Genomic DNA, 42,775 nt, shown 5'->3' with positions numbered 1-42,775 from the left:
GGCGCGCACCGCCCCGGGCGAGTCGGGCACTATGCCCGACAGGGCCGCCAGCTCGGCGGCGTTGGGGGTGACCAGGTCCACCTCGGGCAGCAGGTGCTGCTTGATGGCCGGCAGCAGGTTGGGCTCGGCCATGGCCTGGCCGGTGCTGGCGATGGCCACCGGATCCAGCACCACCCAGGGTTGCCACTGGCGCCGGTATTCCTTCAGGTAGCGGGCCAGCACCTCGGCGCGCAGGCCGCCGGGCAGCAGGCCAATCTTGATGGCCCGGGCCGGCAGGTCGGTGGCCAGGGCCACCAGCTGGCTGGTGAAGGCCTGCATCAGCACCGGCTCCACCATGGACACCGTGACCGAGTTCTGGGCGGTGATGGCGGAGATCACCGAGCAGCCGTGGCCGCCCAGCGCCTGTATGGTGTGCAGATCGGCCTGAATGCCGGCGCCGCCGCCCGAGTCCGAGCCGGCGACGGTCCAGACGATGGGTCGGGTCATGCCTCCTCCCGCTCCAGCTTGTCGGCCTGGTGGTAAAGCTCGCCGCCGCGCTTCTTGAACTCCTCGGACATCTGGGCCATGCCGGCGACCACGGTCTCGCTGTTGCCGTCCATATCCACCAACTGCACCGCTATGTTGTTCTCCAGGCTGGCGGCGTAGTCGCGCACGTCCTGGGTGATCTTCATGGAGCAGAACTTGGGTCCGCACATGGAGCAGAAGTGGGCCACCTTGCCGGATTCCTGGGGCAGGGTCTCGTCGTGGTAGGCGCGGGCGGTTTCCGGATCCAGCGCCAGGTTGAACTGGTCTTCCCAGCGGAACTCGAAGCGGGCCTTGGACATGGCGTTGTCGCGGATCTGGGCGCCCGGGTGGCCCTTGGCCAGATCCGCAGCGTGGGCGGCGATCTTGTAGGTAATCAGGCCCTGCTTGACGTCTTCCTTGTTGGGCAGGCCCAGGTGCTCCTTGGGCGTCACGTAGCACAGCATGGCGCAGCCGAACCAGCCGATCATGGCGGCGCCGATGCCGGAGGTGAAGTGGTCATAGCCGGGGGCGATGTCGGTGGTGAGCGGGCCCAGAGTGTAGAAGGGCGCCTCGTGACAGTGCTCCAGCTGCTCTTCCATGTTGCGCTTGATCATGTGCATGGGCACGTGGCCGGGGCCTTCGATCATCACCTGCACGTCGTATTCCCAGGCCACCTTGGTCAGCTCGCCCAGGGTGTACAGCTCGGAGAACTGGGCCTCGTCGTTGGCGTCGGCGATGGAGCCGGGGCGCATGCCGTCACCCAGGGACAGGGAGACGTCATAGGCGGCACAGATCTCGCAGATTTCGCGGAAGTGCTCGTAGAGGAAGTTTTCCTTGTGATGGGACAGGCACCACTTGGCCATGATGGAGCCGCCACGGGAGACGATGCCGGTGACCCGCTTGGCGGTCATGGGCACGTAGCGCAGCAGCACGCCGGCGTGGATGGTGAAGTAGTCCACGCCCTGCTCCGCCTGCTCGATCAGGGTGTCGCGGAACACTTCCCAGGTCAGGTCCTCGGCCACGCCGTTCACCTTCTCCAGCGCCTGGTAGATGGGCACGGTGCCGATGGGCACCGGGCTGTTGCGCATGATCCATTCCCGGGTTTCGTGGATATAGCGGCCGGTGGACAGGTCCATCACGGTGTCGGCGCCCCAGCGGGTGGACCACACCAGCTTCTCCACCTCTTCCTCGATGGAGGAGGTCACCGCCGAGTTGCCGATATTGGCGTTGATCTTCACCAGGAAGTTGCGGCCGATGATCATCGGCTCGGATTCCGGGTGGTTGATGTTGGCGGGAATGATGGCACGGCCTTCGGCCACTTCCTTGCGCACGAACTCGGGGGTGATGAACTCGGGCAGGTTGGCGCCGAAGTTCTGGCCCGGGTGCTGCTTGAGCAGCAGCTCGTCCCGCACCCGCTCGCGGCCCATGTTCTCGCGGATGGCGATGTATTCCATCTCGGGGGTGATGATGCCCTTACGGGCGTAGTGCAGCTGGGTCACGCACTGGCCGAGCCTGGCCTTGCGCGGCTTGGGCAGGTGCTCGAAGCGCAGGTGATCCAGGCCGTCGTCGGCCATGCGCTGCTGGGTGAACTGGGAGGTGACGCTGTCCAGCTCCTCGGTGTCGTTACGCTCCAGTATCCACTGGCGGCGCAGCTGGGGCAGGCCCTGGCGGACGTCCAGCTCGGAGTCCGGATCGCCGTAGGGGCCGGAGGTGTCGTACACCGGCACCGGCGCGTTGGCCTCGAAAATGGGGTTTTCCTTGGTGCCGCCCTTGAAGCTGTCGGCCAGGCGGATTTCGCGCATGGCCACCTTCAGATCCGGGCGCGAGCCTTCGATGTAGATACGGCCGGAGTTGGGAAAGGGTTCGCCCTTGAGGTTCTGGATGTATTCCTGGGCCTGGCTGCGTACTTCGCGACGATTCGTTTTTGACATAGCAATCTCACCTTGCGTCCATTTGGTTCGTGAAAATGCTTGTCAGGAGTGTTGAGGAAGAACCGGCCGGGCGGGAAAGGGTCTTGGGGCCTGGTTCTCACTTGTTTCCCTTCGCAGGTATTAGCCTGATCAGGTTCAACGGATCCCGCTGTTCGCGGTCTCAGCCCTTGGGGGCACTCCGACAAGATGGGCGCCAGTATAGCCAGAGCCACCGGTCAAAAGCAAAGCGGTTGGATACAATTTTTGCAATTCTGGGTTAACGCTTTATCAACAAAGACATTTAAAGCGGGGATTTGGGAGCGCAGGCGGCCCGCCTGCATTTGCGCGCAGCGCGAACCCTCGGATCAACCTGCCACCGCAGGTTTAAAAAGGCTCCAGCTAGAAAAGGCATAGCGGGTTGGGCTGAACCTTCGCCTGCCTCGGTGCCCCTCATGCGGGCGAGCCGCCCGCGCCCCACGGGGCGTACAACACCCAAGCCAGCATTCACATCAAAACAAGGATTGGGACTCCTTGCCCTGCCCCCGGTTTTACCCCCAGGCCAGCCCCAGCGCCAGCAGGCCGGTAAAGATCAGGGTGCCGCGGGCGGTCAGCCCCAGGGCCCGGTTCAGCGCCGGCCCCTGCTCGGTCAGCACCAGCCGGGTGGCGCCGGCCAGGGGCCAGAGCCCGAGCAGGGCCAGAAAACCCCAGCCCGCCATCAGCTGCGTTCCCGCCACCAGGGCCGTGGCCAGCAGCAATAGCTGGTAGACCCGGGCCCGGGCCAGCCCCAGGCGCAGGGCCAGGGTGCGCTTGCCCACCCGGCGATCCGATTCCAGGTCGCGGATATTGTTGATATTGAGCACCGCCACCGACAGCAGTCCCGCCACCAGGGCGGCCCGGCCGGTGCCGGCCCCCGGCTGGTGCAGCATCAGCCAGCTGGTGCCCAGCACCGCCACCGGGCCGAAGAACACGAACACCGCCAGATCCCCCAGCCCCCGGTAGCCGTAGGGCCGCCGGCCCAGGGTGTAGCCCAGGGCCGCCAGCAGGGCCAGGGCGCCCAGCAGCAGGTTGACCGCCATACCCGCCAGCACCACCGGCAGGCCGCGGATGCCGTGGCGACCGGCGATCAACAGCACCAGCGCCGCCGACAGCGCCGCCCCCAGCAGGGCAATCCAGTGGCCGTGGCTGGCCGCCAGGGCGGGCGCCCAGACGGCGGCGCAGACCAGCGCCAGCCAGGCGCCGGACGAGGCGCCCAGGGTCATGGGCGACACCAGCCGGTTCTGGGTGAGCTGCTGCAAGATGCTGCCGGAAAGCCCCAGGGCGCCGCCCACCAGCAGCGCCATGGCCACCCGGGGCAGGGCGCTGTAGAAAAACTGGAATTCCTCGAACAGCTCGGGCTCGGCGCCCCGCAGCAGGGCCCATTGCCCGGCGAGGGGCACCGTCGGCTCCAGCTGCAGGTGCAGCAGGGCCAGCGCCAGCAGGGCGGGCGGCAGCAACAGGTAGCGGCTCATTCCGTCGGCACGCTCAGCAGGGCCCGGGTCAGGTTGTCGGCCAGGTAGCCGAGGGACATGACGCCGCCGTAGGTCCAGGTGGAGGGCACCGCCGCCAGCCGGCCGGCACGGGCAAAGGGCATGGCCCGCCACAGCGGGGTGGCGAACAGCTTGTCGGCCTCGGGGAAGGGCTCGATATAGAGCACCACGCCGTCGCGGATGGCGCCCAGATCGGTCAGCTTCTTCTGCACCTGGCCCCACTGGCTGACCGGCACTTCCAGGGCGGGAGCGATACCGAGGCGTTCCAGGGCATACTGGGGCATGCCGTTGTCGCCGTAGATGCGCACATGGCTGCTGTCCATCAGCCGCACCACCGTCACCCTGGGCAAGGTGTCGCCGAAGTGGGCGTGCAGCCGGGCCTTCAGTTGGTCGAAGCCCTGCTCCAGCTCGGCCAGGCGCTGTTCGGCCCGTTCCTCCCGATCCAGCACCCTGGCCAGGGCCAGGAACACCCGGCGGGCAGCCTCGGCGTTGTTGTGCTCGCTGCTGAAGCTCTCGAAGTGCAGCACGGGGGCTATCTGGGACAGGCGGGGCACCAGATCCCGCTGCTGATCACCGCTCAGGATCAGATCGGGCTTGAGTTCCGCCAGCCGCTCCAGGTTGGGCTCCTGGCGCATGCCGACGTCCTCGACCCCGGCGGGCAGGGTCGGCTGCACCACCCATTCCCGGTAGCCGGCGGTATCGGCGATGGCAAGGGGCGTCACGCCGAGTTCCAGCAGGTGCTCGGCGGCGGCCCAGTTGAGGGCGACTACCCGCTGGGGTGCAGAGGTGAATTCGTGGCGGCCCAGGCTGTCGGTGACGTCAACGGCCTGCGCCTTGAAAACGGCAAGGAGGAGCAACAACAGGGTAAGGGGTGTTTTCATCAACATGACTCAGGCGACAACGGCGATCTTTTCATCCTGGTCCGGATGGTCGATCAGGCGAATGGGAATGTTATAGAGTTCGGACAGCAGCCGCTCCGACATCAGCTCGGCCGGGGCACGGTCGAACAGCAGCCGGCCCTGTTTCAGGGCGACGATGCGATCGGCGAAGCGCAGCGCCAGGTTGAGATCGTGCAGGATCACGATAACCCCACGGCCCTGCTCCCGGTTGAGGGTTTGCAGCAGTTTGAGCAGTTCGTACTGGTGGCTGAGATCCAGCGCCGAGGTGGGCTCGTCCAGCAGCAGCAGCGGCGACTGCTGGGCCAGCAGCATGGCCACCCAGGCCCGCTGGCGCTCGCCGCCGGAGAGCAGATCGGCCTGGTGCTCGGCATGCTGGCCGACCCTGGTATGGCTCATGGCTTCTTCCACCAGGGCATGGTCGGCGCGTTGCCAGCGGCCCAGCATGCCGCGCCAGGGAAACCGGCCCAGCCGCACCAGCTCGCGCACGTTCAGCCCGGCCACTTCCGGCAGGCGCTGGGGCAGAAAGGCGATGCGACGGGCGAATTCGCGCTGGGAATAGTGGCCGAGGGGCCGGCCGTCGAGGGCGATGCGGCCCTCGTCCGGCGGCATCTGCCGGGCCAGCAGCTTCATCAGCGTCGACTTGCCCGAGCCGTTGTGGCCGAGGATGACGGTAAAGGCATCCGCCGCCAGGGACAGCTCGTCCAGGCTTAAAATGGTCCTGTTATCGCGGTGTACGCGGATACCTTGCAGTTCCAGCATCGGGGCTTAGGGGGATGTGAAATTGTGGTGCGTATGATAGTGAGATTGATTATCACTTTTCAAGTGTTTTGCGTAAGGGATGGCCCATTGAAATGGGCCCTACCGGAGTCGTGGGGTGACAAGGGTCGAATTTATTCGACCAAACACGGCGGCGGTAGTGGATTGGTCCACTGAAGTGGACTACATCGGACCAAACCACGGCGCCGGTGGCGGGATGGTCCGTTGGTATGGATCTACGGCGGGGCTTGTAGGGGCGAATTTATTTGACCGAACACGGCGCCGGGGGTGAAATGGCCCATTGAAATGGGCCCTACAGGAGCAGTGCCGTTCAGGCGGCCTTGTTGAGCATGGAGTCGTCGAAGCTGGCCTTGTTGACCACCAGCTCCAGCGGATCGAAGTCGTCCACGTTGATGGTGCGCAGCCGGCTGGCTTCCGCCGCTGTCAGCAGGGCGGCTTCCTCCTGGCTGATGGCACCGGCGGCCAGGGCTTCTTCCGCCAGCTGGTCGAGCATGGTAAAGGGGCGGCGGCCGACGGCCCTGGTGGCCTTGTCGAACACCGGCTCGGCGCGCAGGATGTCGGTGAGCGCCTGCTCCAGCATGCCGAGCGGGTTGCCTTCCTCGGCGGTGAGGTAGAGGTCACCGGCCAGGCTGTTGCGGGCCAGGCCCGGGGTTTGCAGCAGGCGGGCCACCTGGTGATCCAGCCGGTCGGAGGGGCGCTTGAGCGGCGCGCCAAAGGGCATCAGCAGCAGCTTGAGTACCCTGCCGAGGCCGCGGGCGGGGAAGTTGTCGAGCAGCTCCACCAGCGCCACCTGGGCCCGGTAGAGGCCGTCCTGGCAGGCCCAGTGCACCAGCGGCAGCACCTCGGCCGGGCGGCCCTCGTCGTTGAAGCGCTTGAGGGTGGCGGACACCAGGTAGAGCTGGCTGAGGATGTCGCCGAGACGTGCCGACAAGCGCTCCTTGCGCTTGAGCTCGCCGCCCAGGGTGGCCATGGCCAGGTCGGACAGCAGGCCCAGGTTGGCGGACAGCCGGTTCATCTGGCGGTAGTAGCGGGCGGTGGCGTCCTTCACCGGCGCCGGGCTCAGGCGGGCGCCGGTCAGGCCGAACCAGGCGCTGCGTGCGAAGTTGCCCAGGGCGAAGCCGAGATGGCCGAACAGGGCCCGGTCGAACTGGGCCAGCGCCTTTTTGGCGTCCGGCTCCTGCACCGACAACATTTCCGCCAGCACGTAGGGATGGCAGCGGATGGCACCCTGGCCGTAGATGATCATGCTGCGGGTCAGGATATTGGCGCCTTCCACCGTGATGGCGATGGGCGCGCCCTGGTAGCCCCGGGCCAGGTAGTTGTTGGGCCCCATGCAGATGCCCTTGCCGCCGTGGATGTCCATGGCGTCGATAATACTGCGCTGGCTGCGGTCGGTGAGGTGGTACTTGACGATGGCGGAGATCACCGAGGGCTTCTCGCCCAGATCGATGCCGGTCACGGTGAGCATGCTGGCCGCGTCCGACAGGTAGGCGTTGCCGCCCAGGCGGGCCAGCGGCTCTTCAATGCCTTCCATCCTGCCGATGGGCAACTTGAACTGGCGGCGGATGCGGCTGTAGGCGCCGGAGGCCAGGGCCGACACCCGGCTGCCGGCGGTGCCGTTGGAGGGCAGGGTGATACCCCGGCCGACGGACAGGCATTCCACCAGCATGCGCCAGCCCTGGCCGGCCATCTCCTGGCCGCCGATGATGGTGTCGATGGGCACGAACACGTCCTTGCCCTGGGTGGGACCGTTCTGGAAGGGCACGTTGAGCGGGAAGTGGCGGCGGCCGATGTTCACGCCCGGGGTGTTGGTGGGGATGAGCGCGCAGGTGATGCCGAGATCTTCCTCGCCGCCCAGCAGCCGCTCCGGGTCGCGCAGCTTGAACGCCAGCCCCAGCACGGTGGCCACCGGGGCCAGGGTGATGTAGCGTTTGTTCCAGGTGATGCGCATGCCGAGCACCTCTTTACCCTGCCATTCGCCCAGGCACACCACGCCATAATCCGGAATGGCGCCGGCGTCCGAGCCCGCCTCCGGGCTGGTGAGGGCGAAGCAGGGGATTTCCTCACCCCGGGCCAGGCGCGGCAGGTAATGGTCTTTCTGCTCCTTGGTGCCGTAGTGCTGCAGCAGCTCGCCGGGGCCGAGGGAGTTGGGCACGCCCACGGTGGAGGCCAGTACGGCGCTGGTGCTGCACAACTTTTGCAGTACCCGCGACTGGGCATAGGCGGAGAATTCGAGGCCGCCGTATTCCTTCTTGATGATCATGGCGAAGAACTTATGTTCTTTCAGGTAGGCCCAGACTTCCGGCGACAGATCCGCGCGCTCGTGGGTGACTTCCCAGTCGTTGGTCATGCGGCACACGGTTTCCACCGGACCGTCCAGAAAGGCCTGCTCTTCCTCGCTCAGGCGGGGGCGGGGATAGTTGTGCAGGGTCTGCCAGTCGGGCTTGCCGCGGAACAGCTCGGCTTCCCACCAGGTGGTGCCGGCTTCGATGGCTTCCTTCTCGGTGCGCGACATCTCCGGCATCAGCCCCTTGTACACCCGGAACAGCGGCCGACTCAGCAGGCCGTGGCGCAGGGCCGGCAGGTTGAGCACGGCGGCCACGACAGCGAACAGCAGCCAGACAAGCGGGCCCACCTCGCCGAGCAGGGTGCCCAATGCCAGTATGGCGGCGGTAAGCAGGGACGCCGTCACCAGCCGGCTCTGGCGATAGGCCAGTCCCCCCCAGGTGATCAGTAGCAGCAATGCGGTAATCATAAACGACTCCTTGTGCAGATTGAAAGGTAAGAGGTCAGACCTGTGTGGTTTCCTTAGTTGTAATTCATACGGATGTTTAAATCAAGCTGCGCGGTCGTTATCAAAGTGTATATCCTGAGTCGGGGCAGGAGAGGGGAAGGCGAAGGCGAAGGCGAAGGCCGGGGTGGACCGCCGTTGCCGGCCGACGGAAGGGATTGGCAACGGCGGATGGTTCAGTTATTTCTTGCCACCTCCCTTGCCGCCGCCTTTGCCGCCACCGCCGCTATTGCCACCGTCCTCGACGGACAGGGCGCAGGAGGGCTTGTGCAGCTGGATATTGCCGCCCTGGCTGAGGACTCCGCTCACGGCGTAGCCCGAATCACAGTCGATGGCGAAACTGTCGTCGCGACCGGGTTCACCGTTATCGGCCACGATCAGGGTGCACTGGGTGGCCTGGCCGTTCACCGTGGCGGCATAGGTCAGCCGACGGGTGGTTTCGTCCAACGCCGAATATGCCAGCAGGCTCTGGCCCTGGGCATGGACGCCGCTCCCCACCAGGTTGAAGCGGCCGCGCAGCTCGCCATCGCCGCGCACGCCGCCGTGCAGGCCGAAGTTGACCTTTCTACCGCTGCCATCCAGCACGAAACCGCCCCCGGTGACGAAGTCGGCTGGCGCCGGACAGACGCCGTCCGGGCCCGAGCCGCAGTTGATGCCGGACTCGCTGCGCGAGACCACCACTTCCGCCACCGGTTTGCCCAGCAGGTCGAGCACCTTGATGTAGAGGGCGTCCACCTGCAGGCCCTTGGCGGTTTCCACCTGGCGGTTCAGGATCACCTGCAACAGCGGGCCCAAATCCACCCCCTGGTTGGGATGGCCCGAGGCCTCGACGGATTTGCCGTTGATGGTGAGCCCAACGATGTCGGCATAGCCCGACAGCGCTGCCTGGCCGTCGAGGCAGTCGGCCCAGGTGAAGGACTGCAACAGGCCCGCGCCGACGGTAAGGCCCAGCAGGCCGAGATCCAGATCCAGCCCCAGGGTGGATGCCATGGAGTTGGCCAGGTTGCCCGAACCCATGGTGGCGGCGTTGAGTACCGACGCCTTGACCAGGCCGCTGGCGTTCACGTTGGCCAGGGTGGCGTCCTTGCTGCCTCCCGTGCTGTCCAGTTGCCCGGTATCGGACAGTATGATGTTGGTCTTGAGCAGCAGGGCATTGGCCGATACCCTGACCGCCGTGGCCTGCCCGCTTTAAGTGGTCATGACGCTGGGCTCGGCGTCACCACCACCTCCTCCCTTTCCTCCTCCCTTGGGTGCCGCCATCGTCTGGTGGGACAATCCCGAGCCTAGCCATAGTATTGTGATGGCGACGAACGCCAGCCACCGTGCTTTGTTATTGGACATTGGTTAACCCTCCTCCTGGGGATAAAATGACACAGCGTCGGCCTTTGAGTCCTATCCCTGCCGTGCAGGAAAAGTATAGGTTCGGGTTTGCCGGCTTGGTCAAATAATATTCAGTCTCGTTGCGATTGGGGGTCGCCATGGGTACAAGAGCGGCAGGGGAGCTTCTGTCGCTGCCGGCGCAAGGTGGCAGGGAAGGAATGCCACCCGCTTCCCGCTCCTGGCCACTTGTGCCAAAATGCCCCCTTATCCCGCAAGTGAGAGGCCATTTCATGTATCAGGATCTGATCCGCAACGAACTCACCGAAGCCGCCGAGGTGCTGAACCGCTTCCTGGCCGACGACGCCAATATCGCCGCCATCGAGCGGGCGGCCAAGTTGCTGGCCGACAGCTTCAAGGCCGGCGGCAAGGTGCTTTCCTGCGGCAACGGCGGCTCCCACTGCGACGCCATGCACTTTGCCGAGGAGCTGACCGGCCGCTACCGGGAAAACCGCCCCGGCTACCCGGCCATCGCCATTTCCGATCCCAGCCATATCACCTGCGTGTCCAACGACTTCGGCTACGAATACGTGTTTTCCCGCTACCTGGAGGCGGTGGGCCGCGAGGGCGACGTGCTGTTCGGCCTGTCCACCAGCGGCAACTCCGGCAATATCCTCAAGGCGATAGCGGCGGCCAGGGCCAAGGGCATCAAGGTGATAGCACTGACCGGCAAGGACGGCGGCAAGATGGCCGGCCTGGCGGACGTGGAGATCCGGGTGCCCCACTTCGGTTATGCGGATCGCATCCAGGAGGTGCATATCAAGGTGATCCACATCCTGATCCAGCTGGTGGAAAAAGAGATGGAGCAAGGGTAAGCCGGATGTGTGAACTGTTAGGGATGAGCGCGAATGTGCCCACCGACATCTGCTTCAGCTTTACCGGCCTGATGCAACGGGGCGGGCGCACCGGCCCGCACAAGGACGGCTGGGGCATCGTCTTCTACGAGGGCAAGGGGGTGCGCACCTTCAAGGATCCCCAGCCCTCCAGCCAGTCGCGCATTGCCCAACTGGTACAGGAGTATCCCATCAAGAGCTGTGCCGTGGTCAGCCATATCCGCCAGGCCAATCGGGGTGGCATCGCCCTGGAGAACACCCATCCCTTTACCCGCGAGCTGTGGGGTCGTTACTGGACCTTTGCACACAATGGTCAGTTAACCGGCTACAAGAGCAAGCTGAAAACCGGGCGGCACAAGCCGGTGGGCGACACCGACAGCGAGCTGGCCTTTTGCTGGATACTGCACGAACTGGAGCGCAAATACCCGCGCAAGCCCGGCAACATGGCGGCCATGTTCCGCCACGTAGCCTCCCTGTGCGACCGGCTGCGCGCCCTGGGGGTGTTCAATATGCTGCTCACCGACGGCGAGTACCTGATGACCTACTGCAGCAACAACCTGCACTGGATCACCCGCCGCGCCCCCTTCGGCCCGGCGCGCCTTATCGATGAGGAGGTGGAAATCGACTTCCAGCAGGAAACCACCCCCAACGACGTGGTGACGGTGATCGCCACCCAGCCGCTCACCAACAACGAGCAATGGCGCAAGATGCAACCCGGCGAGTTCAACCTCTTCCACCTGGGCGAGCGCATCGCCGGCAACGGGGCCTGGAGCACCATATAGTTTAAAAATCAGGCAGCCCGGCTCTGCGTCGCTGCCGGTTTGTGCCGCTGTAGCCGTCGCTTCAGCCGACGGGAAGACGGCGCTCAATTTCCACACCCCACGCCGTTGGCAGCTTTGCGCCACGTAAACGGGCGCCTACAGGTAAGATATCGCACTGCTCACGTTTTAAACTGATCGGTGCTCTAGCCGCTAAGCCCCAAAAAGGGGGCGGAGTCATTTTCTGATGGAAAATGACACCGCCCCCTTTTTGGATGGCAATTTTGGCTACGCTTTGAACAGCACTGTTCAGCGAGGCGAGCCATGGAATTCCTTTCTCCCCTAGCCCCCGAGCGGCTTTACCGCGCCTGCGACGAGGCTGCTTTCGGTTTTACCACCACCGACGAACTCACCGATTCCGGCGCCCTGGTGGGCCAGGAGCGTCTGCTGGAGGCCCTGTCCTTCGGTACCGGCATCCGCAGCCAGGGCTTTAACATCTGCATGATGGCGCCGGAAAGCTGTGCCCGTCACTCCCTGATCCAGCGTTTCCTGAGCGGCCGGGCGGCCCATGAGCCGGTACCGCCGGATATCTGCTACGCCTACTGCTTCGAGGAGCCGATCCGGCCGGCGCTGCTGACCCTGCCCGCCGGGGTGGGACGGCGCTTCAAGGCCAGCCTGGAGAAGCTGGTCGAAGAGCTGCTCATCGCCATTCCGGCGGCGTTTGAAACCGAGGAGTACCGCCTGCGGCTGGAAGAGCTGAACCAGCAGCTGGCCGAGCGCCAGGCGGCGGCCATGGCCGAGGTAAAGGCGCTGGCCAAGGCCGAGCAGGTGGCCCTGCTCAGCACCCCCACCGGCTTTACCCTGGCACCACGCAAGGGCGACGAGGTGCTGGACGCCAGGGCCTTCCGCCAGTTGCCGGAGGCGGAGCGCACCGCCATGGAGCAGGCCATCGCCCGGGTCGAGGCCAGGCTGCAGGAGGTGCTGCAGCAGTTTCCCCTGTGGCGGCGGGAGACCCAGCTGCATATCCAGTGGCTGAACGAAGAGATGGTGATGTTCGCCGGCGGCAACCTGATCGACGAACTGCGCCGGGAATACGGTGGCTGCGATCCCGTGCTTCGCCAGCTGGAAGCGATACAGCAGGACTTGAGCGGCAATGTCAACCTGCTGCTCGGCCACATGCGCGAGGGAGAACTGCCGGCCCAGTTGCTGGCCCGCTACCAGCTCAACCTGCTGGTGGACAACGCCGACACCGAGGGGGCCCCGGTGATCTACGAGGATCTGCCCAACCTGTCCCGCCTGCTCGGCCGGGTCGAGCACCACGTGCAGCAGGGCGCCCTGGTCACCGACTTCACCCTGATCCGCAGTGGCGCCCTGCACCGGGCCAACGGCGGCTACCTGATCCTGGACGCACGCAAGCTGGTGATGCAGCCCATGGCCTGGGAAGCGCTGAAGCGGGCCCTGTTCGCCCGGGAGATCCGCATCGAATCGCTGGAGCAGTTCTACAGCCTGGCCAGCACCATTTCCCTGGAGCCGGAGCCGGTGCCCATGGAGCTGAAGGTGGTGCTGATCGGCGAGCGCCAGCTCTACTACCTGTTGGCGGCCTACGATCCCGACTTCGGCAAGCTGTTCAAGGTACAGGCGGACTATCAGGACGAGGTGGACGTCAGCCCGGAAAACCTGCAGCGTTACGCCCGCTTTATCGGCTGGCTGGCCCGCCAGCAGGACTTGCGCCCGCTCACCCGGGGCGGGGTAGCCAGGATGGTGGAACATGCCGGCCGGCTGGCCGACGATCAGTTGCGGCTGTCGGCCCACACCCAGGAGCTCACCGACCTGTTGCACGAGGCCAACTACTGGGCCGAGCACGGCGGCGAGCAGAGCATCTCGGCCGGGGCCATCGAGCAGGCGCTGGAGGCCGTCCGGCGGCGGGCTTCGCGCATCCACCGGCAGATGGAGGAGTCGGTGCTGCGCGGCAGCAAGTTTATCGACACCGACGGCGCCGTGGTGGGCCAGGTCAACGGCCTGACGGTGCTGGATCTGGGTAATTACCGCTTCGGCCAGCCGGCGCGGATCAGCGCCACCGCCCGGCTCGGTTCCGGTTCGGTGCTCGACATCGAACGGGAGGCCAAGCTCAGCGGCGCCATCCACGCCAAGGCCATGCTGATCCTGTCGCGCTTCCTCGGCAGCCGCTACGCGCCCGAGGGGCCCATGGCCGTGTCCGCCAGCCTGGCGTTCGAACAGTCCTACGGCATGATCGAGGGGGACAGCGCCTCGGTGGCGGAGTGTTGCGCCCTGATCTCGGCCATCGCCCGGGTGCCGCTCAGCCAGGCGCTGGCGGTGACCGGCTCCATCAACCAATACGGCCAGGTGCAGCCCATCGGCGGGGTCAACGAGAAGATCGAAGGCTTCTTCGACATCTGCCAGGCGCGTGGCTTTGCACCGGGGCAGGGGGTCATCATCCCCAGGGCCAACGAAGACAACCTGATGCTGAACCGGGAGGTGCGCCAGGCGGTGGCCGAGGGGCGTTTCCGGGTGTATTCGGTGGCGCACCTGGACGAGGCGCTGTCCCTGCTCGCCGGTCTGCCGGCGGGGGAGGCGGACGAGCAGGGCAATTACCCCGAGGGCACGGTCAATGCCAGGGTGCGGGAACGGCTGGCGAGGCTGGCCGAGCTGCAGCGCCGCCAGAAGGCGGCAGAGCATGAGGACGGGGCCAAGGGCCCGGATGAGGAATCATGATAAGGCATATCGTATGGTATCTGGATCTGAGCCAGGCCGAGCTGGAGATGCTGGAGCGGGTGGCCGAGTTCGCCGCCCGGCACGGGGCCCGGCTGCGCGCCGTTTTTATCGAGGATGAAAGCTTGCTGCGCTCGGCCGAGCTGCCCTGCACCCGGGAGGTGAGCCTGACCACCGGCCGGGTGCGGGAGCTGGATCCGGAGCGAATACGCCTGCAGCTGCGCCGCCGGCGCGAGCATATCCGCCAGCGGTTGCAGCAGCTCGCCCGCAACCGGGCCCTGGAGTGGAGCCTGGAGGTGGAGTACGGCCGGCGCGAGCAGTTGCTGGCCCGACCGCCGGCTTCCCGGGACGAGGTGCCGGTGCTGGTGCTCGACCCGGCCACCGAGCTGCCAACCTGGGACAGGCCGCCGGAGCATGAGGTGCTGCTGCTGAGCCGCCGGTTCAGGCCGGTGGAGATGGTGCTGGCGGTATGGGAGGAGGCGGCGCGGGATGCACCCGTGCTGGCCCGGGCCGAACAGCTGGCCCGGCAGCAGCAGTTGCCCTTGTGGATCACGGTGCCGGCGGCCGGGGCCGACGAGCTGGGCCCGGCGCTGGAGCCCCGGGGGTTAAAGGGGGCCATGTTGCCGATCACCGACTGGAGCCTGCCGGGGGTGATGGCCGCCGCCAGCGACCGGGCTTCGCTGCTGGTGCTGCACCGGGACAGCCCGCTGTTGGCGGGCGCCCGCATGAAGAACATCAACGCCGCCCTGCTGGTTGCGCCTGAACCTCAGTCTTCGGCGTAGCCCTGGGCGGGCAGGGCCCTGCCGTCAAGCACCGCCTGGCCGTCCCGCATTTCAAGCCGGCCGTCGCAGAACCAGCGCACCACCAGGGGATAGATGGCGTGCTCCTGCACCAGCACCCGGGCGGCCACGGCGGCTTCGTCGTCCCCTTCAAAGATGGGCACCAGCGCCTGCAGCACCACGGGGCCGCCATCCAGCTCCTCGGTGACGAAGTGCACGCTGCAGCCGTGCTCCTCGTCGCCGGCCTCGATGGCGCGGCGGTGGGTGTTCAGCCCCTGGTATTTGGGCAGCAGCGAGGGGTGGATATTGAGCATGCGGCCCTGGTAGTGACGCACCAGGGCGGGGGTGAGGATACGCATAAAGCCCGCCAGCACCACCAGATCCGGCTGGTAGCCGTCGATAAGCGCCATCAGGTCGGCGTCGTAGCTTTCCCGATCCGCATAGCCCTGGTGGGGCAGCACGGCGGTGGGCACGCCCGCGATGCGGGCGCGCTCCAGGCCGTAAGCCTCGGCCTTGTTGCTGATCACGGCGACGATGTCGCCGCCCAGCTGGGCGGCGGCGGCCTGGCTCAGCAGCGCCTGCAGGTTGCTGCCGCTGCCGGAGATCAGTACGACGATGCGTTTCATTGGATCTCGACCTGTTCTTCACCCTCGGCGGCGGCGTCGATGCGGCCGATCAGCCAGGCGTTTTCACCGGCATCCTGCATGAACTTGACCGCGGCCGCGGCCTGCTCGGCGGGCAAGGCGATGATCATGCCCACGCCGCAGTTGAAGGTGCGGTACATTTCAAAGGTTTCCACGTTGCCGGCCTGTTGCAGCCACTGGAACACCTGCGGCCACTGCCAGCTGGCGCCGTCGATCACCGCCTTGGCGTCGGCGGGCAGCACCCGGGGAATGTTTTCCCAGAAGCCGCCGCCGGTGATGTGGCTCAGGGCGTGGATGTCGAACTGCTTGATGAGTTCCAGCACCGGCTTGACGTAGATGCGGGTGGGAGCCATCAGGGCATCGGCCAGGGAGCCTTCGCCCAGGGGCTGCTGCAGGTCCGCGCCGCTCACTTCCAGGATCTTGCGGATCAGGGAGTAGCCGTTGGAGTGCGGGCCGCTGGAGCCCAGGGCGATCAGGGCGTCGCCGGCGGCCACCTTGGAGCCGTCGATAATGCCGCTTTTTTCCACTACGCCGACACAAAATCCTGCCAAATCGTAGTCGCCTTCTTCGTACATGCCGGGCATCTCTGCGGTTTCACCGCCGATCAGGGCGCAGCCGCTCAGCTCGCAGCCGGCGCCGATACCGGTGACCACGTCGGCGGCGGTGTCCACGTCCAGTTTGCCGGTGGCGTAGTAGTCGAGGAAGAACAGCGGCTCGGCGCCCTGCACGATCAGATCATTGACGCACATGGCCACCAGATCGATGCCCACGCCCTGATGGCGCTTGAGGTCGATGGCCAGGCGCAGCTTGGTGCCCACCCCGTCGGTGCCGGCCACCAGCACCGGCTCCTTATAGCCGGTGGGCAACTGGCACAGGGCGCCAAAGCCCCCGAGGCCGCCCATCACTTCCGGGCGTTGAGTACGACGGCTAACGCCTTTGATGCGTTCAACCAGGGCGTTACCGGCATCGATGTCTACGCCGGCGTCTTTGTAGCTCAGGGGTTTGTTCTGCGTCACGGGGGATCACCTTGTTTTTGGATTCAAAGGCCGGCGGGGCAATTGGCGCCTTGTTCCGGCTGGTACTGATGTGTTCGGGCGCTATTCTAATTTAATGGGCAGGCCAGTGCCACAGCCATAAACCGCCTAATGGAGCAAGGCGGCGGCCTTTGCTAAAAGTTGCTCTGTATCCCTGCCGCTGGACACTATTTTATGCTAGTATTCCGCGGTTTTTTTATACGTCGGGAGATCGGGTTGATGAAAGTCGTCGAGGTAAAGCACCCTTTGGTGAAACACAAGCTGGGTCTGATGCGGGAAGCCGACATCAGCACCAAACGCTTTCGTGAACTGGCGAAGGAGGTGGGCAGCCTGCTGACCTACGAGGCCACCGCCGATTTCGAAACCGAAAAGACCACCATCAACGGCTGGAACGGCCCGGTCGAGGTCGACCAGCTCAAGGGCAAGAAGGTGACGGTGGTGCCCATACTGCGTGCCGGCCTCGGCATGCTGGACGGCGTGCTGGAACACATGCCGAGCGCCCGGGTCAGCGTGGTGGGGGTCTACCGCGACGAGGAGACCCTGCAGCCGGTGCACTACTTCAACAAGCTGGTCAGCCACATCGAGGAGCGGCTGGCGCTGGTGGTGGATCCCATGCTGGCCACCGGCGGCTCCATGGTGGCCACCATCGACCTGCTCAAGCAAAAGGGGTGCAACCAGATCAAGGTCATCGTGCTGGTGGCCGCACCCGAGGGCATCAAGGCCCTGGAGCAGGCCCATCCGGACGTGGAGCTGTACTGCGCCTCCATCGACGAGCGGCTCAACGAGCATGGCTACATCATCCCCGGCCTGGGCGATGCGGGCGACAAGATATTTGGTACCAAGTAAGGCAAAACCGGCTGAGGCCGGTTTTTTTCCGTTTATTCAAGGTTGAGACAGATGAATTCAGCAGAGCAAACCGACGCCCTGGCCACCGCCCAGGCGGCGGTCAATACCCCCCTGCGCCAGGCCCTGGCCGGCTCCCAGATGCTGTTCGTGGCCTTCGGCGCCCTGGTGCTGATGCCGCTGATCACCGGGCTGGATCCGAATGTGGCACTCTTTACCGCCGGTATCGGTACCCTGATCTTCCAGCTGTGCACCAAGCGCCAGGTGCCCATCTTCCTGGCGTCCTCCTTTGCCTTTATCGCCCCCATCCTCTACGGGGTGCAGACCTGGGGCATTCCCGCCACCATGAGCGGCCTGATGGCGGCGGGCGCCGTTTACGTGCTGCTCAGCCAGCTGGTGCGCTGGCGCGGCACCGCCCTGCTGACCCGGCTGCTGCCGCCAGTGGTGGTGGGGCCGGTGATCATGGTGATCGGCCTCGGGTTGGCACCGCTGGCGGTGAACATGGCCATCGGCAAGACCGGCGACGGTGCCGCCGAGCTGATGCCGCAGGAGGTCGCCCTGTGGCTGTCGCTGGGCTCCCTGGTCACCACCCTGCTGGTGTCCACCATGGCCAGGGGGATTTTCAGGCTGGTGCCCATTACCGCCGGCATCGCGGTGGGCTACGGCCTGGCGCTGTGGTTCGGGGTGGTGGATTTCACCCCGGTGCGGGAGGCGGCCTGGTTCTCCGTGCCCAATTTCGTTGCGCCCGAGTGGCACTGGCAGGCGGTGCTGTTCATGATCCCGGTGGCCATCGCCCCGGCCATCGAGCACATCGGCGACATCCTGGCGATCAGCTCGGTCACCGGCAAGGACTACGTCAAAAAACCCGGCCTGCACCGCACCCTGCTGGGCGACGGCCTGGCCACCGGCGCGGCGTCGCTGTTTGGCGGACCCCCCAACACCACCTATTCGGAGGTGACCGGCGCCGTGATGCTGACCAAGAACTTCTACCCGGTGATCATGACCTGGGCGGCGGGCTTTGCCATCGTGCTGGCCTTTGTCGGCAAGTTCGGCGCCCTGATGCTGACCATTCCCACCCCGGTGATGGGCGGCATCATGATACTGCTGTTCGGCTCCATCGCCACCGTGGGCCTCAACAGCCTGATCAAGCACCAGGTGGATCTGTCCCAGGCGCGCAACCTGTGCATAGTGGCGGTGATCCTGGTGTTCGGCATCGGCGGCATGGCCTTCGGCATCGGCGGTTTCAGCCTGCAGGGCATCAGCCTGTGCGGCATTGTCGGCATACTGCTCAACCTGGTGCTGCCCAGGGCGCGCGGCCATTGAACCTGGCAAGGGCCTGGCTCAGTGGTTATCATGAGTCCCATGCTCCGTTAACGATGGACAATCGATGCTGAAAACTCTGTTACTGGCGGCCATGGCGCTGCTGTCCTCGGTGGCGGTGGCCCAGCCGCTGCTCGAGGTGACCCTGGATCCCGCGCCCTACAGCCGGGACGAGGCCCGCGCGCAGGCCCTGGAACTGGTGCTCGACCGGCTAACCGGCGACCGGGCCCGGGATTCCTGGATCCGGGAGGAGGCCCTGGCCGAGCCCGAGCGCTACCTGCGGGACGAACCCCAGGGGAGCGGCTACAGCGCCCGCTTCGACGGCGAGGAGCTGCGGGCGCTGATCGACAGCGCCGGCCTGCCGTTCTCGCTCGACCCCAGGCCCGCCCTGCTGGTGTGGCAACTGGACCAGGGCCAGGCCCGCAGCGAGGCGGACGCGGACTGGCGCCGGGCCAGCTCGGCCTATCCCTTGCCGCTGTTGTGGCCGCTGTGGGATCTGGAAGAGCACATGGCCATCGACAAGTCCCGGTTGTTCGACGAGGAGCAACTGCGCGAGGCCAGCCGGCGTTACGGTGCCGACTACTGGCTGGCGCTGGAGCGGGAGGCGCAGGGCGGGCGCTGGCAGTTGTACGCCGACGGCCAGGACGGCGCCCTGTTGCAGGGGCGGCTGGAGCCGGATGCCGGCCTGCTGGAACTGGCCTCGGCCCTGAACCGTTACTGGGTGGAGCGGGGCAACGGCGGCGGCGAGCCGGCCCGGGCCGACAACCCGGATCCGGTGGAGCCCCTGCAGCTACAGCAGGACGGAGCCGGTGAGCTGACCATAGTGGTGTCGGGGCTGCGCCAGTTTTCCGATGCCATCCGTCTGGAGCAGCGCCTGCGCCAGCTGGACGGCGTGGAACAGGTCTACCTGATGGACAGCGCCGGCCACCAGGCGCGCTATCGGCTGTTGGTACCCGGCTCCCGGGCGGCGGTGCTGCAGGCGCTGGCCGCCGTGGCGGGGCTGTCGGCCAGCGGCGAGCGGCAGTTCAACTGGTCGGGGACGGCGAGTGAGTAACGATGGCGAAGACGAGGCGGTACCGGCCCAGTTGGCGCTGGCGGTGCAGTTGCCGGACGACGAAACCTTCGCCAGTTTCTACCCCGGCGACAATGCCCAGCTGATCACCGCCCTGAAGAACGCCGCCATCGGCCAGGGCGACGAAGTGCTCTACTTCTGGGGGCAGCGCGGCAGTGGCCGCTCGCACCTGCTGCACGCCACCTGTGCCGAGGTGAACGCCGCCGGCGAGGCCGCCGCTTACCTTCCCCTCGATGGCCACCGGCAGATGTCGCCGCGCATGCTCGACGGCATGGAGCTGCTGCCGCTGGTGTGCCTGGATAACCTGGATGCTATCGCCGGGGTGGAGGAATGGGAGCGGGCCGTGTTCAATTTCTTCAACCGGCGGCGGGAGCGGGCGACGGGCTCGCTGCTGATCAGCGCCGTCAGCGCCTCGCGCAACCTGGGGCTGGGGCTGCCGGATCTGGCCTCGCGTCTCGACTGGGGCGTGGCCTACCAGCTCAAACCCCTGGACGACGAGGGCAAGCTCAGCGCCCTGCAGCTCAGGGCCGAGTTGCGCGGTTTCAAGTTGCCCACCGATGTGGGGCGCTTCCTGCTCAACCGCCTGTCCCGGGACATGCGTACCCTGCTGGCGGCCCTGGATCTGCTGGACAACGCCTCCTTCCGGGCCAAGCGCAAGCTGAGCATCCCCTTCGCCAAGGAAATACTGGGACTGTAAGGGGCGGGACGCCAAGGCAGGGACTAGAGCACCGATCAGTTTAAAACGTGAGCAGTGCGATATCTCACCTGTAGGCGCCCGTTTACGTGGCGCAAACCGGCCAACGGCGTGGGGCGTGGACATTGGGCGCCGGTTTGTGCCGGCTAAAGCGGCACCTACAGCGGCACAAACCGGCAGCCAGGCGCAGTGTATTTCTGTCTCTTTAGCTGGCAGACAAACGCCGCCGTTTACAGATTTGCACTTGCTGGTGGAGCGCAGGCGGGCCGCCCGCGCCCCAAGCATCATCACTGCCTAAGTTTTAAACTGAACGGTGCTCTAGGGATTGGTGACTGGGGATTCGAGAGCCATTATTCTGGTCCCGAGTCCCGAGTCCCGAGTCCCGAGTCCCGAGTCCCGAGTCCCTAATTCTGGCCTTTTTTCTTGCGGATGCTCAGGCCCAGCTCGCGGCCGCGGAACTTGGCGTAGTAGATATTGCCCACGAACATGGTACAGGCCAGCAGCAGTTCGACCAGGGCCAGCCAGCGTTCCCCCTCGTCCACCCACAGCAGGGTGAGGGCGTGCAGAAAGTAGGGCATGATCAGGAAGATGGCCCAGGCATGGGTATAGGGATTGCCCCGGAGCATGCCCACCATGGGGATGAACAGCCAGGGCAGCCACAGCATCAGCATAAAGCCGGCACCCAGCTCAGGATGGGGCGAGAGCAGGCCGTGCCAGAGGGCGACCCAGAAGATGAGCCCGAAATAGCCGACCAGGGCCAGTCGGCGTGCCAGTTGGGTGCTCATTACAGGATATCCAGGATCTGCTCGGGCGGACGGCCGAGGGCGGCCTTGCCGTTATGGACCACGATGGGGCGTTCTATCAGTTTGGGGTGGGCCACCATGGCGGCGATCAGGGTCGCTTCGTCGGTCACCCCGGCCAGGCCCAGCGCCTTGTATTCCTCTTCCTTGGTGCGCATCAGCTCCCGGGCCGAGCTCATGCCCAACTGACCCAGCAGGGTTTTCAGTTGATCCGCGTCAGGCGGGGTTTCCAGATATTTGATAATCTCCGGCTGCAGGTCCCGCTGCTCCAGCAGGCTCAGGGTTTCGCGGCTTTTAGAGCAGCGGGGATTATGGTAGATACGTAGGCTCATTCTAGACTCCTGTGGCAAAGCTGCGGGCATTGTATAAAAGCTGCCGTGGAGGGTACAGCATATGGGCAAACATCAGGCCCTGTTTTTGGCGGTGTTGTTGATGGCAGGCTGCCGGGAGGCGGCCACCCTGACGCTGGCCGACGGCCAGCGTCAGGATCTGGGGGACTACCGGGGCCAGTGGCTGGTGGTGAATTACTTCGCCGAATGGTGCGCTCCCTGCCTGCGGGAGATGCCCCTGCTCAACGAACTGACCGCCACGGCCGGCCCGGCCGTGCTGGCGGTGAGCTTCGACGCCCTGCCGGCCCAGGCGCTGCACAGCCTGAAGGAACGTTACCAGATGCTGATGCCGGTGGTGGCGAACCTGGAAGGGGCCTGGCCTTTCGAAACGCCCCGGGTACTGCCCACCACCTTCGTGATCGATCCCAAGGGCCGGCTGGCGGAACAGCATCAGGGCGAGCTCCATGCCGAGGATATCGCCCGCTGGCAGGCGCTGTACTGGGGTAATTAGGGGTTATCAGTTCCTCAGGGCGTCCCAGTCTTTCTGCTGCTGGCGCAACTGCTCCAGACGGGCACCGAGCCGGGCCCGCTGCATGGGGTCGGTGGCCAGGTTGGCGGCGATCTCCATCTGATCCACCGCCACCTCGTAACGCCCTTTCAGCGCTGCCACTTCGGCCTGGGCCTGGCGGAAGGCCGACTCGTCGCTGAGTGGCCGGTAGGCCTGGGCGATCAGCTCCCAGGCCAGGGGATTTTCCGGGTGCCGGCGCAGGTAGCCGTCGAGCAGCTCGGCGGCCTCCTGGTTGCGCCCGGCCTGCAACAGGCTGTCGGCCAGGTTGATCATCACCACGGCGTTGTCGGGCAGCCGCTGACGGGCCTGGCGCAGGCGGGCGATGGCCGCGTCGTGCCGTTTTTCGGCGTTGTCCAGATCGGTCAGGGCGTCCAGTACGAAGACATTGCTGCCGTGGCGTTGGCTCAGCTCGTCGAGCAGGGCCCTGGCCTTGTCGTATTCGTGGATCTGCAGCAGGCTCAGGGCCTGGCCGTAGCGGGCGGCATCGGGCTGCCAGTCGCCGCCGCGGCCGGCTTCCCGCTCGAAGAAGCGGTGCAGCTCGCTGGTGTTGCCCTGCTGGAAACGGACCATGATCCTGGCCTTGGCCAGTTGGAACTCCAGGCTGGGCGGATAGGGTTGGGCGGGGTACTCCGCCGCCCGGCTGCGGGCCTCGGCGATCCGGCTGGCGGGCAGGGGGTGGGTCAGCAGCATTTGCGGCGGCGTGCTGGCGAACTGGTATTTTTCGGCCAGTTTCTGGAAGAAGCTGGCCATGGCGTTGGGATCGAAGCCGGCATTGTGCAGCAGGCGCAGGCCGATGCGATCCGCCTCGAATTCGTTGTCCCGGGTATAGTTGATGGCCGACTGCATCTTGAGGCCCAGGGTGGTCTGCAACGCCGCCATGCCCGCCTGGGGGTTGACCACCGCCAGCGCCACCGAACCCACCAGGCCGGCGATGGTCAGGGGGGTGCTGCGCGACTGAGACTCCAGGTAGCGGGCGATGTGGCGCTGGGTGACGTGGGTGATTTCATGGGCCATGACCGAGGCCAGCTCGCTCTCGTTGTCGGCATACAGGAAGAGTCCAGAATGGATTTGCACCACGCCGCCCAGGAAGGCGCTGGCGTTGATGCTGTCGTCCCGGATCAGCAGGAAGCTGAAGGGAAAGCGCACCGAATCGGCCTGGGACAGCAGCTTGAGCCCGAGGTCGGTGAGGTATTCGTTGAGCACGGGGTCGTCGATGACCGGCTGGTTGGCCCGGGCGAAGCGGATAAAGGCCTGACCGAAGCGGGCTTCCCGTTCCACCGACATGGCACTGACCCCGGCGGTGCCGATATCGGGCAGGTTGTTGGCGGCGAGCCAGGGGGCCGCGGTACAGAGGGAAAAAGCCAAAACCAGCCTGGCGGCACGAAAACCCATGTCAATAACCTTATTGCTGTTGTACTTACCGCAGAATACTCTCCGCAATAGGGCGGAACAAGCATTGTTTGGCAGCCAGAACAAAGGGATAATGCCCTTTCTTTTGGTTCGGGGGCTCTCATGGATACGCTGGATGCACGCGCGCTGCGCTGCCCGCTGCCACTGCTCAGGGTCAAGCTCTGGCTGAAGGCGGCGAAGGCCGGCCAGGCCCTGCGGCTGTGGCTGGCGGACTCGGGCTCCCGCCGGGATATTCCCGCCTATGTCTCGGGCATCGGTCACCGGGTAGAGGTGGTGGCCGATGAACCCGGACGACTCGAACTCATCATTACCAAGGCACCTTAAGGAAATTTTGCATGCTGGATGTTATTAAGCACTGGTATCGACAGCGGTTTTCCGACCCGGGTGCGGTTGCCCTGTTCCTGCTGCTGCTGTTCGGTTTCGTGGTGGTGTACTTCATGGGCCACATACTGGCGCCTTTCTTCGCCGCCGTGGTCATCGCCTACCTGCTGGAATGGCCGGTCAGCCGGCTGGAGCGGCTGGGGCTGGGCCGGGGACTGGCCGCCGGCGTGGTGCTGCTGCTGTTCGCGGTGGTGATGGTGCTGTCGCTGGTGAGCATAGTGCCTTCCTTCCTGGTGCAGACCGCCAACCTGGCGCGGGAAGTGCCCGCCATGATCAACCGCACCCAGGAGGCACTGCTGACCCTGCCGGAGCAGTATCCCGAGCTGGTGGACGTGACCCTGGTGCAGAGCGTGCTGGACGATCTCCGCGGCCGGCTGCTGGGCTCGGCCGACGCCATCTTGAGCGTGTCGATCAGCTCGCTGACCAACGCCGCCGTGCTGCTGGTCTACCTCATCCTGGTGTCGGTGCTGGTGTTCTTTATGCTCAAGGACAAGCGCCATCTGCTGGACGGCATGAGCCGTTTCCTGCCCCGCAACCGGGAACTGGTGTCCCGGGTCTGGCTGGAGATGAACGGCCAGATCGCCAACTATGTGCGCGGCAAGGTGATCGAGATCCTGATCGTCGGCGTGGTCAGCTATGTCACCTTTGCCCTGCTGGATCTGCGCTATGCCCTGCTGCTGGCGGTGCTGGTCGGCTTTTCGGTGCTGATCCCCTATATCGGCGCCGCCGCCGCCACCGTGCCGGTGGCCATGGTGGGGCTGTTCCAGTGGGGCTTTACCCCGCCGTTCTTCTACCTGATGGTGGCCTACGGCATCATCCAGGCGCTGGACGGCAACGTGCTGGTGCCCATCCTGTTCTCGGAGGCGGTCAACCTGCATCCCATCGCCATCATCGTCGCTGTGCTGGTGTTCGGCGGCCTCTGGGGCTTCTGGGGCGTGTTCTTCGCCATTCCCCTGGCCACCCTGGTCAAGGCGGTGCTCAACGCCTGGCCCCAACACGAAGATGCGCCTGCAAATACCAACAATTGATGAAAGACGTAAGGACAATACAGTGAGAGAACATTTCGGCTCGCGCTTCGGGTTTATCATGGCCGCCGCCGGGGCGGCGGTGGGGCTGGGCAATATCTGGGGTTTTCCCACCCAGGCGGCAAGCAACGGCGGCGGTGCCTTCCTGGTCGCCTACCTGATGCTGGTGCTGGTGCTGGCCTTCCCCATGCTGGTGATGGAAGTGGCCATCGGCCGCTACGGCCAGGCCAACCCGGTGGATTCGGTGCGCAAGCTGGGCCGCAGTCGTGGCCAGAAGGCCATGGCTTCCCTGGTGGGCTATGCGGGCATGCTGGTGCCCAGCCTGGTGCTGTCGTTCTACGCCATCGTCGCCGGCTGGCTGCTGGCCTTCCTGGCGGCGGCGGTGACCCGCATGCTGGGCTGGGAGGCGGCCACCGGCTGGCTGCAGGGCTTCGGGCTGTCGCGCAACATCGTCTGGACCCTGGTGTTCTACCTGCTCACCATACTGGTGGTGCAGGCCGGGGTACGCAAAGGGATAGAGCGCTGGTCGGCCCGGCTGATGCCGGCACTGTTCGTGCTCTTCCTGGTGCTGTTCGCCTATATCCTGACCCAGAACGGCGCCATGGAAGGGCTGCGTCATTATCTGGTGCCGGATTTCAGCAAGGTACTGGAGCCGGGGCTGCTGATCAGCGCCATGGGCCAGGCCTTCTTTTCGCTGACCATAGGCGGCTGCTCCATGCTGATGTACGGCTCCTACCTGAGCAAGCAGGAGAGCATTCCCGGCACCGCCTTCCAGGTGACCCTGATCGATACCGGCGTGGCCTTCCTGGCCGGGCTGGTGATACTGCCGGCCATGTTCGTGGCCATGAACAATGGCGTGACCATCTTCGCGGAAGACGGCAGCCTGCTGAGTTCCGATACCCTGGTGTTCACCGTGCTGCCCGCCCTGTTCGACACCATGGGGCCGGTGGGGCTGGTGATGGCGCTGGTGTTCTTCGTGCTGATGGGCATCGCCGCCCTGACCTCGTCCATCTCCATGCTGGAAGTGCCGGTGTCCTACACCACCGAACGGTTCAAGGCTTCCCGTCCGCTGGTGACCTGGCTGCTGGGTGGCGGCCTGGCGTTGTTCAGCGTGGTCATCTGCCTGAATTTCGGCGCCCTGTTCGGCTTCGTTATCCGCCTGTCCACCCAGAATCTGCAGCCGCTGGTGGGCCTGGGTTTCTGCCTGCTGGGGGGCTGGCTGTGGGGCAGGGCCAAATTGTTCGAGGAGCTGGTACAGGGTTCGCCGGAACTCGCTTCCAGCCTGTTCTGGCGCATCTGGCCCTGGTACGTGCGGCTGGTGTGCCCGCTGCTGGTGCTGCTGGTGATCGGCGCCAGCTGGTAATCGGGCGGAACAAAAAGGGCGGGGGTCATCTCGATGATCCCCGCCCTTTTTTGTCTTCGAAATTGTACTCAGTAGAGCATGCTGTAGAGCTTGCGGCGGTAGCGGGAGGCGACGGGATCGGCACCCATGGTGGTGAGCATGTCGAGGAAACGCTTCTTGGCCTCGCCGAAGCCCAGATCCTGCTGCAGCACCTCGACCAGCAGTTGCAGGGCCTCTTCCTGGCGACCGGCCTGGAAGTAGAGCACCGCCAGTTCTTCCTTCAATTCCAGCGAGTCCGGGGCGTCGGCCAGCTTCTGCTCCAGCTCGCGCAGTTCGGGGCTGTCGGCGGCTTCTTCCGCCAGCTCCAGCCGGGCCAGGATATGCTGGTACTGGCTGTCCTGATCGGCCATGCCGATGGTCGCCAGCAGTTGCTTGGTTTCCTCCAGCTTGTTCAGGGCCAGGGCGGCTTCGGCCAGGCTCAGGCGGATGGCGGCGCTGTCCTCCAGCGCCCGGGCCTGCTGCAGCAGGCCGTAGGCGGCCTGGGGATCCAGGCCCAGGGTCTGCTTGGCCTGCTCCAGCAACAGCGCGGCTTCGTTGGGTTGGTAGGGTTGCAGAAAGGCCTTGAGGGCGGCTTCGTCCTGGGGGCCTTCCAGTATGTCCACCGGCTGGGCGTCCTTGAAGGCGACCAGGGCCGGCAGGGCCTGCAGCCCCAGCTGGACCGCCAGGCTCTGCAGTTGCGGATCGGCGACATCGACCCGGGCCAGATCGATATGACCGTTGTCGGCGCCGATCAGGCGTTCCACCACCGGGCCCACCGTCTGGCATTCGGGGATCTGCTGGGCATGGAAGTAGATCACCACCGTCTTGCTCATGGAGGCCTGGATCAGCGCCTGCTGGAAGTTCTGCACATTGATGTCAACGATCATGTTCGAGGTCTCGTTAAGGGTTTATGGTTAGATTGGGCTGGGGGCCGCCGATTTCAAGGTCGAAGGGCAAATCCGGGAGGCGCAGCAGCAGGGGCGGGGGGCCATCCGTGCCCGCCACCGCCAGGGTCAGCCAGGCCCTGTCCAGGGGGTACTGATACAGCCGGTAAGGCTGGTCGTCGAACAGAGCCCGGTGGCTGCCCGCCTGCCACTGTACCCGCTGCAGGTTGTTGGCGATGCCGCCGCCCTGGGCCTTGAGCACCGCTTCCTTGACCGTCCAGAGGCGGATAAAGTCCAATTCCGGCTCGCGGCTGTGGGCCAGCCACCGCTGCTCGGTGTCACTCAGGTAACGGTGGGCGAGGCGAAGGATCCTGGCAGGATCCAGTCGTCGTCCTTCCAGATCGACGCCGAGCGGGCCGGCGTTACCGATGGCCAGCGCCAGCAGGGTGCCGCTGTGGCTGATGTTGAAGTGCCAGCCCGGCCGGTCGAGGCGGGGCTTGCCCCTGCTGTCGATCCGGATGGGGATCCGTCCCGGATCCTCCGCCAGGTGGACGGCGAGCCAGCGGCGCAGCAGGTAGCGACCCAGCAGGAACAAACGGGCCTGTCCCGGATGGCGGATGCCGGCCAGGCGCTTGTGCTCCGCCGGGGAGAGTATTTTTTGAGCATTTTCCGGCAGTTTTATGTTCGCACTGTCACAAATTAGTAACTTGGTGACGATATCGTTGTTTTTGCTCATATTCTCTTTTGCAAAATACCCTGGATCTGCTCTAGTATCTTTCAGATTGATAGCTGGTTGCCATTATTTGCATGAAAAAGGTCATAATTCTAAGCAGTGTGCTCCTGGTCGCCGGTTGCAGCAGCGCCCCGAGCCCGGAGTCAGGCAAAAAGATGGCTGGAAAAAAACCGTCTTCTTCCCTGACTTACAGCATCAGTACCGGCCCGATGAAGCCCAGGCGTTCCGTGGGAACCGTGCAGGATTTGCATCAGGTGTACCAACGCTGGCGCGGCGTGCCCTATCGCTTCGGCGGGGTGGATGCCGAAGGCATCGACTGTTCGGCCTTTACCCGTACCATGTACCAGGAAGTGTTCGGCATGGAGCTGCCGCGCAGCACCTATGAACAGGTCAACCTGGGGCGGGCGATCGGCAAGAACGAGCTGCAGCCCGGGGATCTGGTGTTCTTCCGCACCGGCAGCGGCCAGCACAACGGCATCTACATCGGTGACGGCAAGTTCGCCCATGCCTCTTCCAGCGTGGGGGTCACCATCTCCCGCCTGGACAACGTCTACTGGCGCAGCCGCTACTGGCAGGCCCGCCGCCTGCTGGACGACATCTGAAAAAGAACATTGGTGACCGGGGATTGGAGGCAGCGATAATATTGCCAGTCACCAGTCACCAGTCACCAGTCACCAGTCACCAGTCACCAGTCACCAGTCACCAGTCACCAGTCACCAGCCCGTTATTTCGCCTGAAAACGGTTCAGCTCATTCATCACCTGCAGCAGCAGCGACAGCTCCGGGCTGGCATCGGCCTTGACCCGGTAGTCCGCCGCGCTCAGTAACTGGAAATCGCCCCGCCGGTTGAACAGGGTGATCTCGTCCTGCTGGTAGATGACATATTCCTCTTCGTCCGATGCCAGTCGCCAACGCTCGGGTACTATCTCGAACAGCGATTGCCCGGTGCTGTAGCTGCGCATCGGACTCTGCACACCCAGTACCTGCTGCATCAGGGTGGGCACCAGATCCAGCTGGCTGGTCGGATGGGTAAACCGGGCCTGGGCCTGACCGGGCCAGCCGATCACCAGGGGCACCTGCAACTGCTGGGGCGAATAGGCGCTGCCGAAGCCCCAGGTGTTGTTGCCGTTGTCGTTGAATTCCATGCCGTGACCCGAGGTCACGATGATCAGGGTGTCCCGGCTGCCGGGCCGCTGGGCCAGGGCCAGCAACTGGCCCAGCAGCTGATCGGTGTAGAACACGGCGTTGCGGTAACGGTTGAACAGGGCCTCGCGCTGCTCGTCATGATAGGCCAGGGCCGGATTGAGGCGTTCCAGGGAGGGCTGGAAGGGGCCCAGGGTGTCCGCCGGCAAATCCAGTGCCTTGAGGGCATCCAGGTACAGGAAGGAGAACCAGGGCCGCAACTCGTCCTGCTCCGTCAGCCAGTCGGCGAAGCCGGCCAGCACCTGGCGGTCGCCTTCGGCACCGCCGGGGGCGGTAGCGAAGGACTGGTTGCGCAGGCTGGAAAAGACGGCGTTCTCATACAGCGGCTGTGCCAGGCCGCCGCTGGCGAACAGGCCGAAACGGTAGTCCTGGCGTTGCAGCTCGTCGATCAGCGCCGGGGCCATGCCTTCTACTTCGGCGTCGTGGCGATAGTGGGCCGGCAGGCTGTAGAACAGGCTGAACAGGGCGGACTGGGGCTGGTTGCCGGCGCTGAGGTGGTCGTCGAAGCGCAGGTTCCGCTCGGCGAAGCGGTACAGGTTGGGCATGGTGATGGCGTCGAGCTGGTCGGCGCGCAGACCGTCGACCACCAGCAGCAGGATATTGGGCGCGTGCGCCGGCGCCGATACCGACAGCGGGCGCAGCGGGTAGTTCAGCCGGCGCTGGGGCTGGTCGGCGGCCTGTTGCGACAGTTGCCGGTATTGATCCGCATCCAGCCAGCCCTGCTTGATCAGGAAGCTCTTGGCGGTCATGGGATAGGACAGCGGGAAGTTGGCCTTCTGGTTGGTGATGGGGGTATAAACCAGGGCATCGGCCCAGATGTGCACGCTGTGGGTGAGGAAGAAGCTTACCAGCAACGGCAGGGCCAGGGGCAGGGCCAGGGAGCGTCGCCGGCGCTGACTCCAGCGCCACAGCCAGGCCGCCAGCCACAGTTCGAACAGGAACAGCAGCGGTACCCAGACGAACAGCCAGCCCCAGCCGGAGGCCTCCTCGGCCTGGGCCTGATCCAGCAGCAGCCGCCAGACGGTGGGGTTGAGGTGGAACTTGAACAGGCTGAATACCTGGGTATCCACCAGCAACAGGGTCAGGGCCCCGGTGGCGATGGCCGCGCCCAGGAATTGCACCGCCCTGAGCCTGGGCAGCAGGAAGGTGAGGGGAAACAGGGTCAGCAGATAGGTGAAGAAGGTCAGAAAGGCGAAATGCCCGACCCAGCTTACCAGCATGTAGCCGATGCCGAGGGGAGTCTCGGGCCAGCCGGCGGCCAGCAGGTAGCGGCTCGACACCGCCATGGCCAGCAGGATATTGAAAAACACGAACCAATGTCCCCAGCCAATCAGGCGGGAAACATTATCGCGATAGAGGTTACCGGTTTCGACCATGGTTCAGACTGTTTCGGCTAACAAAAAGGCTCTTAATGAGCCCCTTTTTGTGTGTCGACGGAGGCGGTGAGCACCTTGGCGAACTTGTCGGCGATGGCCTTCCGCTGCCCGGGGGCGATCTGGTGGTTGAGCACATGGGTGACCAGGTTGCCCAGCACCATCAGCCGCAGATCCGCCGGGGCCTGATGCTTGTCCATCACGGCTTCCAGCTCGCTCAGCAGTTGGTCGTATTGTTTATCGTATTTGGAAAGGACGGGCATGGGCGTTCAATCATGTAACTTGGTGACAGGGCGACTATAATACCCCACCCCTTCTGGCAACTCTACGGCAATCTGTTATGAGCTTGGATATCGAACACATCATAGTACATTCCCTTTTTCTCGATGAGCAGGGCCAAACCCAGCTTGCCACCCGGGAGCAGGAGCTGGCCACCGGGCCCGCGGTGAACCAACTGATGGGCGAGTTGCACCATATCTACAACACCAAGGCGGGCAAGGTGTTCGGCTATTTCAGCGAGGAGGACACCGGTTTTCGCGACCTGGTGCGGCGGGTGCAGGATCAGAGCCTGACCTTCGCCGCCTTTTCCCACTTGGCGGCCGAGCGGCTGCTGGGCGAACTGCACCGGCTGGAGATGAACGAGGCCGGCGTGCTGCTGTTCGTGCGCTACCAGTGGCTCGGCGCCCACTATTTGCTGATCGCCCTGCTCGACAACAAGGACAGCGTCACCGTCACCGACAAGCTGGAAGTCAGCCACGCCAGCTACCTGGATCTGGGCAGGATGCAGCTGGCCGCCCGCCTGGATCTGACCGAATTGCAGACCCGCCCCGAGTCGCGCCGTTATTTCTCCTTTATCAAGGGCCGGGCAGGACGCAAGGTGTCTGACTTTTTCCTCAACTTCCTGTCCTGCGTGGAGGGCATGGATCCCAAGGCCCAGAGCCAGGGCCTGCTGAAGGCGGTGGACGACTATTGCGAGTCCCGCCAGCTCAGCACCGAGGAGAAGCTGGAGAGCAAGGCACTGGTGAGCAAGTACTGTCGCGATCAGCTCAAGGAAGGGGAGGAGCTGGAGCTGCGCGAGCTGTCCGCCGAGCTGGGCCGGGACGATGACCTGGACTTCTACCAGTTCGTCAGCGAGGAATACCAGCTGGAAGAGCGCTTCCCGGTGGACAGATCCGCGCTCAAGGGGCTGACCAAGTACGTGGGTTCGGGCGGCGGCCTGACCATCAGCTTCGATCAGAAGCTGCTGGGCGAGCGCATCCAGTACGACGCCGCCACCGACACCCTGGTGATCAGGGGTACCCCGCCGAACCTTAAGGCCCAGTTGCAGAGCGGAAACTGAGAAAGGTGGGGCAGGCATCCTGCCGCCCCGGGACTGTAACAAGTAGGCATACTTGGGACAGAAAAGGGAACTCATTCGATAGCGGCCAGTGTAGAGGCTGTGATAGCGTTAGAGAACCGAAATAAACAGATAGCCCTAATCGAGTTGTTCAATGAGTCGTCTGCCCAGCCTGAAGCAATTGACCTACCTGGTGGCCCTGGACGAGCACCAGAACTTCAACCGGGCCGCCAAGGCCTGTTTCGTCAGCCAGTCCACCCTGAGCACCGGCCTGCAGAACCTGGAAAGCCTGCTCGGCGGCGAGCTGATCGAGCGGGATCACAAGGCGTTCGTGATGACGCCGCTCGGCCGGCAGGTTGTGGTGCGGGCCCGGGAACTGCTGGCCCAGACCCGGGAGCTGATGGAACTGGTGGAAGGGCAGAAAGGCGCCATGCAGGGGGCCATCCGCCTGGGGTGCATTCCCACCATAGCGCCTTTTTTGCTGAGTGGGCTGGTGCAGCGCTGCCGCCGGCACTATCCCGAACTGCAGTTGTTGCTGCGGGAGGACACCACGCCGCAGTTGCTGTCCCTGCTGCGGGCCGGCGAGCTGGACCTGCTGTTGCTGGCCCTGCCCACCGACACCGAGGGGCTGCAGACCCGGGTACTGGGCCAGGATCCCTTCGTGCTGGTGATGCACCAGGAGCAGGCCAGGCGGCATGGCCGGGTGCCGGTAGACTATGCCGACCTGCCGGATCAGAGCATCTTCCTGCTGGAGCAGGAGCACTGCCTGACCGAGCACGCGGTGAGCGCCTGCAAGCTGACCGACAGCCGCAAGGTCAACCCCTTCGCCGCCACCAGCCTGCATACCCTGGTGCAGATGGTGGGCGCCGGCCTCGGTACCACCTTCCTGCCGCAAATGGCGATCGACGCCGGTATCCTCGCCAACACCGAGATCGTCGCCATGGCGCCCCAGGGCGACAAGGCCTACCGGGATATCGGCCTGGTGTGGCGGCCCACCGCCACCCGGGTGGAAACCTTCTACCGGCTGGGCGAGCTGGTAAGCGAACTGCTGTAAACAGAAAAGGCGGAGTACCGGGGTACTCCGCCTTTTTTGCGTTGTGAGGCGCCGGCGCCGTTACGAGCCGGCGCGGATCAGGTGGTCGAAGGCGCCGAGGGCGGCGGTGGCGCCGGCGCCCATGGAAATGATGATCTGCTTGTAGGGCACAGTGGTGGCGTCGCCAGCGGCGAACACCCCGGCCATGGAGGTGGCGCCTCGGGCGTCGATCACCACCTCGCCGAAGCGGGTCAGCTCCACTTCCGAGCCCTGCAGGAACTCGGTGTTGGGCACCAGGCCTATCTGCACGAAGATGCCCGCCACCTCCAGCCGTTTGCTCTCGCCGCTGACCCGGTCGGTGTACTGCATGCCGGTGACCTTGCTGCCGTCGCCCAGCACTGCGGTGGTCTGGGCATTCATGATGATGTCGATATTGCCCATGGAGCGGGCCTTGCGTTGCAGCACCTCATCGGCGCGCAGGCTGTCGGCGAACTCCAGCACGGTCACGTGTTCGACGATACCGGCCAGATCGATGGCCGCTTCAATGCCCGAGTTGCCGCCGCCGACCACCGCCACCCTCTTGCCCTTGAAGAAGGGGCCGTCGCAGTGCGGGCAGTAGGCCACGCCCCTGGTACGGTATTCGGCCTCGCCGGGCACCTTCAACTCGCGCCAGCGCGCCCCGGTGGCCAGGATCACCGCCCTGCCCCTGAGGGTGGCGCCGCTGGCCAGCGGCAGCTCGATAAGCTCCCCGCGGCGGATGCCGGCGGCACGCTGGTCGGTGATGATGTCCACCCCGTATTCCCTGACGTGCTGCTCCAGGCTGGCGGCCAGCTTCGGGCCTTCGGTGTAGGGCACGGAAATGAAGTTTTCGATGCCGACGGTGTCCATCACCTGGCCGCCGAAGCGCTCGGCCACCAGGCCGGTGCGAATGCCCTTGCGGGCGGCGTAGATGGCGGCGGCGGCACCGGCCGGGCCTCCGCCGACGATCAGCACGTCGTAGGGGGCTTTTTCGTCGAGGGCGGCGGCCTTGCGCTCGGCGGCGCCGGTGTCGAGTTTGCCGATGATCTCTTCCAGGCTCATGCGACCCTGGCCGAAGTGTTCGCCGTTCAGGTAGACGGCGGGCACCGCCATCACCTGGCGCTGGTTCACCTCGTCCTGGAACAGGGCGCCGTCGATCATCACGTGGCTGATGTTGGGGTTCAGGGTCGCCATCAGGTTGAGCGCCTGCACCACGTCCGGACAGTTCTGGCAGGACAGGGAGATGTAGGTTTCAAAATGGAACTGGCCCTCGAGGTTGCGGATCTGCTCCAGCAACTCGGGGGAGGCCTTGGACGGATGGCCGCCGGCCTGCAGCAGGGCCAGTACCAGCGAGGTGAATTCGTGGCCCATCGGAATGCCGGCAAAGCTTACCCGCGGCGCCTGCCCGGCGGGGGCGACGCTCATGCTGGGAGTGCGGCCGGCGGCGGCTTCCTTGAGGCTGATGTTGCCGGAAAGCCCGCTGATCTCGGCGGCCAGTTCCAGCAATTCTTTGGATTTGGGGCTGTCATCACCGGACACGCTGATCTCTATCGGAGAGACGATGTTCTGCAGGTAGGTGTCCAGTTGTTTTTTGAGATTCGCATCTAACATAGTCGTGTCCTGTGCCGAATTTTGGGTATAAAAAACCCGGCCCGCCGACCGGATGAGGCATCATCGCGGCGGGCCGGGGTAGTTGTCCGGGTCTTAGATCTTGCCGACCAGGTCGAGGGACGGTGCCAGGGTGGCTTCGCCTTCCTGCCATTTGGCGGGGCAGACTTCACCCGGGTGGGCGGCCACGTACTGGGCGGCCTTCACCTTGCGCAGCAGGTCGGAAGCATCACGGCCGATGCCTTCGGCGGTCACTTCGATGGCCTGGATCACGCCCTGGGGGTCGATGATAAAGGTGGCGCGGTCGGCCAGGCCCTGGCCTTCACGCATCACGCCGAAGTTGTTGGTGATGGTGCCGGTCTGGTCGCCCACCATGTAGTACTTGATCTTGCCGATGGTCTCGGAACTGTCGTGCCAGGCCTTGTGGGTGAAGTGGGTGTCGGTGGACACGGAGTACACTTCGACGCCCATCTTCTGCAGTTCGGCATAGTGGTCGGCCAGGTCGCCCAGTTCGGTGGGGCAGACGAAGGTAAAGTCGGCCGGGTAGAAGAACACGATGGACCACTTGCCTTTCAGATCGGCCTCGGTTACTTGAACGAAGTCGCCGTTGTAGTAAGCCTGGGCGGTAAAGGGTTTGATTTCGGTGTTGATTGCAACAGCCATGTTAGCTCCTAAATGTGTCGTTAGTGGGTGTGTCTCTCGAACGGTTTCCATACTAGGCCCTGTCCTGAATCCAATAAAGTGATTATTTTCTATTGTTCTAATAGGTAATTTCTATCGCTCCTTTTTATCGCCGCCGTCGTGGCCGGCAGCCGTGCTGTCGGACTCCTGTGGGTGCCCAAGCGACGGAGCAGGCCCGGTCCGGGAGGAGGACCAAAAATGACAAAACAACCACAGATACCCGCAAGCCGGTGTTGGTTGCCTGTCACCGCCGGCTTTTTGCGAGCGCAAAAAGCCGGGAAAATCCCGGAAAACTTTTTTAAACATGTGTTTAAATGCTTGTATTTCAAGCCTTGAGGGAGAGCGGCAGGGTATTTGTCAAACCTTGGAGTTTAGTCGGGATAATATATTGCATATGAATTAAATTAACGTAATTTAATTACATTTATATTTGTCTTGGTCCAGTGGTGGTTAATGGGTTAATCCAGTAACCAAGTGATTTTTATGGGGTTTGACTTTAGTCGTAAAGCGAATTTGTAGTGTGACCTGTGTTGTATTTTTGTGAAATTGGATCTTGATCTTTTCCGGTCTATTGCGCACCTTAATAACCGTACAGCGATGCAGAGCAACAAGGAAAAGGGGCACCAATAACGGAGACACCGATACAGTGTCCGGATAACAAGCACCGGCCTTGTTGCGAAGCCAAATATAACGAGAGCATCACTGCCAATGCCGGCAAGCGGGAAGGACCCGGAGGTATTGCCGGTTTGACAGGGAAGTTTAATGCCGCTGAACAGAGCGCAAATCATACAAGAGAGGACTTGAGACCATGCCATACGCACACGACCTTGATACCCTGGCGTCATTGATCAAGCAGAATCCGAGCTGGAGCGCCATCAAACCCGAGTACGCCGCCCGCATGCGTGCCCAGAACCGGTTCAAGACCGGCCTGGACATCGCCAGGTACACCGCCAGGATCATGCGCGAAGACATGGCCGCCTACGACCAGGACTCGTCCCAGTACACCCAGTCCCTGGGGTGCTGGCACGGTTTCATCGGCCAGCAGAAACTGATCTCCATCAAGAAGCATTTCGGCAGCACCAAGCGGCGCTACCTCTACCTGTCCGGCTGGATGGTGGCGGCCCTGCGCTCCGAGTTCGGCCCGCTGCCGGATCAGTCCATGCACGAGAAGACCTCGGTGCCGGCCCTGATCGAGGAGCTCTACACCTTCCTGCGCCAGGCCGACGCCTGGGAGCTGAACCACCTGTTCCGCGCCCTGGAAGAGGCCCGGCAAGCCGGTGACGAGGCCAAGGCCAAAGAGCTTCTGAGCCAGATCGACAACCACGAAACCCATGTGGTGCCGATTGTCGCCGACATCGATGCCGGTTTCGGCAACGCCGAGGCGACCTACCTGCTGGCCAAGAAGATGATCGAAGCGGGGGCCTGCTGCATCCAGATCGAGAACCAGGTGTCCGACGAGAAGCAGTGCGGCCACCAGGATGGCAAGGTGACGGTGCCCCACGCCGACTTCCTGGCCAAGATCAACGCGGTACGCCTGGCCTTCCTGGAACTGGGGGTGGACGACGGCGTGATAGTGGCGCGCACCGACTCCCTGGGTGCCGGCCTGACCAAGCAGATCGCGGTGACCAACGAGCCGGGGGATCTGGGGGATCTGTACAACAGCTTCCTCGATGGCGACTACATCGACTCGGCCGACGACATCGACAACGGCGACGTGGTGATCAAGTCCCAGGGCAAGCTGCTCAAGGTCAAGCGCCTGGCCTCCGGCCTGTTCTGCTTCAAGCCGGGCTCCGGCGAGGATCGGGTGGTGCTGGACTGCATCACCAGCCTGCAGCACGGCGCCGACCTGCTGTGGATCGAGACCGAGAAGCCCCATATCGGCCAGATCAAGGGCATGGTGGACCGTATCCGTGAAGTGGTGCCCAATGCCAAGCTGGTGTACAACAACAGCCCGTCCTTCAACTGGACCCTGAACTTCCGCCAGCAGGTGTTCGACGCCTGGGCCGCCGAAGGCAAGGACCTGTCCGCCTACGACCGCGCCAAGCTGATGAGCGCCGACTACGACGACACCGAGCTGGGCCGCCTGGCCGATCAGTGGACGGCCAACTTCCAGCGCGACGCGGCGCGGGAAGCCGGCATCTTCCACCACCTGATCACGCTGCCGACCTACCACACCGCGGCCCTGTCCACCGACAACCTGGCCAAGGGCTACTTCGGCGACGAGGGCATGCTGGCCTATGTGGCGGGCGTACAGCGCAAGGAGATCCGCCAGGGCATCGCCACCGTCAAGCACCAGGACATGGCCGGCTCCAACATCGGCGATGACCACAAGGAGTTCTTCGCCGGCGAGGCGGCGCTGAAGGCCGGCGGCAAGGACAACACCATGGGCCAGTTCGAGAACATCTGATTGCAAAACAGGGTCAACTGAGAAAGAAAAATACCAACTAGGTCCATCTCGTTTTGGCAGCCTCCGGGCTGCCTTTTTTATTTGCCATATTCCTATACAGGTGTTAAGTAAATGCACCCATGGCCGATGCAGGGAAAGTATTGCTTCCCGGAATAAGGGGACCAAGGCTGTTGTCATCCGGCTCCATGGCAATCCAACGCAGAAGGATCTGAAACAGAATGATGCAGATAAAGAAAACGGCGCTGTCGGCCAAGCTGTTCCTGGCCACCGGCCTGATGCTGTTGCTCAGCATACTGGTGCTCAATGGGGTGGTCAGCCTCTTCCTGCAGCGCACGGCCGGTCAGGTCGGGGACGACAGTTCCCGGGTGCTGATCCGGGAAGTCAGCGAACGGCTGCAGAGCCAGGCCGCCGAGGCCGGAGCGCAGCTGGCCGGCTTTATCAACGAGAGTTTCCGCTCGCCCCTCACCCTGGCCACCATACTGGCCGAGAATGCCGTCCTGCCCGCCTTCGAACGACTCAGCCGGGAGCAGGTGGTGGCCCTGAACCGGCAGTTGCTGATGGCCAACCGGCAACTGGGTTCCAGCTACAGCCAGTTCGAGGCCAACGCCTACGACGGCGAGGACGCCCTTTTCCTCAGCGGCTACGACCATTCGGTGACCGGGGCCGGCAGCCTGGAGGTCTATGTGGTGCGCCACCAGGACGGACGCCTGGAGCAGCAGATCATCGGCGGTGCCGACGAGAAACACGATCAGAGCCGCAACGAGTTCGGGGTGCGCAACGCCGAGTGGTACCTCTGTCCCATGGAGACCGGCCGGCCCTGCCTGATGGAGCCCTACCTGTACGAGATCCAGCCCGGCTACAGCGAGCTGATGACCAGCCTGACGGTGCCCATCGTCGCCGAAGGGCGCTTTCGCGGCGTGGCGGGCTCGGACATCAACCTGCCCGCCTTTCAGCGGCAACTGGAGCAGCTGGCCGCCTCCCTCTACCAGGGGCAGGCCGAGGTGCTACTGCTCAGCAGCCAGGGTCTCATCGTGGCCTCCAGCCGCTATCCCGACAAGCTGGGGCGCCCCCTGGCGGAGGCGGCGGGAGCCGAGGAAAGCGGCCAATGGCAGGCCCTGGCCAGGGGGGAGGGCAGCCTGGTCACGGCCGAGCACCTCTACGGCAGCTACCGGCTGCAGATACCGGCGGCGGAGGCGAGCTGGTCGCTGTTGATCGGGGTTCCCCGTTCGGTGGCCCTGGCCGAGGTATCGGCCCTGCAGGCCGGGCTGGCCGCGGGAGTGGCCAGCCTGACCCGGCAGCAGTGGCTGGCCGGCGGTCTCATCATCTTGGCTGGCATCGGCGCCATGATGCTGCTGGTACGTACCATCACCCGGCCACTGCAATTGATGCGGGAGCGAATCCATGAGCTGAACAGTGCCGAGGGAGACCTGACCCGAGTCATCGACATCGATACCCACAAGGAGCTGATCGCCCTGTCCGGCGGCTTCAACGGCTTTATCGACAAGCTGCGCCAGCTGGTCGGCCGGCTCAAGCATACCGGGGCCGAGGTCGGCAGCGAGTCGGAAAACGGCGCCCGCCTGGCCAGCCGTATGCGCGAGGAGGTGGGGCGCCAGAATCGGGAGCTGGAGTCGGTGGTCACCGCCATGAACGAGATGAGCGTGGCGGCGACGGAGGTGGCCCGCTTCTCGGAGCAGGCGGCGATAGAAGCGGGCCAGGCCAACCAGGCGCTGAAGGCGACCCAGGACCGGCTGGCGGGCACGGTGGACGACATCGGCCAACTGGCCACGGAAGTACAGGAGGCGGCCGGTGCCGTCAACCAGGTGGCGGAGCGCAGCGATGCCATCAACAGCATCCTCGAGGTGATCCGCGCCATCGCCGAGCAGACCAACCTGCTGGCCCTGAACGCCGCCATCGAAGCGGCCCGGGCCGGCGAGCAGGGCCGGGGCTTCGCGGTGGTGGCCGACGAGGTGCGGGCCCTGGCGGCCAAGCCCCGCCAGTCCACCGATGACATCGCCGAACTCATCGAACGGCTCAACAGCCAGGTGGGCGCCACGGTGCGGATCATGGAGCAGGGCGCCTCCCGGGCCGGGCAGACCTCGGCCAGCTCCCGCGAGGCCTACCAGGAGCTGGCCCGGGTGGCCGGCCTTATCGAGACCATCAGCGATCATGTGACCCAGATGGCCACCTCCGCCGAGGAGCAGAGCGCGGTGTCCGGCGACATCAACCGCAACCTCACCACCCTGGGCGAGGCCGCCGCCGAGCTGGCGGAGCTGGCCGGGGAGGTGGGCGAGCACGGCCAGCGGCTGAGCGGCCTCTCCGCCGGACTGGATCAGGATCTGGGGCGGCTGAGGACCTGAGCAGGTCCTGCGACTTGTTGCCCAGGTGTTATAATTGGCGTCATATTGAGCTGCCGTTTATCGCGGCGGCTCCGTTTCCTGACTCGCCAGCGGCGATGGGAGTGACGCCATGACCAATCCCAGCAATGCCAGCACCACCACTGTGCACCAGGCCCAGTTCACCGGGGCCCATGCCCTGAGCATTCCCACCCTGAGGATATTGCAGGACGACGGTACCCTCTTTGCCGGCGCCTCGCCGCCGGTACTGGACCGGGATACGGCGCTCCACATCTACGACAGCATGGTGTTTATCCGGGTGCTCGACGAGCGCATGCTGGCGGCCCAGCGCCAGGGGCGGATCAGCTTCTACATGCAATGCCTGGGGGAGGAGGCTGCCGCCGTGGCCAGTGCCGCCGCCCTCGACAGGCACGACATGATCATGGCCCAGTACCGGGAGCAGGGGGCCCTGCGCTACCGGGGCTTCACCCTGGAGCAGTTTATGAACCAGCTGTTTTCCAACGAGCGGGATCTGGGTAAGGGGCGGCAGATGCCGGTGCACTACGGCAGCCGGGACATCCGTTTCATGACCATTTCCTCGCCCCTGGGCACCCAGATCCCCCAGGCCAGCGGCTATGCCTACGCCCAACGGCTGAAGGGGGAGAGCAACACCACCCTCTGCTATTTCGGCGAGGGCGCCGCCTCCGAGGGGGACTTCCACGCCGGCCTTAACATGGCCGCCGTGCTACGGGCGCCGGTGATCTTCTTCTGTCGCAACAACGGTTATGCCATCTCCACCCCGGCCAGCGAGCAGTTTATCGGCGACGGCATCGCCTGCCGGGCGGTGGGCTACGGCATCCAGGCCATCCGGGTGGACGGGGCCGACGCCCTGGCGGTGTACGAGGCGACCCGGCTGGCGCGCAAGCTGGCCCTGGAGCAGCAGGAGCCGGTGCTGGTCGAGGCCATCGCCTACCGCCTGGGCGCCCATTCCTCCTCCGACGATCCCAGCGGCTACCGTTCCCGGGAAGAGGAGGAACGCTGGCGCAAGCAGGATCCCATCGCCCGCTTTCGGCGCTGGTTGCTCAACCAGGGCTGGCTGGACGAGGCGGCGGATCAAATCGCCACCGACGCCCTGCGCCAGGAGGTGCTGGAGGCGGTGAAGGAGGCGGAGCAGGTGCCCAAACCCCGCCTGGACAGCCTGATAGAGGATGTCTATGCCGAGCCCCCGCCCGCCCTCAAGGCCCAGCTCGAGGCGCTAAGGGAGCATATCCGCCGCTATCCGGACGCCTATCCGGTGACCTCAGGGAGGCTCGACTAATGGCACAGATGAACATGCTGCAGGCCATCAACAACGCCCTGGATCTGGCCATGGCCCGGGACGAGAGCGTGGTCTGCTTCGGCGAGGACGTGGGCCACTTCGGTGGCGTCTTCCGCGCCACCAGCAAGCTGCAGGACAAATACGGCAAGCACCGCTGCTTCAACACACCCCTCACCGAGCAGGGCATCATCGGCTTCGCCAACGGCATGGCGGCCCGGGGGCTGAAGCCGGTGGCCGAGATCCAGTTCGCCGACTACATCTACCCGGCCTTCGATCAACTGGTCAACGAAACCGCCAAGTTCCGCTATCGCTCCGGCAACCAGTTCGACGTGGGCGGCCTGGTGCTGCGCACCCCCTACGGCGGCGGCATCGCCGGCGGCCACTACCACAGCCAGTCGCCGGAGGCCTACTTTACCCACACCCCCGGCCTGCGCCTGGTGGTGCCCCGGGATCCGGCCCAGGCCAAGGGGCTGCTGCTGGCGGCCATCAATTGCCCGGATCCGGTGTTGTTCTTCGAGCCCAAGCGACTCTATCGCGCTGCCGTGGGCGAGGTGGACGAGGACTACTACGAGCTGCCCCTGGGCCAGGCCGAGGTGGTGCAGGAGGGGAGCGATGTCACCGTGCTGGCCTGGGGCGCCCAGATGGAAGTGGTGCATAAGGCGGCGGAGCTGGCCGGGCAACAGGGCATTTCCTGCGAGCTTGTCGATCTGCGCAGCCTGGCGCCCTGGGACCTGGAGCGGGTGGCCGAGTCGGTGCTCAAGACCGGTCGCCTGGTGATCAACCACGAGGCGCCGCTCACCGGCGGCTTTGCCGGGGAAATCGCGGCCAGCATCCAGCAGCGCTGCTTCCTCTATCTCGAGAGTCCCATCGCCCGGGTCTGCGGCCTGGACACGCCCTACCCCCTGGCGCTGGAGAAGGAATACATGGCGGATCACCTCAAGACCTTCGAGGCGATAGTGCGGACGGTGAACTTCTAGGGGGCGGCATGAAACAGGATTTCTACCTGCCGGATATCGGCGAGGGCATAGTGGAATGCGAACTGGTGGAGTGGCTGGTCAGCGAAGGCGACAAGGTCGCCGAGGATCAGGCCATCTGCGACGTGATGACCGACAAGGCCCTGGTGCAGATACCGGCGGTGCATGGGGGCACCATCACCCGGCTGTACGTGGCCAAGGGCGAGATGGCGCGGGTGCATGCGCCCCTGTTCGAGATGGAAGTGGCCGGGACCAACGACGGCAAGGCGGCCAGCCAGGCATCCCCGCCGGCGCCGGGTCAGACCGCCGAGTCCGCGGCTCCCGGGCCGGAGAGCGAGGCGGGCCGTGCCCTGCGGCCGGGCCCGGTACAGAAGGTGTCCTACCCCACCTCGGGCCGGAGAGCGAGGCGGGCCGTGCCCTGCGGCCGGGCCCGGTCCAGAGTGTCACCTACCCCGCCTGGGCGAGGACGTGGGCCAAGGCCAACCCCGCG

General features: G+C 64.8%; 38 protein-coding genes, 1 pseudogene and 1 riboswitch. Of the genes and pseudogenes, 20 read left to right on the top strand and 19 right to left on the bottom strand.

Features of this window, described 5'->3' with window-relative positions; genetic code table 11:
- The 8 genes and pseudogenes from thiD to CGX12_RS20325 form a co-directional block, all read right to left on the bottom strand.
- Window positions 1-486, bottom strand: a 486-nt coding sequence (gene thiD, locus CGX12_RS07415; protein WP_176442025.1) for a bifunctional hydroxymethylpyrimidine kinase/phosphomethylpyrimidine kinase, incomplete at its 3' end; no start/stop codon positions are given.
- Window positions 483-2,435, bottom strand: a complete 1,953-nt coding sequence (thiC, locus tag CGX12_RS07410; RefSeq protein ID WP_094039256.1) for a phosphomethylpyrimidine synthase ThiC — start codon at window positions 2,433-2,435, stop codon at window positions 483-485. The genes thiD and thiC, both read right to left, overlap by 4 nt.
- 88 nt (window positions 2,436-2,523) lie before the next feature.
- A riboswitch (TPP riboswitch) is annotated at window positions 2,524-2,626 on the bottom strand.
- 336 nt (window positions 2,627-2,962) lie between these two features.
- Window positions 2,963-3,922: a 1,4-dihydroxy-2-naphthoate octaprenyltransferase gene (menA, locus tag CGX12_RS20230; RefSeq protein ID WP_254918230.1), complete on the bottom strand. Its 960-nt coding sequence runs from the start codon at window positions 3,920-3,922 to the stop codon at window positions 2,963-2,965.
- Window positions 3,919-4,821, bottom strand: a complete 903-nt coding sequence (locus tag CGX12_RS07400; protein WP_254918229.1) for an iron-siderophore ABC transporter substrate-binding protein — start codon at window positions 4,819-4,821, stop codon at window positions 3,919-3,921. The genes menA and CGX12_RS07400 overlap by 4 nt, the downstream gene beginning before the upstream one ends.
- A gap of 9 nt (window positions 4,822-4,830) precedes the next feature.
- Window positions 4,831-5,598 carry an ABC transporter ATP-binding protein gene (locus tag CGX12_RS07395; RefSeq protein WP_094039255.1) on the bottom strand — a complete coding sequence of 256 codons (768 nt, stop codon included), beginning with the start codon at window positions 5,596-5,598 and terminating at the stop codon, window positions 4,831-4,833.
- Between the two features lie 328 nt (window positions 5,599-5,926).
- Entirely contained in the window at window positions 5,927-8,371 is a 2,445-nt protein-coding gene (gene fadE, locus CGX12_RS07390) for an acyl-CoA dehydrogenase FadE (RefSeq protein WP_094039254.1), read from the bottom strand.
- 216 nt (window positions 8,372-8,587) lie between these two features.
- Window positions 8,588-9,085: a post-COAP-1 domain-containing protein gene (locus CGX12_RS20330; RefSeq protein WP_303396178.1), complete on the bottom strand. Its 498-nt coding sequence runs from the start codon at window positions 9,083-9,085 to the stop codon at window positions 8,588-8,590.
- Window positions 9,071-9,583: pseudogene (locus tag CGX12_RS20325) on the bottom strand (choice-of-anchor P family protein); the annotation flags it as partial. The pseudogene CGX12_RS20325 and the gene CGX12_RS20330, both read right to left, overlap by 15 nt.
- A 434-nt stretch (window positions 9,584-10,017) precedes the next feature.
- Between CGX12_RS20325 and lpcA the strand changes: the two are divergent.
- From lpcA to CGX12_RS07365, 4 genes are all read left to right on the top strand, one after another.
- Window positions 10,018-10,599 carry a D-sedoheptulose 7-phosphate isomerase gene (gene lpcA / locus CGX12_RS07380; protein WP_094039252.1) on the top strand — a complete coding sequence of 194 codons (582 nt, stop codon included), beginning with the start codon at window positions 10,018-10,020 and terminating at the stop codon, window positions 10,597-10,599.
- 5 nt (window positions 10,600-10,604) lie between these two features.
- Window positions 10,605-11,399 (top strand): class II glutamine amidotransferase, encoded by a 795-nt coding sequence (locus CGX12_RS07375; RefSeq protein WP_094039251.1) that lies wholly within the window; start codon window positions 10,605-10,607, stop codon window positions 11,397-11,399.
- Between the two features lie 300 nt (window positions 11,400-11,699).
- The gene (locus CGX12_RS07370) at window positions 11,700-14,108 is read left to right on the top strand and encodes a Lon protease family protein (protein ID WP_094039250.1); all 2,409 of its coding nucleotides are present in this window, start codon (window positions 11,700-11,702) and stop codon (window positions 14,106-14,108) included.
- Window positions 14,105-14,887, top strand: coding sequence for a hypothetical protein (locus CGX12_RS07365; protein ID WP_094039249.1), 783 nt, complete (start codon window positions 14,105-14,107; stop codon window positions 14,885-14,887). Before CGX12_RS07370 ends, CGX12_RS07365 begins: the two co-directional genes overlap by 4 nt.
- On the opposite strand, the gene purN is transcribed toward CGX12_RS07365, so the two are convergent.
- Both purN and purM read right to left on the bottom strand, forming a co-directional pair.
- Window positions 14,872-15,510, bottom strand: a complete 639-nt coding sequence (purN, locus tag CGX12_RS07360; RefSeq protein WP_094039248.1) for a phosphoribosylglycinamide formyltransferase — start codon at window positions 15,508-15,510, stop codon at window positions 14,872-14,874. The genes CGX12_RS07365 and purN overlap by 16 nt on opposite strands.
- Window positions 15,507-16,544 carry a phosphoribosylformylglycinamidine cyclo-ligase gene (gene purM, locus CGX12_RS07355; RefSeq protein WP_094039247.1) on the bottom strand — a complete coding sequence of 346 codons (1,038 nt, stop codon included), beginning with the start codon at window positions 16,542-16,544 and terminating at the stop codon, window positions 15,507-15,509. The genes purN and purM overlap by 4 nt, the downstream gene beginning before the upstream one ends.
- 237 nt (window positions 16,545-16,781) lie before the next feature.
- Between purM and upp the strand changes: the two genes are divergently transcribed.
- The 4 genes from upp to hda all read left to right on the top strand — a co-directional run bounded on the left by upp (window position 16,782) and on the right by hda (window position 20,494).
- Window positions 16,782-17,408, top strand: coding sequence for a uracil phosphoribosyltransferase (gene upp / locus CGX12_RS07350; RefSeq protein ID WP_094039246.1), 627 nt, complete (start codon window positions 16,782-16,784; stop codon window positions 17,406-17,408).
- 51 nt (window positions 17,409-17,459) lie between these two features.
- Window positions 17,460-18,728 carry a uracil-xanthine permease family protein gene (locus CGX12_RS07345; protein WP_094039245.1) on the top strand — a complete coding sequence of 423 codons (1,269 nt, stop codon included), beginning with the start codon at window positions 17,460-17,462 and terminating at the stop codon, window positions 18,726-18,728.
- A 64-nt stretch (window positions 18,729-18,792) separates the two neighbouring features.
- Window positions 18,793-19,779: a DUF2066 domain-containing protein gene (locus CGX12_RS07340; protein ID WP_094039244.1), complete on the top strand. Its 987-nt coding sequence runs from the start codon at window positions 18,793-18,795 to the stop codon at window positions 19,777-19,779.
- Window positions 19,772-20,494, top strand: coding sequence for a DnaA inactivator Hda (gene hda / locus CGX12_RS07335; protein WP_094039243.1), 723 nt, complete (start codon window positions 19,772-19,774; stop codon window positions 20,492-20,494). The genes CGX12_RS07340 and hda overlap by 8 nt, the downstream gene beginning before the upstream one ends.
- A 401-nt stretch (window positions 20,495-20,895) precedes the next feature.
- Here hda and CGX12_RS07330 read toward each other — a convergent pair whose 3' ends face one another.
- Both CGX12_RS07330 and arsC read right to left on the bottom strand, forming a co-directional pair.
- Window positions 20,896-21,276 (bottom strand): DUF2069 domain-containing protein, encoded by a 381-nt coding sequence (locus CGX12_RS07330; protein WP_094039242.1) that lies wholly within the window; start codon window positions 21,274-21,276, stop codon window positions 20,896-20,898.
- Window positions 21,276-21,623: an arsenate reductase (glutaredoxin) gene (arsC, locus tag CGX12_RS07325; RefSeq protein WP_094039241.1), complete on the bottom strand. Its 348-nt coding sequence runs from the start codon at window positions 21,621-21,623 to the stop codon at window positions 21,276-21,278. The genes CGX12_RS07330 and arsC overlap by 1 nt, the downstream gene beginning before the upstream one ends.
- A 61-nt stretch (window positions 21,624-21,684) precedes the next feature.
- Here arsC and CGX12_RS07320 point away from each other — a divergent pair, with 61 nt between their 5' ends.
- The gene (locus CGX12_RS07320) at window positions 21,685-22,131 is read left to right on the top strand and encodes a TlpA family protein disulfide reductase (protein ID WP_094039240.1); all 447 of its coding nucleotides are present in this window, start codon (window positions 21,685-21,687) and stop codon (window positions 22,129-22,131) included.
- Between the two features lie 6 nt (window positions 22,132-22,137).
- On the opposite strand, the gene bepA is transcribed toward CGX12_RS07320, so the two are convergent.
- Entirely contained in the window at window positions 22,138-23,580 is a 1,443-nt protein-coding gene (gene bepA / locus CGX12_RS07315) for a beta-barrel assembly-enhancing protease (protein WP_094039239.1), read from the bottom strand.
- Between the two features lie 120 nt (window positions 23,581-23,700).
- Here bepA and CGX12_RS07310 point away from each other — a divergent pair, with 120 nt between their 5' ends.
- From CGX12_RS07310 to CGX12_RS07300, 3 genes are read left to right on the top strand one after another with little or no spacing between them, the layout of a single operon-like run.
- Window positions 23,701-23,922, top strand: coding sequence for a sulfurtransferase TusA family protein (locus tag CGX12_RS07310; protein WP_094039238.1), 222 nt, complete (start codon window positions 23,701-23,703; stop codon window positions 23,920-23,922).
- An 11-nt stretch (window positions 23,923-23,933) separates the two neighbouring features.
- Complete coding sequence (locus tag CGX12_RS07305) at window positions 23,934-25,007, top strand: AI-2E family transporter (protein WP_094039237.1); 1,074 nt, start codon at window positions 23,934-23,936, stop codon at window positions 25,005-25,007.
- A gap of 22 nt (window positions 25,008-25,029) precedes the next feature.
- Window positions 25,030-26,367: a sodium-dependent transporter gene (locus CGX12_RS07300; RefSeq protein ID WP_094039236.1), complete on the top strand. Its 1,338-nt coding sequence runs from the start codon at window positions 25,030-25,032 to the stop codon at window positions 26,365-26,367.
- Window positions 26,368-26,435: 68 nt separating this feature from the next.
- On the opposite strand, the gene CGX12_RS07295 is transcribed toward CGX12_RS07300, so the two are convergent.
- Together CGX12_RS07295 and CGX12_RS07290 are read right to left on the bottom strand one after the other, a co-directional pair.
- Window positions 26,436-27,272 carry a tetratricopeptide repeat protein gene (locus CGX12_RS07295; protein WP_094039235.1) on the bottom strand — a complete coding sequence of 279 codons (837 nt, stop codon included), beginning with the start codon at window positions 27,270-27,272 and terminating at the stop codon, window positions 26,436-26,438.
- 13 nt (window positions 27,273-27,285) lie between these two features.
- Window positions 27,286-28,005, bottom strand: a complete 720-nt coding sequence (locus tag CGX12_RS07290; protein ID WP_094039234.1) for a 4'-phosphopantetheinyl transferase family protein — start codon at window positions 28,003-28,005, stop codon at window positions 27,286-27,288.
- Between the two features lie 206 nt (window positions 28,006-28,211).
- Here CGX12_RS07290 and CGX12_RS07285 point away from each other — a divergent pair, with 206 nt between their 5' ends.
- On the top strand, window positions 28,212-28,604 hold the full coding sequence (locus CGX12_RS07285) for an NlpC/P60 family protein (protein ID WP_232513461.1): 393 nt from the start codon (window positions 28,212-28,214) through the stop codon (window positions 28,602-28,604).
- A gap of 122 nt (window positions 28,605-28,726) precedes the next feature.
- On the opposite strand, the gene CGX12_RS07280 is transcribed toward CGX12_RS07285, so the two are convergent.
- Entirely contained in the window at window positions 28,727-30,580 is a 1,854-nt protein-coding gene (locus CGX12_RS07280) for a DUF3413 domain-containing protein (RefSeq protein WP_094039232.1), read from the bottom strand.
- Between the two features lie 32 nt (window positions 30,581-30,612).
- Window positions 30,613-30,840 carry a YejL family protein gene (locus CGX12_RS07275; RefSeq protein WP_094039231.1) on the bottom strand — a complete coding sequence of 76 codons (228 nt, stop codon included), beginning with the start codon at window positions 30,838-30,840 and terminating at the stop codon, window positions 30,613-30,615.
- A gap of 77 nt (window positions 30,841-30,917) precedes the next feature.
- On the opposite strand from CGX12_RS07275, the gene yejK reads away from it, so the two are divergent.
- Both yejK and CGX12_RS07265 read left to right on the top strand, forming a co-directional pair.
- Window positions 30,918-31,916 carry a nucleoid-associated protein YejK gene (gene yejK / locus CGX12_RS07270; protein WP_094039230.1) on the top strand — a complete coding sequence of 333 codons (999 nt, stop codon included), beginning with the start codon at window positions 30,918-30,920 and terminating at the stop codon, window positions 31,914-31,916.
- Window positions 31,917-32,067: 151 nt separating this feature from the next.
- Window positions 32,068-32,967, top strand: coding sequence for a hydrogen peroxide-inducible genes activator (locus tag CGX12_RS07265; protein ID WP_094039229.1), 900 nt, complete (start codon window positions 32,068-32,070; stop codon window positions 32,965-32,967).
- Window positions 32,968-33,027: 60 nt separating this feature from the next.
- Here CGX12_RS07265 and ahpF read toward each other — a convergent pair whose 3' ends face one another.
- Both ahpF and ahpC read right to left on the bottom strand, forming a co-directional pair.
- Window positions 33,028-34,575 (bottom strand): alkyl hydroperoxide reductase subunit F, encoded by a 1,548-nt coding sequence (gene ahpF / locus CGX12_RS07260; protein ID WP_094039228.1) that lies wholly within the window; start codon window positions 34,573-34,575, stop codon window positions 33,028-33,030.
- Window positions 34,576-34,668: 93 nt separating this feature from the next.
- On the bottom strand, window positions 34,669-35,235 hold the full coding sequence (ahpC, locus tag CGX12_RS07255) for an alkyl hydroperoxide reductase subunit C (RefSeq protein ID WP_094039227.1): 567 nt from the start codon (window positions 35,233-35,235) through the stop codon (window positions 34,669-34,671).
- An 826-nt stretch (window positions 35,236-36,061) separates the two neighbouring features.
- On the opposite strand from ahpC, the gene CGX12_RS07250 reads away from it, so the two are divergent.
- The 5 genes from CGX12_RS07250 to CGX12_RS20225 form a co-directional block, all read left to right on the top strand.
- On the top strand, window positions 36,062-37,660 hold the full coding sequence (locus CGX12_RS07250) for an isocitrate lyase (RefSeq protein ID WP_094039226.1): 1,599 nt from the start codon (window positions 36,062-36,064) through the stop codon (window positions 37,658-37,660).
- A gap of 218 nt (window positions 37,661-37,878) precedes the next feature.
- Entirely contained in the window at window positions 37,879-40,017 is a 2,139-nt protein-coding gene (locus tag CGX12_RS07245) for a methyl-accepting chemotaxis protein (RefSeq protein WP_094039225.1), read from the top strand.
- A 109-nt stretch (window positions 40,018-40,126) separates the two neighbouring features.
- Window positions 40,127-41,311, top strand: a complete 1,185-nt coding sequence (locus CGX12_RS07240) for a thiamine pyrophosphate-dependent dehydrogenase E1 component subunit alpha (RefSeq protein ID WP_094039224.1) — start codon at window positions 40,127-40,129, stop codon at window positions 41,309-41,311.
- Window positions 41,311-42,288, top strand: coding sequence for an alpha-ketoacid dehydrogenase subunit beta (locus CGX12_RS07235; RefSeq protein WP_094039223.1), 978 nt, complete (start codon window positions 41,311-41,313; stop codon window positions 42,286-42,288). The genes CGX12_RS07240 and CGX12_RS07235 overlap by 1 nt, the downstream gene beginning before the upstream one ends.
- An 8-nt stretch (window positions 42,289-42,296) precedes the next feature.
- A partial coding sequence (locus CGX12_RS20225) for a biotin/lipoyl-containing protein (RefSeq protein ID WP_303396177.1) occupies window positions 42,297-42,775 on the top strand: 479 nt, incomplete at its 3' end.

This window comes from Zobellella denitrificans (assembly GCF_002237365.1).
Taxonomy (GTDB): domain Bacteria; phylum Pseudomonadota; class Gammaproteobacteria; order Enterobacterales; family Aeromonadaceae; genus Oceanimonas; species Oceanimonas denitrificans.
This window is presented reverse-complemented; position numbering and strand designations above follow the sequence as displayed.

What these genes read in the sequence shown, in the direction of transcription:
- thiC (WP_094039256.1), bottom strand. Translation starts at nt 2,435, where the DNA reads ATGTCAAAAACGAATCGTCGCGAAGTACGCAGCCAGGCCCAGGAATAC.
- menA (WP_254918230.1), bottom strand. Translation starts at nt 3,922, where the DNA reads ATGAGCCGCTACCTGTTGCTGCCGCCCGCCCTGCTGGCGCTGGCCCTG.
- CGX12_RS07400 (WP_254918229.1), bottom strand. Translation starts at nt 4,821, where the DNA reads ATGAAAACACCCCTTACCCTGTTGTTGCTCCTCCTTGCCGTTTTCAAG.
- CGX12_RS07395 (WP_094039255.1), bottom strand. Translation starts at nt 5,598, where the DNA reads ATGCTGGAACTGCAAGGTATCCGCGTACACCGCGATAACAGGACCATT.
- fadE (WP_094039254.1), bottom strand. Translation starts at nt 8,371, where the DNA reads ATGATTACCGCATTGCTGCTACTGATCACCTGGGGGGGACTGGCCTAT.
- lpcA (WP_094039252.1), top strand. Translation starts at nt 10,018, where the DNA reads ATGTATCAGGATCTGATCCGCAACGAACTCACCGAAGCCGCCGAGGTG.
- CGX12_RS07375 (WP_094039251.1), top strand. Translation starts at nt 10,605, where the DNA reads ATGTGTGAACTGTTAGGGATGAGCGCGAATGTGCCCACCGACATCTGC.
- CGX12_RS07370 (WP_094039250.1), top strand. Translation starts at nt 11,700, where the DNA reads ATGGAATTCCTTTCTCCCCTAGCCCCCGAGCGGCTTTACCGCGCCTGC.
- CGX12_RS07365 (WP_094039249.1), top strand. Translation starts at nt 14,105, where the DNA reads ATGATAAGGCATATCGTATGGTATCTGGATCTGAGCCAGGCCGAGCTG.
- purN (WP_094039248.1), bottom strand. Translation starts at nt 15,510, where the DNA reads ATGAAACGCATCGTCGTACTGATCTCCGGCAGCGGCAGCAACCTGCAG.
- upp (WP_094039246.1), top strand. Translation starts at nt 16,782, where the DNA reads ATGAAAGTCGTCGAGGTAAAGCACCCTTTGGTGAAACACAAGCTGGGT.
- CGX12_RS07345 (WP_094039245.1), top strand. Translation starts at nt 17,460, where the DNA reads ATGAATTCAGCAGAGCAAACCGACGCCCTGGCCACCGCCCAGGCGGCG.
- CGX12_RS07340 (WP_094039244.1), top strand. Translation starts at nt 18,793, where the DNA reads ATGCTGAAAACTCTGTTACTGGCGGCCATGGCGCTGCTGTCCTCGGTG.
- CGX12_RS07330 (WP_094039242.1), bottom strand. Translation starts at nt 21,276, where the DNA reads ATGAGCACCCAACTGGCACGCCGACTGGCCCTGGTCGGCTATTTCGGG.
- arsC (WP_094039241.1), bottom strand. Translation starts at nt 21,623, where the DNA reads ATGAGCCTACGTATCTACCATAATCCCCGCTGCTCTAAAAGCCGCGAA.
- CGX12_RS07320 (WP_094039240.1), top strand. Translation starts at nt 21,685, where the DNA reads ATGGGCAAACATCAGGCCCTGTTTTTGGCGGTGTTGTTGATGGCAGGC.
- bepA (WP_094039239.1), bottom strand. Translation starts at nt 23,580, where the DNA reads ATGGGTTTTCGTGCCGCCAGGCTGGTTTTGGCTTTTTCCCTCTGTACC.
- CGX12_RS07310 (WP_094039238.1), top strand. Translation starts at nt 23,701, where the DNA reads ATGGATACGCTGGATGCACGCGCGCTGCGCTGCCCGCTGCCACTGCTC.
- CGX12_RS07305 (WP_094039237.1), top strand. Translation starts at nt 23,934, where the DNA reads ATGCTGGATGTTATTAAGCACTGGTATCGACAGCGGTTTTCCGACCCG.
- CGX12_RS07295 (WP_094039235.1), bottom strand. Translation starts at nt 27,272, where the DNA reads ATGATCGTTGACATCAATGTGCAGAACTTCCAGCAGGCGCTGATCCAG.
- CGX12_RS07290 (WP_094039234.1), bottom strand. Translation starts at nt 28,005, where the DNA reads ATGAGCAAAAACAACGATATCGTCACCAAGTTACTAATTTGTGACAGT.
- CGX12_RS07285 (WP_232513461.1), top strand. Translation starts at nt 28,212, where the DNA reads ATGAAGCCCAGGCGTTCCGTGGGAACCGTGCAGGATTTGCATCAGGTG.
- CGX12_RS07280 (WP_094039232.1), bottom strand. Translation starts at nt 30,580, where the DNA reads ATGGTCGAAACCGGTAACCTCTATCGCGATAATGTTTCCCGCCTGATT.
- CGX12_RS07275 (WP_094039231.1), bottom strand. Translation starts at nt 30,840, where the DNA reads ATGCCCGTCCTTTCCAAATACGATAAACAATACGACCAACTGCTGAGC.
- yejK (WP_094039230.1), top strand. Translation starts at nt 30,918, where the DNA reads ATGAGCTTGGATATCGAACACATCATAGTACATTCCCTTTTTCTCGAT.
- CGX12_RS07265 (WP_094039229.1), top strand. Translation starts at nt 32,068, where the DNA reads ATGAGTCGTCTGCCCAGCCTGAAGCAATTGACCTACCTGGTGGCCCTG.
- ahpF (WP_094039228.1), bottom strand. Translation starts at nt 34,575, where the DNA reads ATGTTAGATGCGAATCTCAAAAAACAACTGGACACCTACCTGCAGAAC.
- ahpC (WP_094039227.1), bottom strand. Translation starts at nt 35,235, where the DNA reads ATGGCTGTTGCAATCAACACCGAAATCAAACCCTTTACCGCCCAGGCT.
- CGX12_RS07250 (WP_094039226.1), top strand. Translation starts at nt 36,062, where the DNA reads ATGCCATACGCACACGACCTTGATACCCTGGCGTCATTGATCAAGCAG.
- CGX12_RS07245 (WP_094039225.1), top strand. Translation starts at nt 37,879, where the DNA reads ATGATGCAGATAAAGAAAACGGCGCTGTCGGCCAAGCTGTTCCTGGCC.
- CGX12_RS07240 (WP_094039224.1), top strand. Translation starts at nt 40,127, where the DNA reads ATGACCAATCCCAGCAATGCCAGCACCACCACTGTGCACCAGGCCCAG.
- CGX12_RS07235 (WP_094039223.1), top strand. Translation starts at nt 41,311, where the DNA reads ATGGCACAGATGAACATGCTGCAGGCCATCAACAACGCCCTGGATCTG.